Source organism: Aminobacterium colombiense DSM 12261 (assembly GCF_000025885.1).
GTDB classification, from domain to species: domain Bacteria; phylum Synergistota; class Synergistia; order Synergistales; family Aminobacteriaceae; genus Aminobacterium; species Aminobacterium colombiense.
Genome location: NC_014011.1, coordinates 56,575 through 114,245, shown reverse-complemented (window position 1 = coordinate 114,245; position 57,671 = coordinate 56,575). Strand labels below are relative to the sequence as shown.

Below are 57,671 nucleotides of genomic sequence, written 5' to 3'. Positions count from 1 at the left end.
TTGTGATATAACCTCTGATGCCGTAAGGCGTTGAGCACACACAGGGTGTAGTGGATCTTTTCTCTCAAATGAGGTGATATAACCTCTGATGCCGTAAGGCGTTGAGCACGTGCAGTTGAAGATAGAAGCGAACTTTTGTAAATGTGATATAACCTCTGATGCCGTAAGGCGTTGAGCACCAGGGACCCCAAGGAAGGGAATATAGAAACATATTTGTGATATAACCTCTGATGCCGTAAGGCGTTGAGCACAACTTTTTAAGGGTTGCGATGTCAGCCTTGATGGAGTGATATAACCTCTGATGCCGTAAGGCGTTGAGCACAAAAAGTCAATGGTTTTATTCATAAATATGAGTGAGATGTGATATAACCTCTGATGCCGTAAGGCGTTGAGCACAATAAAGCAAATATGCCTCATGCCTGTTTTCTTCGTGATATAACCTCTGATGCCGTAAGGCGTTGAGCACCAGGTGGAAAAGTAAAAGACGTAGATGTTAATTACGTGATATAACCTCTGATGCCGTAAGGCGTTGAGCACTACTGCAATACACCAAAATCACGAGTTTTATCGGCAGGTGATATAACCTCTGATGCCGTAAGGCGTTGAGCACTCTTTTGCCTGATTTACCGTGAGGTTGTCCACGCGTTGTGATATAACCTCTGATGCCGTAAGGCGTTGAGCACTTGGAGTTTACAAAAAGGGCAGTCTCTCTTTATCTGGTGATATAACCTCTGATGCCGTAAGGCGTTGAGCACCTTTTTCCCGCGGCTTCGCCTGCCTGCATTCCATGTGATATAACCTCTGATGCCGTAAGGCGTTGAGCACACGTGGAACAAATGGAGTAATGTCGCCACCTATAGAGTGATATAACCTCTGATGCCGTAAGGCGTTGAGCACAAGCTCATTATGTTATTTTCTACGCTAATAATTTTGTGATATAACCTCTGATGCCGTAAGGCGTTGAGCACCAGTGGTGGGGGAATTGGTTGGAATCACTAACAGGTGATATAACCTCTGATGCCGTAAGGCGTTGAGCACAGCTGACCACTATCAACCGCAACTCTTCCCAAACAGTGATATAACCTCTGATGCCGTAAGGCGTTGAGCACAGTCCAGCAGCCTTAAGAGCGGCAAGGAGAGTATGTGATATAACCTCTGATGCCGTAAGGCGTTGAGCACTGCAGGGGTGTTTTGATAGGGAGGCTGTTTTGATGTGATATAACCTCTGATGCCGTAAGGCGTTGAGCACCGCTCAGCAAGAGAAGAGCAATACTGGAACCGCTCGTGATATAACCTCTGATGCCGTAAGGCGTTGAGCACTATACGAGGAAGTCCTAACGCCACGCGAACAAATAAGTGATATAACCTCTGATGCCGTAAGGCGTTGAGCACTCTGGAATGCAGGAAAGGATATCTCTCGCACAAAGTGATATAACCTCTGATGCCGTAAGGCGTTGAGCACAAATAGAATACATTTCATCCTCTGGTTGGCAGGATGTGATATAACCTCTGATGCCGTAAGGCGTTGAGCACCGGATGTGTTCCTGCATACATCAAAACCTTATCAAAGTGATATAACCTCTGATGCCGTAAGGCGTTGAGCACTGGCTCATGTCGGCATGGGTAAAAAGGGTTCCTTGTGATATAACCTCTGATGCCGTAAGGCGTTGAGCACCGGCACAAGTTGTTTTGTGCTGCACATTCTCGACGGTGATGTAACCTCTGATGTCGTAAGGCGTTGCAAAATGTTCAAAACAAAAATCCGGCCATATGGCCGGATTAGCTGATATTCTTCATCCCCTACTTACACGGCGAGTGGCCGCAGCTGAAGCAGTAGGCACATCCTGAGATCATTTCCATGGGGCTGCCGCATTCAGGGCAGCGCAGGTCATGTTTTTCTCCTGGCTTCTCTTCTTTTTCTATAAGTTTTTCGAGCAGCATGGCAATAGCGTCTGGAATGGAGCGGGCAACGTGAGTATCGTCATAGTCGAATACCCAGTACTCTTTTCCTGACAGGCCCTTCAGTGTTGCAATGAAGTCTTCGAGCTTGCCGCCGCTTCGCAATCCTATAGAGATAGCTCTGGAAAGGGCTTCTGTCATGGCGTTGAGCTCAGAGCCGCTCTTTCCAATGGAAGCAAAGACCTCAAAAGGTTCAGTGCCATCAAAGTTGAGGGTTACGTACATGCTTCCCCACGGCGTTTTCTGCTTAATCGTTTTTCCGAACACCACAAGACCCGGACGCTGTTTAACCTTGCTTGTGTGGGGAACCCCCTCTTCCTTTTTCTTCACCTCTATGGGTTGGGCAGATCTGGATCCGTCACGGTAGATGGTGATTCCCTTGGTTCCCAGCTTATAACACATTTCATACACTTTTTGCACATCTTCAACATCTGCGGAATAGGGCAAGTTCACTGTTTTGCTGATGCCGCTGTCGATATAGCGTGAAAAAATGCCTGTAACGGCAACATGTTCATCTGTGGATATGTCATAGGCAGTGACATAGGTTGGGTCTGAGATACAACCTGTCTGCTTCAGTTCCTGGTGCAGCTCTTCGCTGAGCAGCTTATGGCAGAATTCTCGCAGCTCATGCCCTTCCCCATCCTTTTTAATAATACGCCTGGTCCATGTCCAGGCAAAGTTGGGTTCAATTCCCGAGCTTGTATCCATAAGCATTGAGATTGAGCCTGTGGGGGCAATGCTGAGCCGGCGGCTATTTCTTATCTGACCTGATTCCAGGGCTTTCAGAACATCTTTTACTTTTGCGAGACGTTCTTCCTCACTTCCCAGGCCCTCATTGTTCACAATGCTTTCTATGGCATTTATTAATGTGTATGGAACCGTTTCGCTTCCCCTCATAAGAGCGATAAGGGAAATGATGTCTTCAATGGTGGTACTTTTAAGCCATTCGGCAGTAAAGAGCTCTTTCTGGCCCGTTTCATCTCTGAATTTATGGAATAGGTCTTTCACCAGGTGGCTTTCATCAAAGGGAGCTTTCCCTATAACCGAAACTATTTCTTCTGTGGCGCACAAAGCGGCTGCCGCCATGCTTTCACCAAGAGAGGTGCAGTATTCGTCAAAACGTTCTCCGCCGTAGCGCATTCCCAGCAAAATGGCAGCATCTGCCAGGCCCATGACACCCAACCCCACAGGACGAATCCTTTTTGTTCGCTCTTCGATGCGGGGCAGGGGATATGAGCAGGCATCGATCACGAGGTCAAGGTAATAAATTGAGCGGTAGACCTGATCCACAAAGCCGTCTGTGTCAAAAGCAGGAAGGCCGCCTTTGGACGTAACGAAGGCTTCTACATTAATAGAGCCCAGGTTGCAGCTCGTATAATTCGGCAGCGGCTGCTCCCCGCAGGGATTTGTGGATTCTATGCGCCACTCCGGGTCAAGCTTGAGGAGGTTGTCTGCATTGGCGCGATCGATAAAGAAAACACCGGGGTCGCCCCGTTTCCAGGCGCTTTCAGAAAGCTTGTTCCAAAGGTCTTTCGCTTTCACAGTTTTGGCCACTGAGCCGTCAATACGCGAGATCAATGGGAAATCGCCCTCTTCCTCAACAGCCTTAAGCAGGGCATCTGAAACACAGACTGAGATATTAAAATATGAAAGTTTGTTTTCTTCTGTTTTCGCATCAATAAAATCCATAATATCCGGATGATTATCAAAGAGCATCCCCATGAGAGCGGCACGGCGCTTCCCCCCCTGTACCACCACTGACCCCATGGTATTCCAGGTTTCCATAAAGGAGATGGGGCCACTGGCCTGTCCCCCGGTCCCCCCGTTTATACCCGCCCCTTTTTCTCTCAGCCATCCGAAATTTCCACCAACACCACCACCAAATTTACTAATAATGCTGGCATCTTTTACGGAGTCGAAAATGCCCTCGATGCTATCAGGAATATCAATAACAAAACATGCGAAAAGCTGCTGATTTTTTGTTTTCGAGGCCAGCAGGGTTTCGTATTCTTCAAAGGTCATGTGATCTGGAGACTTATAGACAAGGGTCGACAGCTTGGGATCAGTAGTCATACCCGCTCCGGCCCCAAAAAGGCAAGGAGAGTTAAAAAGAAACCGTCTGTTGAGAATATCGTTAAAAATATTCTTCTCAAGGGTTTGAAGCCATAAAAGGGATTTTGCATCGTTTTTATCGAGGTAGAGGGTTTCTGCACTCGCTATAATACGAGCCACCCGGCGCGCAAATTCTTCAAAGGAACGCTCTTGTCGTACTCCACCTTCTTCTTCGTCGTACCGGTGGATAAAATAACGCTGAGCAAGAAGCCATGTGGCATTTTCTGACAAACGGGGCTCCGCAGGGTGCTCAAGAACATCCAGGTCGATCTCGTGGTCAAAGCGTTGGTTGAATTCTTTCTTCATTACTCTCGACCTCTCTTCTTTTATTGCCCTATATATAGGGCTTGTTGAAAATCAAAACACTATTTATAAATGTACCACGCCATAGGTTTTTGGCATGAGACTGGAGGCTCAATCATATTTTGGAGCGTTATTCCTCCCAGGGTGTAACATGATATCATTAATGCTATATCAAAAAAAGCAACAGATTCTGCGGAGGTGAAAGCAGTGGGAAAATATAATTTCGATGCAATTATTGATCGGCACCATACCTCGTGTGAGAAATGGGACTTTCTAAAAGATAAGTTTGGCCGTGATGACCTCCTTGCCATGTGGGTGGCTGATATGGATTTTACAGCCCCTCCAGAAGTGATAGAGGTGCTGAAAGAGCGGGTGGACCACGGTATTTTCGGCTATACCGGCAGAACGGATAGTTATTTCGATTCAATAGTCCAGTGGGTTGACAAAAGACATGGCTGGAAGATCGAAGCTAATTGGATCCGTCACGCTCCTGGCGTTGTGCCGGCCCTTTCTATGTCTGTTCTTGCCTTTACCCAGCCTGGAGACGGCATTCTGGTTCAGCCTCCCGTATACCCTCCTTTTTACAGCGCTGTAAATGGACGGGGACGCCGAGTTGTAGAAAACCCGCTGGTATTTCGTGACGGCCGATTTGAAATGGATTTTGACGATCTTGAGAAAAAGATAGATTCTTCGGTGAAGATGCTCTTTCTCTGCAATCCTCACAATCCTGTTGGGCGGGTATGGACAGAGGAAGAACTTAAAAGATTAGGCGAAATCTGCGGACGTCACGACCTCATTATTGTTTCGGACGAGATTCATTCAGATATTGTTTTTAAAGGATTCCGTCATGTTCCAATAGCATCTCTCTCACCAGAGCTTGCCGCAAGAACCATTACCTGTATCGCACCAAGCAAGACTTTCAATATTGCGGGGTTATCAACGTCAGCCATTATCATTCCCAATAAGAGGATTCGTGATAATTACACAACTGTTCTAGATTTTCTTCACATTGACAGCGGGAATATCTTTGGAACTTTTGCCCTGGAAGCAGCGTACAGCAAGGGAGAGCCTTGGCTGGAGGCGCTTATCGAATATCTTGAAGGCAATGTAAATTTTATTGAAGACTATTTGAAGGAAAATATTCCTTCCATAAAGCTGGTTCGGCCAGAGGCTACCTATGTCCCCTTCCTTGATTGCCGGGGCCTTGGCCTTTCAAATGGTGCCCTTTTCGATCTGCTGATCAATAAGGCGCGGGTAGCCATGAATAATGGCGCATGGTTTGGAAAAGGCGGAGAGGGCTTTATGCGCATCAATATAGCAACGCCCAGGGCCCTCATAAAGGAAGGGCTGGACCGCATCGCCAGAGCCTTGGCCTGCATAGAAAAATAACACGATATATGAGTTAAAGAGCGGAGCTTTTCCTTAAAAGGAAGCTCCGCTCTTTTTGTTTTTTAGTATCCTCTATCTTATGACACTGCGTTCTTTAATGCTTCCTCGTCAGCATATCGCTTTGAAACGAATTCTATGATGATTCTATCAACGTCTATCATGCCCTCGATATTGATCGCCGATGCGTTCTCTATTGTTTTTTCAATGGTTTCGCCCACTACTCCTTGGGGGCCGTCAAGTTCGTTCCCCTCGAGCACGATCATGGCAGCACAGTAGGCCTCATAGGCTCCTGTTCCCACCTTAAGAGCACATGTATCTTTGGCGCCATCACATAACATTCCCACAAGATTGCTGACGAGTATTTCAACGGCCTTCTCTGCTTTATGAAGGTCGCCGGAAAGAAGAAAAGTCATGCCAGCAGCTGCGCCGGCTCCTGCTGCTACGCTACAACCGCATACTGGGCTAAGCCGCCCCATGCGACTTTTTATAAAGCTTGTGGTCAGGTGACTCAGGGCGATGGCCCTGGCTGTTTCTTCTCTGCTCTTCTGATAGTGCTCTGCCACAATAGAAACGGGAAGGATGGCTGTTATGCCATGGTTGCCGCTGCCAGCGCTGCTCATGACAGGGAGAGAGGCTCCCGACATCCTGGCATCTGCTGCTGCTGCAGAAATAGCTTTTACTTTATCTCCAAGGGTACGGAGGTCTGTGCCATCTCCGGCAAATTTCATCATGGTTTTTCCTACTCCGAGCCCTAATTTTCTTGTTGTATCAAGCCCTAGTCTGGCAATCTCCATATTCATGCGTACGCCTTCCATGACGTAATCTACGTCTTCTTCGTCTAAATCTTCAATAAGACGCACAGTTTCGCTATAAGTCATGGCTTTTATTTGATCGGAAATGCTTTTTTCTTCATTCTTCTGGGTATTCTGGGAAATTCCCTGGAGAGTGTATCGAGATTTACCATCGAGGGTAACTTTGATGATATTCGTGTGACTTCCTTCAATAACACATTCAGATAGGTGATGTGCTGTAGTAACTACTGCTTTGACATAAACACCGTGTCTATTCATGTCTGCTATAATCTTTACTTTTCCTTCTCCTACAAGATCTTGTGCCTTCTGCACTGCTTCTTCCGAACAATCTCGTAAAACCTCAAGACCGTACTCGGGGTTGCCGCAAACAGCTGCCAGAGCTGCTGCTACAACATTGCCCTTCAGGCCATTTGTTCCAGGAATACCTACTGCTATTCCATTCTTATAAATGCTGCTGCTAACTGTTACTTCTACATCTCTTACACACTCACAGTCAGCTTCTTTCCACGCCCGGGCGACAGCCAACGCCACCGCACCAGGCTCGGTACATCCGAGGGCTGGTTTTACTTCAGAGCGTAAAAACTCCTTAACAGTAAACATTTTACTTCCTCCTTTAATTTGAGTATCTATTTTTGTTTATTTTTGGCTTAACCATTTCTTCTGGTTGAATCCAATCTTTAAAATAAAAAATGGGGCCATCAAAAAAGATGCCCCCATTACATCACATCTTTCTTTTCTCTCTACTTCTGACAGGCAATAAGTTCCATTTCCACTTCTCCGCCAAGAGGTAAAGCAGCTACTTGGACACAAGAACGGGCTGGCTTATCGCCTTTAAAATATTCAGCATAGACCGCATTGACGGCGGCAAAGTTACCCATATCAGTCAGGAAAATGGTTGTTTTTACCACGTCGTCAAAGGTAAGTCCCGCTTCTTTCAATACCGCTGTAACATTTTTCATGAGCTGATGAAACTGTGTCTGGATGTCTCCTTCTACCATCTTGCCGGTTGCTGGATCAACGGGAAGCTGTCCTGAGGCAAAAAGAAAGCCACCAACCATGACAGCTTGTGAGTATGGACCAACTGCTTTGGGCGCATCCGGTGACGCAATGATCTTTTTCATTATTTTTTTACCATCCTTTCCATATGCAAATTCCACGCTATGGCCCCCTAATTATAAAAAATACAGAAGATATGTTCAATGTCTTGATCAAAAGTGAAAAATTTAGCTTTCCTGTCTATAAAAACCTTGTGCTAACCGCTAAAACGCTCGTCTGATTTAACTTCTTCTGCCTTTACAGCCTGTTTTTCAAGCCAGCCAGAGCGAAAAGTTCTATTGAAAATATCAAATTCCGGTACAAAGGGTTTTATATCGAGAAGAGGTGTCCCATCAAGAATATCTATATCTTCAATATACAGGGTGTTCCCTTTTATCGATACAAGGCGAACGATAGAAAGCCCTATCTGGTTGGGCCTTCTAGGTGCCCTGGTGGCAAATATCCCACGATATTCCGAATCCATAAAAGGTTTTACTGTAAGGTCGTACCCTTCAGAAAGATGAAACCAATACAGTAGATAGATGTGAGAGAAACCCTCAAGATCCTGCAGTCCTTTCTCATATTTAGGCAGCACTTCAACGGTGCCCCTAATGCCCCGGGCTCCCGCAGGCTGAATGGGCATTCCTTTTCTCTGACGAAATGGCGACCGGATGACACCAATACTTTGGAGTCTGAATTCCTCCACCATCATACACTCCCTCCAGTATCTTTTGATTTAATTTATTATATCCTATCTGTTCTGTAAAAACTTTTTTGACGGAAGTCAAAAGTTCGTTAGAATAGAGTTATGACTAAATATAATCCGTTTTCTGAAGATGAATGGTTTAACAATGAAGAAGCAACACCTCGCCGCAAGGTAAAATTTCCAGTCTTTCCCGGAGGAAAGAAATTTATCTGGCTTCTGGCCGCATGTGTGGTTATCGTCTTTTTGGCTATTCCCTCCCTGGGTCACTTCTATACCGATTATCTCTGGTTTGAAGCCCTGGAGCAGACAGCTGTTTTTTGGACCATGCTTGTGCCAAAGTGGATTTTATTTGCGGTGGCAACTGTTGTTTCTTTTGCGCTGCTTTTTTTAAACTTCCGTATTGCCAGGCGTAATACATTGAAGCTTCTCCCCGAAGATTCGCCTTTCGGCAATTTTCCTAAAACACTTACCTCTTCCGCTGTTTTTATAGGAGCCGGCATTTTAGCTTTGATGAACGGATTCTCCACACAGAAACACTGGGATATGATTCTGCGATTTCTTCACAGCAATCCCTTTGAGATCTCTGACCCTATTTTTGGCAAAAATGTTGCCTTCTATATCTATCATTTGCCATTCTGGTCTTTCATGCAGGAGTGGGGAATGGGCATTCTTATTCTAAGCCTTATTGGATCAGGCGCACTCTACGCCTTTGTGATAGTTCCTCTTTTTGCGGGGAACAGGCAAACGGTGCCCCAATCAGTATTCAAACACCTCTCTTTACTTGTCGCCGCCCTTGCTCTTCTTTGGGGGGCCGGATTTTGGCTTGAACGATTCAACCTTCTATACTCTCCAAGAGGGGTAGCCTTTGGCGCCAGCTATACAGATATGCATGCCGATCTTCTGGCCCTTAACGTTATGACGGGGCTTACACTTCTTGTTGCCATACTTCTTGTGGTGGGAATTTATAGGAGTACGTGGAAGTTTTCTGTCGCTACCCTTGGGATGCTGGTGGTTGCTTCTGTCCTTTTACGCGGCATTTATCCTGAGGTTATCCAGAAATATGTTGTAGAACCCAATGAATTTGACAAGGAGCGCCCTTTTATTGAATACAATATTGAAGCGACTCTCCATGCTTACGGACTCGATAAGCTAAAGAACGTTTCTATTCTTCCTGAGTCAGAAGCAACATGGGATAAGCTGGAGCAAAATAAGGAATCCATGCAGAATGTCCGCTTATGGGATTCCCGCCCTCTTCTTAGAAGTTTTAAACAGCTGCAGGAAATTCGCTCATACTACGACTTTATTGACGTTGATATTGATAGATATCGCTTCGATGAAGAGTACAGGCAGGTTATGATAGCAGCCAGGGAACTTGATCTTAAGAGTCTGCAGAACCCTACTTGGGTAAACCAGCACGTGGAATTCACCCACGGATATGGCATTGTCATGAACCCTGTAAATGAAGTCAGCCCTAGCGGCCTTCCCATACTCTGGGTTGAGAACTTGCCTCCACGGGTGCATATTCCAGTGGATCTCAGTCGACCTCAGATTTATTTTGGAGAAAAGCCTGACTCCTATATATTTGTAAAAACCACAGAAAAAGAGTTCGACTATCCCATGGGGACATCCAATGTCCGCACTACCTACGAAGGCTCCGGCGGAGTTTCTATCGGATCCTTTTTCAGGCGAATGCTTTTTGCCATGAGATATGGCGATTCCAAAATTCTGTTCACCTCCGTCTTCACCCCTGAAAGCAGAATACTTTTCTATCGGAATGTGCAACAGCGGCTTCGCCGAGTAGCCCCATTCCTTCTCTATGATTCTGATCCCTATCTGGTGATCCATGACGGCCGCCTTGTCTGGATGCAGGATGCCTATACCACGACAGACCGCTATCCCTACTCAGAACCTATTTCTATATCTATGGGAGATAGAAGGGGCTATTTTAAAATTAATTACATTCGCAACAGCGTAAAAGCCACAGTTGACGCCTATGACGGAACTATGCGTTTTTACATCGTCAATGAAAATGATCCTCTTATCAAAACATGGAAACAGATTTTTCCCTCCCTCTTTAGCTCTATTGAGGAAATGCCGAAGAACTTAAGAGAACATATCCGTTACCCCAAGGATATGTTCTCTATCCAGAGTGAAACTCTTAAAACATACCATATGCTCGATCCCAACACCTTCTATAATAAAGAAGACGTGTGGCAAACCTACAGAGGTAGCGACGGCACTGAACCTCTCGCAGCTCACTATATGATTATGAAACTGGGAGATGGGCAACCGGCAGAGTTCGCGCTCATTGCGCCTTTTATGCCCGTGGGAAGAGACAATATGATTGCCTGGATGGCAGGACGATGTGACGGTGAAAAATATGGAGAGCTCCTTGTCTATACCTTCCCCAAGCAAAAGTTGATTTATGGCCCTGCCCAGGTCGAGGCCCTCACTAATCAGCATCCAGAGATATCTTCTCAGCTCTCTCTGTGGAGCCAGAGAGGTTCTGATGTGATCAAGGGCAATATTATGGTCATCCCCATTGAAGACGCCGTTCTTTACGTCCAGCCTCTCTATTTGAGAGCTGAAAACAGCGACCTTCCAGAACTCAAGAGGGTTATTGTTTCCACAGGAGGCAGGGTGGAATGGGGGGAACGTCTTGATGAAGCCCTCGAAAAGCTTCTTGGGAAGAGAGAAGGGAAAACTTCAACAAAACCTCCCCTGCCAGCAAAAGAAGAAGCTGGGGAAGAAAAGCCTCTTCTTTATGATGGGGCTATAAAAGAGCTGGTTCAACAGGCCCAGCATACGTGGGAACAGGCACAAAAGGCTCTAAAAGAAGGAAATTGGAACAGATACGGCGAAATGATGAAACAGCTGGAATCCCTTCTTCAGCAATTAGGAAATGCAATTCAATAACGTAATTAATGAGGAACGGGGCGGTTTAAAAACCGTCCCGTTTTTTGGTGGAGTGTCCAAAATAGAATGTCTGTGGGAAAGTGAATCTAATTGGTTCTACTTGCTACTCTTCAGCATTCCATCGTTGTCATAGTCATCGAGAGCTTTCGATACAACTTTAGCCAAACCAAGGACGGCAATAAGGTTGGGGATAACCATCAAGCCGTTAAAGGTATCAGCAAGCTCCCAGACAAGATCTACTTTCATAGTTGACCCGATAACGATGAAAATCATAACGAGAATTCGATAAGGAGTTAATCCCTTGATTCCAAATAAGTAGCGGATATTCGCTTCTCCGAAAAAGTACCAACCGATAATAGTTGAGAAGGCAAAGAAAAGCAGGCAAATAGCTACAAAGATATTTCCAAATCCTCCGAGGGCTTGAGTAAAACCAGCCTGAGTTAAAGCTATTCCCGTTGTCTTACCGTCAAGAACACCTGTTGTAAGAATGACAAAAGCTGTTATGTTAAGAACGATGAATGTATCGATAAACACTCCCATAATGGCAACTAATCCCTGTTGTGCAGGGTGTTTTACTTTAGCAACAGCGTGAGCATGAGGAGTGGATCCCATACCAGCTTCATTGGAAAAGAGCCCGCGCGCAACACCGTAACGAACCGCTTCTTTTACACCTACGCCGATAATTCCTCCCGTAGCGGCTTTCGGATTAAAGGCTCCGTAAAAAATCATCTTTATGGCCGGTAGAATAGCATCAACATTCATTGCGAGGACAACAACACCGCCAATAAGATACATAAGAGCCATAATAGGAACGGCCTTCTCTGTAAAAGAAGCGATGCGGCTGATGCCGCCAAAGAAAATGAGCCCAGCCAAGATTGCAAGAGCAATTCCGACATAGAGAGCGGGAAGATTAAATGCTGTCTGGAAAGCATCGCTTATAGAGTTTGACTGAACCATGTTTCCTATAAAACCAAGAGCAATAATAATTGCGATAGCGAAGAAAACAGCTAATCCCTTGCTTCCGAAACCTCGACTAATATAATAGGCAGGGCCTCCAACGATCTGACCGTCAATGTCTTTCTCTTTATATGTTTGAGCAAGTACGGCCTCAGAGAAAATGGTGCTCATACCAAAGAAGGCGCTGATCCACATCCAGAATATTGCTCCCGGCCCCCCGGAAGCAATGGCCGTAGCAGCTCCGGCAAGGTTTCCAGTTCCAACTTGTGCAGCTATAGCTGTAGCCAAAGATTGAAAAGATGACATTCCCTCTTTTCCGGCTTTTTCTCCGAAAAGGGTTATACCGCCAAAAGCATTTTTGCAGACAACTCCAAATTTGCGTATTTGAACAAAATTAAGGCGAAAAGTAAAATAAACACCAGTTCCGCAAAGAAGGAAAATAAGAACGTAACCCCACAGAACATTATTAACACTTCTTATAACGTCAATTACTTCCACGGCAAATACCTCCCTATGCATATATTGTATAAAGAATGCAAACAACTTCTAAATATAGAATATGTTATTTTGATAACAAAGTCAAAGTAAATAGAAAAAGTTTAAATATAAAAATATATTTGTTTATGTATAATTATATATAAAATGGAATAATTAATATTTGCAATAAAAACAGTAACAACACTCTGATCGTTACGTTTCTTTTGGAAAGAAGTTGCAAAAGACTTGCTTCATAGAAGAAGCGGCAGAGGGCTTTTAGAGTTTTTTTGTTATTAAGTAGCCATATTCATCCAATCCACGTACAATAAAGAGCACAAGAATTCAGAAACAATAGAAGTGCGGATTTTGAAAAAAGAGCACAAGAATTCAGAAACAATAGAGGTGCGGATTTTGAAAAAAGTTTTTTTGGCAGTCATTCTTGGCATAATACTTTTTCTTGCAATCTTTTTCATGAAGTCGGTTAAGAGGCCTCATCCTTTGGAACAAACAAGCTACGCTCTAGGTACCATTCTCCACTTTCAGATTTGGGGCAAAGATGCAAACCAAGCTCTCGAAAAAGCCTTGTCACGCATTCACGATATCGAAGTTCATATGTCGACACACGATCCTAACTCAGATATTTACAAGGTTAATGTGTCCTCTGGCTCTTCATTTGTACCTGTTCACGAAGATACGTTCTATGTTGTCGAAAAGGCCATTGACTATGCCTATAAAAGTTCTGGAACCTTTGAGCCAACTATTGGGGGGTTAGTTAATCTCTGGGGAATAGGAACACCAGAAGAACGTCTTCCTTCAGAAGAGGAGATAGCCAACGCTGTTTCGCTTATTGGCTATGAAGAGGTTCAACTAGATAGAAAAAATATGAGCATTCGTCTTCCCCGTTCGGGTCAACATCTTGATTTGGGAGGAATCGCCAAGGGGTATGCAGCAGATGAAGTTGTTGCTATTCTAAAAAGAAAAGGTATAAAAAGTGCTTTGGTCGATTTAGGAGGAAATATTTTCGTCCTTGGGACCAAACCAGACAGCACTCTCTGGAACGTAGGGGTTCAGAACCCGCTAGAGCCCAGGGGGCAATATCTGGGGGTTCTTAGAGTTTCAAATAAATCGGTGGTAACATCTGGTAATTACGAACGTTTTTTTGAAAAAGATGGAAAACGTTATCACCATATCTTTGATCCAGCCACAGGATATCCTGCTGAATCGGGCCTTTTAAGCGTTACTATTCTTTCAGATCGATCGATCGACGGCGATGCTCTTTCCACTGCCCTTTTTGTTCTGGGAAAAGAAGAGGGATTGAAGCTTGCGAGCTCCATTGAAGGAGTGGAAGCCCTTGTGGTGACAAAAGAAAAAAAGATTTACGGCACTGCTGGAATGGATGATTTTTTTAAACTGACCAACAAGGAATATACCTATGAAAAAGGGAAATAAAATTATTCTGACCGCCGTGCTATTTCTTCTAGTTTTAAGCTCTGCCGGGAATTTGCTCTATAGAAGCCACCTTAACAAAAATAAACCTGTGGCACTTGTAGAGCAAAACGGCGAGAAATTGCGGGAGATCTCCCTTAAGGATATTCTCGCCTCTGAAGACTGGGTCATCCACAAGGGTGAAGAACAGAGTGTCATCAGAATTGAGCCTGGAAGAATTCGTTTTCTTGAAGCTACCTGTCCTCATCAGCAGTGTGTAAAGACAGGCTGGCTATCAAGGCCTGGGGAAACGGCAGTTTGCCTGCCCTATAAGCTCTCTATAACCATCATCGGTCCCGCTGGCGAGGGACCTGATGCACTATCTCATTAGAAAGAAGGAGTCTCTATGCTAAGAGCGAAGTTAAAGGCCATGATCGTCATAGGGCTTCTCGTAGGGCTAGCTCTTACCATCCATGTGGCAGAAGCCCAGATCCCCATGGTTTTTCCCGGCATAAAGCTGGGCCTGGCCAATATTATCACCCTTATGGCCCTGGACCTGTACGGATGGAAAGAAGCCCTTATGGTGACGCTCCTTCGCGTTGGGCTAGGGGCCTTTTTCACAGGGAATGCTATTTCTTTCCTCTGCAGCTTTACCGGAGGGCTTTTAAGCTGCCTCGTTATGATAGAACTTCATAGGCGCTTTAAAGAATCGGTTACGCTGCCTTATATAAGCATTGCTGGAGCTATAAGCCACAACATTGGACAGCTTATTGTCATCGTACTTATAATTCAAAATCTCTATGTCTTCCTCTACCTGCCCGTACTTCTTGTATCAGGCGTTATTACGGGATACGGTACAGGTTTTTTGGCTTCACTTCTCAGCAGTCGCATAAAACAAGTTCCGGGGATTCTCTAACCTTCCCCGGAACTTGTTAATCTCACTTTAGCCTGCCAGCTGTTTTTCTTTTTCATCCTTCAACAATGACAATGGCCCGCGCGGGGCACTTCATGGCACAGATTTTACATCCCGTGCAAAGGTCCGGATTTATGACAGGCAAATTATCTTTCATCGTGATGGCCTGGGAAGGACATAGCTTCGCGCAGAGTCCGCATCCGATACATCCCACTGCGCAGATGTTCTTTACACCTGCTCCCTTCTTGGTAGAATTACACAGCACCCGCATTGCCTGATCGGCGGGGATAAGAGTAATCACGTCACGGGGACAGGCCGCTACACAGGCTCCGCAACCGGTACAAAGGCTTTCGTCCACTACGGCAACCCCGTCTTCCACTGATATTGCATCAAAAGCACAGGCGGTAACACAGCTTCCAAATCCCAGACATCCATTTTTACACGCTTTAGTCCCGCCTCCCGGCACTACAGTGGCCTTTCTGCAATCGAGCACCCCTTCGTAAAGAGATATCTCTTTCGCCTTGGCCCTGGAACCGGCACATTTTACAAAGGCAACTTTTTGAACAAAACTTCCAGCATCAACACCGAGGATGGCTGCAATTTTCTCAGCTGTTTCGGCCCCCCCTGCCGTACATTTATTAGGGGCCGCCTGCCCGGAAACAACAGCTGAAGCATAGGCGTCACAACCCGCATACCCACACCCTCCACAGTTTCCTCCCGGCAGAGCATCTTTGATCCGAGCAATTCTAGGATCAACCTGTACCGCAAACTTTCTGGCTGAAAACCCCAGCAATAACCCAAAAAACAATCCTAATCCCCCAAGACTTAGCGCGGGGTAAATAAGAGAATTTATCATTCTGCGCCTCCTTCCTAGGAGAACAATCCGTTAAAGCCTAAAAATGCTATGGACATTAAAGCCGCAGTGACAAGACTTATGGGCAAGCCACGCAATGCTTTGGGCATATTCGTATTGTCCTGAAACCGCTCTCGCAAGCCTGACATTAAAACAATAGCAAGCAAAAAACCGAGGGAGGCGCCAAGGGAATGGGCTATGGCCTGGAGCAAGGTGTATCCTTCATTCATATTGATAACCGCTACACCCAATACAGCGCAATTCGTCGTGATGAGAGGCAGGTAAATGCCAAGAGCCCAGTAAAGAGATTCCCACTTTTTTCGAACCACCATCTCCACAAACTGGACAAGAGCCGCGATAACGAGAATAAAGGCCAATGTATAGAGATAGGTAATACCCAAAGGTACAAGGATAAGATTATATACGATCCATGTCATGAGGGAGGAAAACGTCGTAACAAATACAACAGCGAGCCCCATTCCCACGGCTGTTGCCACGCTGTTAGAAACGCCAAGGAAGGCACAAATTCCTAAAAACCTTGAAAGAACAATATTATGAACTAAAAAAGCATCAATAAATATGGCAAAGAAGCTCATCTGAATTTCCCCTTTACAACTAAACTTTACGCATCAGCGAAATGGCTTATTCTCTTGTTCTCTTTTTTTCTTCTCGTGTTTATGTAGTTTATAAGGGCCATAAGTATCCCGAGGGTTAAAAAACCACCTGGCGCAAGAATCATAATAAGGGCTGGGCTGTACCCTGCTGGAAGGAGCTGGGCCCCAAATAGAGATCCAGAACCTAAAAGTTCGCGGATGGAACCGAGAACAACCAAGGCTAATGTAAAGCCAAGGCCCATGCCAATGGCATCAAAAAGAGAGGACACTACACTATTTTTTGATGCATGGGCTTCTGCCCGGCCCAAAATAATGCAGTTAACCACTATAAGTGGAATAAATATCCCTAAAGCTTTATTCAGCCCTGGAAGGAATGCTTGCATAAAAAATTGAATGAGGGTCACAAAGGTAGCAATAATAATAATGAATGCCGGAATTCTCACTTCGTCAGGGATAAATCGCTTCAAAGCTGAGATAGCCATATTGGACCCCATGAGAACGACCGTAGCTGCAAGACCCATTGCAAGGCCATTTTCTGCACTCGTTGTTACAGCAAGGGTTGGGCACATTCCAATAACTTGCACAAAGATGGGATTGTTCTTTATTATTCCGTTTTTGAGCCTCTCTAAAACCATTCCCATTATGCCCCTTCCCCCTTTAGACTGGATCGGAAAAAGGCCAATGCCTCATTTACACCATCAGTCACAGCCTTTGATGTAATAGTAGCTCCTGTCAGCGCCTGTATTTCATTGTCTTTAGAAGGTTTTCCCTTCACCAAAGCTATCCCCTCCCCCTGTCGATCCACGAACTGGTTTGAGAAGGCTGGTTTTCCCGCTTCCGCACCTAATCCCGGAGTTTCAGCATGAGAGAGAATCTGAATCCCTCGAAGGGTGCCATCTATGGAAACGCCCACCATCATGTCAATCACTCCCCCATATCCTTTGGGAGAGATCTTTATGTTGTAGCCTACGATTTTCCCATTGCTGTAGCCAGCGTTCACTTCGTGAATTATGCTTTGAGCAGAAATGATCGGGCTGATTCGCTTAAATTCTTCCGCCGTAGGGAGAGTGGATCTCATGGCGTCAAGTTTTTCCTTTTCAAGAAGGCGGGCAATGGGCTCTTCCGTAACTCCATGGATTCCTCCAAGAAGAAACCCTGCGGAAGCTGTTATTATAAATAGAATAACTCCTAGTTTGCATATGTTCTTCACTTTTATCTCACCTCTCCAAAAATCCGTGGAACGGTTACCTTGTCAATGAGGGGAACAAAAAGGTTCATTATGAGAATCGAATATGAAACGCCTTCTGCGTATCCCCCGTATAACCGGATTAGGGTTGTTAGAATACCGCAACCCGAAGCAAATATGACTTGCCCTTTTTTTGTCATTGGAGAGGTGGTGTAATCGGTTGCCATAAAAAAGGCTCCTACCATCAACCCTCCAAGAAAGATCTCATAAAGAGGATTCCCCGTCATCCAGCCCTCCCGTCCCAATAGTGCTGTAAGAACAAAGACAGTGGAAATATATATAACAGGTATGTGCCAACTGATCACCTTGCGCCAGAGAAGATAGGCGCCGCCAAGCAAAAGGGCCAATGCCGAGGTCTCTCCTAAACATCCCCCCACATGGCCTATAAAAACATCGCTAAAGGTAGGAAGGATTGCAACAGCCCCCTCTTTCAACAAAGCGAGGGGTGTTGCCGTTGTCATCCCATCGACGGCCCAGGTCGTCATCGCCACCGGCCACGAGGCTAAAAGCATCGCACGGGCAGCAAGGGCGGGGTTAACTATATTTTGTCCGATCCCCCCAAAAAAGTGCTTCACCACAATAATGGCAAATATGCTCCCGAAAGCGGCAAGCCAGAGAGGAACTGTGGGAGGGAGGTTAAAGGCTAGAAGAAGCCCTGTTACCACGGCGCTTAAATCCTTGATTGTTTGGGGATGCCCCATTAGTTTTTGCCATGCAGCTTCTGAAATAACACTGGCAAGAACACAAACAGCTATAACCGTAAAAGCCTTAAATCCAAAAAAATACAATGCCGCTGCCAATGCTGGAGCAAGGGCAATAAGAACATCGCCCATTATTGTCTGCACAGTAGCATGGGCCCGAAAATGGGGAGATGATGCAACTACAAGTTTTTTTTCAGTCATCTTTCACGTTACCCCTTTCTCTTCATGGCTGCTATGACAGATCGCTTTGCCTCTCGGCAAGATTGCACCAGATGCCTTTTGGAAGGGCACATAAAGGAGCAGGAGCCACACTCGATGCAGTTCATTCCGCCATTATTCTTAAAACCCGTGTAATCGCTCTTCAGAGAGAGAGCATTCAGCTTAAAGGGAAGAAGTCCCATGGGACAGGCCTCAACACATCGGCCGCACCGGATGCAAGAGTATTCTTCATTCAACGGAGCCGCCTTTTCTGAAAGAGCGATGATCCCCGACGTTCCCTTGACCACCGGCACATCAAGACTATTGATAGACATTCCCATCATAGGGCCTCCAGCCAGCACTTTGATGGGAGGCGTAACAAAACCGCCCGCTGCCTCTATGACCTCTCTGAAGGATGTTCCCAGACGGACCCTCAGGTTTTTGGGAGTGGCAACTGCATCTCCTGAAACAGTAACTATCCGGGAAAGGGACGTTCGCCCGGTCACAACAGCGTTGCGAATCTCATAAACAGTATAGGTATTAGTTACAACGCAGCCGGCATCGGCAGGGAGCTTGCCCGAGGGCACTTCCCTCCCTGCAACGGCAAATATCAGCTGTTTTTCGCCGCCTTGAGGATATTTAGTCTTCAAAACATCCACAGAAGCCCTGTCTATTCCTTTAAATGCTTCTGTCATTTTTCTTATGGCCTCCGGCTTGTTATCTTCAATAGCCATATGCAGATGGGCCTGGGGGAATATTTGTAGAAGGATGCGGGCGCCTTCCGCTATCTTATCTGGCTCCTCAAGCATCATGCGATAGTCGGAAGTAAGATAGGGCTCACACTCTGCGCCGTTTATAATAACGTGGTCTATAGGCCTATCTGCGGGAGGCGTCAATTTTATATGGGCGGGGAAACATGCACCACCCATACCGACAATCCCTGCATCCTTTATAATGGCTCGAAGCTCATCAGGAGCAAGATCCTCAAATGATCGGGACATAAGAGGCCCCGCCTCTTCATAGAGGCCATCATTTTCAATTACGACTGACATGACATCCATGCCAGGAGGAGTTGGCAATTCAGCTATATTCTTTACCGTGCCAGAAACACTTGAATATACGGCAGCTGAAACCGGCCCCTGGGGTTCCCCTATTTTTTGCCCGACAAGAACCCGATCCCCTTTTTCAACTACAGGCTTACAGGGCGCCCCAATATGCTGTCCCATAGGATAAACGAAATCTCCCATGGGCCATAAGTCTTCAATAGGTTTTTCGGATGTCCAATGTTTATTGTCTGGAGGGTGGGCCCCTCCTCTAAAAGTTAAAAGCCTCATTGCAACCTTTTGCCTCCTATAAACATCAGATTAATGACAATGACAACGCAAAATATTTATGTATAAATTATACTACATACTTCATGCTTTCATAATTAGTTCTTTTTTTCTCTTTATTCTACACGCTTTGCGCCATTTTTTCAGACTAATCGCGGTATTTTAAAAAAAGAACGTTTTCAATAACATGATTTGTAGCAAATTAATAAGGAACTACAAAACTTGCACATCTCCTCTTGATGGATATAATCTCTTATTGCCTTTCATGCCAAAACATGAAGGGCTTTTAATTTTCCGAACTCTGAAAGGAGGGAAACAGATTGAGGAAAAGCATTCAAAAAATGGTCCTCACTGTTTTGCTGCTCTCCATGGCCGGGCTGATAGCCTTTACTGCAGGAAATCGTTATATTCATTTTATGCCCCGCAATAGAAAGGAGACAATACAGTCCCAAAAAATTCAGCTTCACGATTGGGTTTCTGAACCCGCCGCCGCATCTTTTTATCAGATAGGTCGATTTGTGACCAACCATTTTTCAGAAGTCCTGTCTAAACATTCAACCCCATTTATTTCCCTTTCTCATACCATTCAGGATTCCATAAAAACCATGAACATGCTGACACATTTTATACAAAAACAAAATCCGGCCATCCCGAGAGATGTAGCTGCACAAGAAGCCGCTGCTTTTATGAGATACTCCACTAAATACGGGGCACCCCTTGATCTGGTAGTAGCTGTAGCAAACACGGAAAGTCACTTTAACCCTGACGCAAGAAGTTCTTACGGCGCTGCTGGCGTTATGCAAGTAACGTGGAGGATACACGAAAACTTGCTGCGCGCTAACGGTATCCATAGTGAAAAAGAGCTTTATACTGCCGACAAGGGAATTGCTGCGGGATGCCTGCTTATTTCAAGGTATCTTAGAGCCTACGGCTCTCCCGAAAAGGCCCTGGGCCGCTACTACGGCGGTTCGGCATCGGTCTATTGGGGAAGGGTTTCCAAAAACTTATCGAAGCTTCAACGATATCGTCCTAAAAATCATCTATAATAATTTAGTAACGGGTAATAAAGATTATGTGGGGACCCTGCTTCGTGGGTCCCCATTAAAGATGGTGAAAAATCCTATGAACAAGATAAAGGGCGCTATTGTAAACAAGACCGGCCTTGAGCGCTTGAACAAGAAACATCCCTGGATCTTTAAAGGGCATCTGGCTTCATCCCCCCTCGCAGAACCAGGGGATCTTGTGTCTCTTCACAACAACCGAGGAAGAATTGAAGGGTGGGGATTTTGGAGTGCTGGCTCTCTTTGTACACGGGTGCTTGCCTTCGGCTCTCAAAAACCTGATATTCAAAGACTTCTCGCTTTTCGCCTAGAAAAAAGCCTCGCTTTTCGTAAACGGTGGCTCAGCAAAGCTGAAGCCTTTCGTTTGGTTCATAGTGAATCTGATGGACTACCAGGATTGATCGTAGACATATATGGACCTATAGCCAGTGTACAATTACTGTCTGCCGGCTGGTACAAACATCGCAGCATGGTAGTAGATTCTCTTCTAGCCCTTCTTCCCCTTGAGGGGGTTGTTTTGCGAAATGATGTCCGCTATCTTGAGCAGGAGGGTATTCCCAGGGAAATTCGCCTTCTATGGGGGAAGCTTCCCCCTCAAAACTGTATCGATATTTCCTTTGGAGAAATAAAGGAGCGGGTCTACCCTCTAGCGGGACAGAAAACAGGCCTTTATCTTGATGTGCGAAATCTTCCTTTTCTTTTTAAGAATATTTCTTCCGAAGCGGATGTGTTAGACTGTTTCTGCTTCCAGGGACATTTTGGCCTTCATGCTCTTCATTGGGGAGCACGATCTGTCACAGCTGTGGAACAATCGGAAGAAGCCCTTGCAGTGTATAGAGAGAACCTACAGATGAATGGCCTTTCCTCCAAAGATGTCGACCTTCGTCATGGTAACGCCTTCGACGAGCTGCGTCGACTAGAGGGGGAGAAAAAACTTTACGACATCATTATTATGGATCCCCCACCCTTTTCGCCCGGCAAGGCCCAGATAGAATCTGCCCGTCGAGGCTATAAGGAGTTGGCTCTTCGCGCCTATCGCCTTCTTCGCCCCGAGGGAGTGCTTCTTTATCTCTGCTGCAGCCATGCTTTCAGCAGACAGATGCTTATCGAAGTGTTAAGAGATGCTGCCGTAGATAGAAGACAGGCTTTCCGCATAGTGCGGGAAGGATACCAGCCTGAAGACCACCCTATTGCCCTTGAGATTCCGGAAACAAACTATTTGAAAGGGCTTCTTGTGCAGGGAGTCGAGGAATAAACAGTATAGTATTGACAGAGTGGGCCATTCTTCATAGAATGGCTCCATTATAAAAAAATTTTCAAATCTAAATGAGGAGGGAAACGCAAATGAAAGAACGTTATGAGAATAAAAATATGCATGCTGTTTCCTCTCTGTCCCTCCTCCTCGGTTGCTGGTTCCTGCCTGGAACGCCGGCAGCCTTATAGCTGCATTCTGGCATACTCAGGCCGGGACCTCTTTTAAAGGGGTCCCGGCCTTTTTTTATTCTTTTGCCCAGACAAGGAAAGGAATGAACAGAAGGGAGATGTAATAATGAACGTACAAGAACAGATTCGTATTTTCGACACGACACTAAGGGACGGAGAACAGGCAGCGGGCATCAACCTCAATAAAGACGAGAAACTTCAAATAGCCCTTCAGCTTGAAAAAATGAGGGTTCATGTTATTGAAGCAGGATTCCCTGCCGCTTCTTCTGGAGATTTTGAAGCTGTTAAATGTATAGCCAATCAGGTTTCAACCTCTATAGTCGCAGGACTCGCCAGGACAAAAAGGGAGGACATTGGTGAAGCCTACGAAGCTTTAAAGAATGCAGCACGCCCTATGATCCATACTTTTATCGCCACAAGCCCAATCCATATGGAATATAAGCTCAGAATGACCCCTGAGGAAGTTCTGAATGAGGTTCGCCAGGGGGTGTCGTATGCCAGAAGCCTTATGGAAAGGGTTGAATTTTCCGCAGAAGACGCTAGCCGCTCCGAGCCCGCCTTTTTAGCTGAAGTATTCCGTACCGCAGCAGAGTGTGGGGCCACCACCCTCAATATCCCCGATACCGTAGGATACGCTGAACCCGGAGAATTTGAAACCTTTGTTAAAAATGTCATCGCAGCAACAGGAATACAGAATGTAATATGGTCGGTCCATTGCCACAACGATCTGGGGCTTGCTGTCGCCAACTCTCTTGCGGCTATTAAAGCCGGAGCCCGGCAGGTGGAATGCACAATAAACGGGCTGGGTGAACGAGCGGGAAACACCTCTCTTGAAGAGATCGTCATGGCCCTTCGGACGAGAAAGGACCGTTTTAGATATGAAACAGGCCTCGATACAAAACGTTTATGGGCGGTAAGCTCCCTCGTTTCGCGGATGACCGGATTTGCGGTTCCGCCGAATAAAGCCGTGGTCGGGGCCAACGCCTTTGCCCATGAAGCAGGTATTCATCAACATGGGGTTTTATGCAACAAGGCCACTTACGAAATTATGAACCCTGAAGATGTCGGAGCGCCGGGAAGCCGCCTTGTTCTTGGAAAACATTCAGGAAAACACGCTTTCAAAAAACAGGTAGAAGACCTGGGCTTCTCTCTTTCCGAAGATCGCCTTACAGAGGCCATGGCCCTTTTCAAGCATCTTTGCGACAGAAAAGAAATCATCACGTCAGAAGATATTGAAGCCATGATTACCAATGAAATTCTCGCTGGCCCTGCAACCAAACGTATTGTTCTCAAGAACTTTCACGTTCACGTGGGAAAAGGGTGGGGATCTGCTGCCATCTCTCTGGAAGATGGCGGCCAAGAGTTTTCTGACGCTGCTACCGGGAATGGGCCTGTGGATGCCGCCTATTCGGCCATTCAGCGAATCATAGGGTTTCGGCCAAAACTCGAGCATTACTCCATCCGCTCTGTAACTGAGGCTTCTGATGCCATTGGAGAGGCCAGGATCACTCTTCAGTTTGAAGGACTTGTGGTCAATGGCCGAGGAGCCAGTACAGACGTTATCGATGCAAGTATCAAAGCCTATATTGACGGCATAAACCATCTTTTTCAAAAAGCAGTCACAAAAGGAGTGTCTATCTATGGCAAGAACGCTGGTTAGTACAATTATTGCAGCTCACAGTACGGGTTCCCCCCAAGAAGGTGAAATTTGCAAGGTTAGAGTAGATTTCGCCTTTGCCAATGATATTACAACCCCACCGGCTATACAGTCATTCAAGGCTATGGGCGCAGAGAAGGTGTTTGACCCCCTTCGTTGTGCGGTGCTGCCCGACCACTTCACCCCAAACAAGGACATTGCCTCTGCTGAACAGGCAAAGAAAGGGAAGGAATTTGCACAATCACAAAAAATGCTCTACTGGGAAGTAGGCCGGGTAGGCGTTGAACACGCCTTTCTGCCGGAGCAGGGATACATCCTCCCTGGAGACATTGTTACCGGCGCTGACAGCCACACTTGCACCGGCGGGGCCCTTGGCGCCCTTTCCACCGGCATGGGAAGCACTGACCTCGCCGCCGTATGGGCTTTGGGAGAAACATGGCTAAGAGTTCCTCCCACGCTGAGAGTCGATTTTGTAGGGGAAAGGCCAGGCTGGGTGACGGGAAAAGATATGATCCTGGCCCTTTTGGGGCGAATCGGCGTTCAAGGAGCCCGCTACATGGCCCTTGAGTTTGGAGGAGAAGCTCTTTCCTGCCTTCCCATGGATGATCGCTTTACCATCGCCAATATGGCCGTAGAGGCAGGTGGGAAAGCCGGTATCTTTGTGCCCGACCAGACCATGCTGGAATACGCTTCAAAGCGGGCAAGTCGACGTTTCACCCCTTTGTACCCCCATGCCCAGGCTAGTTATTTACGAAGAGAAACTATCGACGTAACCAATATGGAACCTGTTGTGGCCCTACCCCACTCACCAGATAACGTGAAGGCTGTAAGAGCATGCCGGCCCTTCCATATCCATCAGGTCTTTATCGGATCATGTACCAATGGAAGGTTTAGGGATATTGAGATGGCCGCTCTTCTTTTGGAAGGGAAAAAAGTGGCTGACAATGTGAGATGTATTGTGATTCCCGCTTCTTATGAAGTTTATAATCAGGCCCTGGAGAAAGGGTATATCAAAATATTTGCAGATGCCGGGGCAGTGGTATGTACTCCAACCTGCGGCCCCTGTCTTGGAGGGCATATGGGCATTCTTGCCAATGGGGAACGGTGCATTTCAACAAGCAACCGAAACTTCGTCGGTCGAATGGGACATTCAAAAAGCGAGCTTATTTTAGCGAGTCCCCTTGTGGCAGCAGCAAGTGCTGTGACCGGCAAATTGACCGATCCAAGAGATATAGCAACACATGAATTTTTCACCAGACTGGAGGGGAAATAGAAATGTCTCATACTATCAAAGGTAAAGCCTGGGCATACGGCAACCATATCGATACAGATGTCATCATACCCGCCAGGTATCTTACATCAAGCAATGAAAAAGAATTAGGTAAACATTGTATGGAGGATATAGATGTTGATTTTTACAAAAGAGTGAATTCGGGAGACATGATCGTTGCGAAAGAGAACTTTGGTTGTGGTTCTTCACGAGAACACGCACCTCTTGCCATTAAGGGAGCCGGATGCAGCTGTGTCATAGCCGCCTCTTTTGCCCGCATTTTCTTTAGGAACGCCATCAATGTAGGCCTTCCTATATTTGAATGCCCCGAAGCAGCGGATTCTATCGAAACAGGAGACGAGATTGAAATTAACACCGAAACGGGAACCATCGAAAACAGAACGAAGGGAAAAGTCTTTTCCGTCACTCCTTTTTCGCCTTTTTTACAGGAACTCATTGAACGGGGCGGTCTTGTCCCCTATGTAAAAGAACAACTGAGATCAGAGAGGGTGGAAAAATGAGTTTTAAAAGATATTCTATTGCCCGTATTGCAGGAGACGGCATCGGCCCTGAGGTGATTGGAGAAGCTTCTAAGATTCTTGAAGCAACTGGAAACAAGTGGAACTTCGCAATCGAGTGGGTGGATTACCCTTTCGGCGCGGATTATTATCTTCGGACTGGCGAAACTCTTCCTTCCTCCGCTATAGAAGAAATGGCTTCGTGTCATGCCCTCTTCTTAGGAGCCGTTGGTGATCCCAGAGTAAAACCCGGCATTCTTGAGCGGGGAATTTTGCTGAACCTTCGCTTTCATTTCGACCAGTATGTCAACCTTCGACCGGCAAAGAGCTATCCGAAAGTTCCCCTGCCTATTGAGATCAAGGGCGGTAAAACCCTTGACACCCTCGTTGTTCGGGAAAATACAGAGGATTTTTACATTGGCATAGGCGGAAAAACTGAGGCTGGTCATATAGATCTTGACCTTGCCGCGAAAAGAAAGCTCTATTCCATCCATGGGAAACTAACGGGAGACTTCGAAGGGAAAATAGAGGGAGCTTTCCAGCTGGGGATAGCTTCCGAGCCTGGAATTCGCAGAGTTACAGCCTATGCTTGTGAAGCAGCAAAATCGAGAGGAGAAGAAGTTATAACCCTTGTTTCGAAATCAAATGCCCTTCCCCAGATATACGGCTTTTGGGAAAATATGGCAAAGGATGAAGCACAACAACATGGCGTAGAAGTCTCTGTTATCAACGTTGATGCCATGTGCTACCATCTTGTTCGAAGGCCTGATCTTTACAATGTCATCCTCGCTCCCAACATGTTCGGAGATATTGTAAGCGACCTCCTCGCCGGTCTAACCGGGGGGCTTGGTGTTGCCGCAGGTGCGGATATCGGTGATTCTCTTTCTATGTTCGAACCCATTCATGGATCTGCCCCTGATATTGCAGGCACAAAAAAAGCAAACCCTCTTGCAGCCATTCTTTCTGGTGCACTTTTGCTTGATCATCTGGGAGAGAAAGGGGCTGCTGCTTCCATAGAGAAAGCTGTCTGTGACTTTCTTAAAGGTACGGAAGTTAAAAGAATGCCTATAGAGTTCGGCGGTGAAGGCACCGCTTCCTCTGTGGGGGAAGACATTCTGGCCCGTCTACATTAGGGAAATCGTCCTGTCTTGACAAATGCTATCGCCTTTCGTATAGTTTACTTCTTGGAAGGGGAGATTTCTGTTGGTTATAAATGCTATGAATATATGTTGTTGTGGGAGGACGATCTAACAGTCTCCCCGTAGCGCAACAAAGGCTGCGGTGGGTATAATGCCCGTTGTAGCCGAAGAAATGCTTCGTTCCATACCATAATTGTAGAGAATGTATATACAGCGGGCTTGTCGAAAGTGGCAAGTCCGCTTTTTTTGTACAGGAAAGGAAGTGATGCCTATGGAATGCGACTGTATCTACTGCTGTTACGAAAATCAGTTCAATTTCAGGAGGTGTCATATAAATGAAAATTTTTGTTTCTTCTATATTAGATGTTTGGAATACGGTAAAAGCCGATGTCAGAGCTGTAGGGGATAACGACCCGGCTTTTAAGGGTGGCATATGGGGGTGGCTAGAGGTTGTTTTTTGCTACCCTGGCCTTCATGCTATCCTCGCCCACCGGATCATACATTTTTTACATGCAACGCTGCATATTCCCTTTTTACCCCGACTTTTAAGTCATGTCATGCGATGGCTGACAGGAATAGAGATTCATCCGGGAGCCAAGATCGGAAAAAGGTTTTTCATCGACCATGGTATGGGGATCGTTATCGGTGAAACAGCGGAAATAGGAAACAACGTAAAACTTTTTCATGGCGTAACGTTAGGCGGAACTGGAAAAGAAAGAGGCAAGCGCCACCCCACCGTGCATGATAACGTAATGATTGGAGCAGGAGCGAAACTGCTTGGCAATATTACAGTAGGGGAAGGAGCCAAAATAGGAGCCGGAGCTGTAGTGGTACGGAATGTGGAGGCTGGCTCAACGGTTGTAGGAATTCCAGCTAATGTCCGCATTAAACATCACGACCAGCGCACTTCCCTTTCGAGCAAAGTTTTGCTTGACCGTATCGAAATGCTGGAACAGGAACTTGAAATACTTAAAAACTACCTCAAAAAGGAGGCTGCATAGAATGACCTTTAAAACAGATCGGATTGCTTTGAGAAAACGTATAGGCCGCACACCTCTGTTTGTTTTTCGCCCCAGCAATCAAGGCGCAGCTATTGCCATTAAGCTGGAGGGAACAAATATTGGGGGCTCCGTAAAAGACAGGGCTGCCTGGGGAATGCTTCGCCACGCAGAAGAAAAAGGGCTGCTCAGGGATGAGACCGTCATTGTAGAACCTACGTCTGGAAATACTGGCATCGCCCTGGCCATGCTAGGACAGGCTTTGGGCCTGAAAGTGATTCTCACCATGCCGGAATCCATGTCTCAGGAGCGTCGGTCTGTTCTGGCTGCCTATGGTGCTGAACTTCATCTTTCTCCAGCCAAAGAAGGAATGAGGGGGGCCATCGCCCTGGCACGACATATACTTGACGAAACGCCCGGCGCCTATATGCCCGACCAATTCAGCAATCCCGGAAATTCCTGGGCCCATTCTGTAACTACCGCCCCTGAAATTCTAACAGATATGGAGGGGCTGCCCATTTCCGCTTTTGTTGCGGGCATTGGATCGGGAGGAACTATTTCAGGAACAGGGGCCGTCCTCAAAGCAGTCTGGCCGGCAATTCATATAGTAGGGGTAGAACCTGCCGGCAGCCCTGTTCTAAGCGGAGGGGAAGCCGGGCCTCATAAAATACAGGGCATAGGTGCTGGATTTGCTCCTGCCGTTCTAAAAAAAGAGATATTGACAGAGATTAAAACCGTGGAAGATGATGCCGCCCTCGAAACAACCCGCTGGCTTGCTCGTACCCATGGTCTCTTTTGCGGCATTTCCACAGGAGCCAACGTCTGGGCAGCCATTCAGACAGCCAAACAGTTTACTCCCGATGATACCGTAGTCACCATTGCCTGCGATCGAGGAGACAAATATCTCAGCACAGAAGCCTTTAAAAACTGATAAAGAAAGGCGGGGGCTCAAAGAAGTGCTCCCGCCTTTCTCTTGCTCATCATAAAATTACTCTTTTATATCTCTGGACGGGACAAAAACGGCGATTCGTGGCGCATTAAAATATCCACATATTGGGCCCGTTCCCAAGCGTAGGGATCATGGGCTCTCTTTTTACTTAGCTTGCCTTTAAATTCGTCAAGAATCTCATAACCATTTTTATCCATCCACTGTTCTATGTCCTCAATCATGGTTTTCAGCGAATTAATGCCATTTTTGTAGAGGGTGCTGACAACCTGCACACAGTCTGCCCCCGCGAGAAGCATTTTTACTACATCTCTTCCAGAAAAGATTCCCCGATTCGCACAGAGCGACCCCTCAACTGCCCCGTAAAGAAGGGCCATAAAACGAAGAGGCAGGCGGGAATCAGTTTCGTGGCTCATGGTAATATCCCGAACTTCCATCTGTTTATCAGGGTCAATGTCAGGATTGAAAAAACTATTGAACAGGACATGCCCCTTTACACCTATTTTATCAAAGGTAGAAACAACGTGAAGAGGATTTGTATAGTATGGGCTGATTTTTACTGCCACTGGAATGGAAACCACACGTAAAACTTCTTCCACCATAGCGAATTGCTTCTTCTCAATATCTTCACCACTAAGATGGCTATCAACAGGCATAATGTAAAGGTTAAGCTCAAGGCCCTGAACTCCTGTCTGACTCAATTTTTCAGCCCACTCGACCCATACGCTTTTTTGCCCCGCATTCAAGCTTGCAAAAATAGGAATTCGTGCTCCCTTCACAACTTTTTTCACCCACATGAGATGTTCTTCTGGCCCCCCGTGGGCAATCCCGGGATGAAGAGCAATCATTTCAGCATGACGCTCATCATCGTCTGTTAACTCGTGCTCCAACGCAAGGGCTTCCAGGGCAATCTGTTCTTCAAAAAGAGACTTGATCACCATCCCGCCCGCCCCGGCGTCTTCTACTTGACGAATCGTTTCAAGGTTTGATGTAATGCCGCTCGCTCCTACGATGACCGGGTTCTTTAATTCCACTCCCATGTATACTGCTGAAAAGTCAACAGTCATGCGATCTCCCCCTTTCTCGCTCGAGCAATTTTTTATTTTTACCCTTTCATACAAAACTAATATACGTATCATTGGTTTATAATAAAAAATCAAGAAATGCAATAGAGGGGAGTGAATTTAATAATGAATCTCGTAATTGAAACCATTAAAAATCGACGAAGCATCAGGCGTTACTTGCCACTACAAATAAACGACGAAGAGCTTTCGCTCATTGTGGAAGCCGGCACTTGGGCTCCTAGCGGGCACAATAATCAACCGTGGCATTTTAGTGTTATTCAAAACAAAGAGTTAATTGACATGATCAGCGATAAAACGGTGGCTCTCATGAAAAAATATTCTGTGGAGTGGATACGTAAAATGGGGGAAAAAGAAGGATATCATATTTATTATCATGCCCCTGCTATTATTGTCATTTCAGGAAAGAAAAATGCCGATTCCCTGCTAAAACCCATTGCAGACTGTTCCGCCGCAATAGAAAACATGCTCATCGCCGCTGAATCCCTCAACATAGGGACATGCTGGATCGGCTTTTCTGGTTTCTTTTTTGCTGTAGCCACACCAGAAGAACTGAAAGCCATAGGCGTACCTGAAGGCTATGAAGCTCTTTACAGCATAGCCTTAGGATATAAAGATCCCGCCCATAAGTATGGGGCCCCCAAACGTAAAGAGGGCGTCGTTACATATATCAGGTAACAGGAAACACTGCTATCCTTGATAAAGAATTGAGCGGGCGGCTACGACACCACTAGAAGCCGCCTGTATTATCCCACGGCTTACCCCTGCGCCGTCTCCGGCCATATAAAGATTTCGGATGGCAGGTGTTTCAAGGGTTTCTTTTAATTCAAGCCGTAAGGAATACAGCTTGATCTCCACTCCGTATAGGAGAGTATCGTTCATATTGATGCCCGGCATAATGATATTAAGGGCTTCTATAAATTCAACCACGTCAATTAAAAAACGGTGAGGTAAAACAAGGCTCAGGTCGCCTGGCTGGGCCTGGGCTGTGGGTTTAACCATTCCCCTCGTTATTCTGGCCTCTGTGGAACGGCGACCATCCCGCAAATCACCAAGACGCTGCAGTAAAATACCGCCGCCAGCCAGCATGTTCGCAAGTTTAGCTATATGAGTAGCATATCCTATGGGGTCGTTGAAAGGCTGGGTGAAGTTTTTTGTCACGAGAATGGCAAAATTCGTGTTTTTAGATTTTACATTCTTTAGGCTGTGCCCATTCACCGTGACCAGATCATGGGCCTTGTTATACTCGTGTACTACAAACCCCGAAGGGTTCATACAGAAAGTGCGGCATCTGTCGTCAAAGGTAGGGGTGTTGTATAGACATTTCACTTCGTAGAAATGCTTTGTAAGATCCTGGCAAATACTATCCGAAACCTCTACTCGCACCCCAATATCTACAGGCATGGAGGCAATTGGCAAATTATATTTGTTCACAATTCCTTCGAGCCACGAGCTTCCTTCTCGGCCTGGAGCTAAAATAACGTACTCAGAGTTTATTTCCTGGCCATCTTTTAAGACTACTCCTTCGACAACTCCGCTATGGACAACAACTTCCTTCACTTCTGTGTTCATAAGAATGTCGCATTTCTCTTTCAGTTCTTCATACATGTTATTGAGAACCATACGGGACGCATCGGTGCCAATATGGCGAATTCTGGCCGGGATAATTTTTATTCCTCGGCTTGCTGCCTTTTGGATGGTATCTTTCACAATTTCTCCCGTTGGCTCGTAATACTTTTTATCAGCGCCGAAGCTTACAAAAGTATCGTCTACATAGCGGATCATGTTTTCTAGAGCATCTTCCCCTATGCATTCTTCGAGGTTTCCGCCAAATCCTGTTGTCAGGGTGAGTTTTCCATCTGAAGCTGTGCCTGCACCTCCCCAACCAGAAACGATATTACATGAATTGCAGTTGACGCATACAGGGGAAAGTCCTTCAAGAATAGGGCATTTTCTTTCTTTTATAAGTTTTCCCTTATCTAAGATCAGTACTTTTTTGTCACTTTTCACCAGCTCCATGGCCGCAAAGACTCCGGCTGGACCTGATCCCACAATAATAACGTCGTATTTCACCGTTATTTCTCCCCTTCTCTGTTAAGAATTTTCTTTAAAGTGATGGGCCCATGGGAAATGTATAAAGAATAGTCTGAAGGTGACTCTTGGATGATACCATAAAAAGAGCCCTTCGTTGAGAAGGGCTTCCTTGCGGTATCAAGGGGCTCATGATAATATTCGCACTTTCTAACGGTATCCTTCGAAAGGACCTCTCCATCGAACTTCGAGAAGCCCCTCCAAGTTGAACATTTCTATAGAATCCACAGCTTCATAGACTACCGCTTTCTTTTCACTCTGTACCTTGCCCTTTTTCCCCATTTTGACCATGATAGCCTCTCCCTTCCCATTCTCATTGAACCTCGTTCTCTGTGTTAATTGCCTTACCCATAAAAAAAAGCCGGAAACCGCTTAAAGCGGATCCCGGCTCTGGTGTCTGGGTAGAGGCAATTAAATGCCAATCACACCAGGAGGGGATCCGCTGCTAATAATAAGTACTATAAGTAGAGCTACTAGAGACTGAACTGCGAGATTCTTCATTAGCTTCATTCGGAACCCTCCTTTGCGTCTGAATTATTTGAATAGTTCAACACATTATATTGTGGATTTTTCTATCTGTCAACCTACCGAAATGACTGCGGAGCCCTTATATCAATAGAGCCCCGTCAGTCTCGGCAAAATCGTTGATATCCACGGCAAATAGGTGAGAAGCAATACATCTGCGATCATGATCAAGATAAATGGCCATACGGCACGGGTAATATCTTCAAGAGTGATATCCGCAATGCTGCACCCTATGAAAAGACAGACCCCAAGGGGCGGCGTAACCATGCCTATGGCGAGGTTCACAACTAAAACGATCCCAAAGTGGAGAGGGTCGACCCCTATCTGGGTTATTACGGGCAACAAAACCGGCACCAAAATAATGATGGCTGCCACTGTTTCCATAAAGGTTCCCAGAAAGAGGAGCAATAAGTTGATAAGGGCCAGAATGATGATGGGATTTTTCGATATGGAAAGTATGGCATTTGCCACCACCTGGGGAATCTGTTCTGCAGTAAGAATCCAGCTGAAGACAGAGGATGTGGCAATAATGAACATGATCATGGATGTTCCCACTACTGTTGTAACAAGAATATCTTTAAGCTGTGACAAATTCAGTTCGCGATAGATGAAAAAACCCACGACAAAGCCATACACGACAGCAACTACCGCAGCCTCTGTAGGAGTAAATACCCCGCCGTAAATACCGCCAAGAATTATCACTGGCATCATGAGAGCGAGGATTGCCTGTTTAAATGTCTGCCAAATACGATTTAGGGAAGATTTTTCATCTCCTCGATACCCTTTTTTTCGAGAGATAAGCCATGCTACAAACATGAGGGAAAGGCCGACGAGTATACCTGGCAGTATGCCGCCCATGAAAAGTGCTCCTATAGATACCCCCGTAAGAACGCCGTAGATGATCATGGGGATACTTGGGGGGATCATAACCCCAAGAGTTCCTGCTGTAGCCTGAACCGCCGTAGCAAAAGGCTTGTCATAGCCTCGCCGCACCATAGCTGGAATCAGAATGGTGCCAATTGCCGCTACTGTGGCTACTGCGGCACCGGAAATGGCACCGAAGAACATGCTTGCCATAATGGCCACAAAAGCCAAACCACCTGAAAATCGCCCGACAATGGAATTAGCGAACTCTACAAGCCGCCTTGAAATGCCCCCAAATTCCATCAATGAACCGGCAAGGATGAAAAAAGGAACAGCCATAAGAGGAAAGGAATCTGCAGCTGTGAACATCTTCTGAACGACGACTATAGGCGGAATGGATCCAGAAAAAAGAATGGCCGCAACAGAAGCCAGACCTATAGCAATGGCGATGGGCACATTTATGACAAAAAACAAGAAAAGACTGGCGAAGAGAACTGCTGTCATCTGGCTTCACCCTTTCTTCCCGTCACAATTGCCAGGGCCTGCTCAACAGAATAAACGAACATGAGCACACCGCTGATAAAAATCGCTGAGTATGGAATTCCCATGGATATTTCCATGGCCGGTGATAACTGACTCGAAACAATGCCGAGAATTCTGTGGCCATAGACCACCATAATAGCAAAAAAGACCGTGGCAAAGAGAGTCGCTAAAAATGCAACAACCTTTTTGATTTTACTGGGCAATATGTTTGTTACCACTTCCACTCCAATATGAGCCCCTCTTTTCACGCCGATACTGGCGCCAAGAAAAGAGATCCATATGAGAATGTATCTGGAAACTTCTTCTGACCACGGCAGAGAGGAGTGAAGAACAAACCTGAATATAACCTGTAAAAAAACAACAATGACCATTACGATCAACAGAAAGCTTACGATGTATTCCACTATACGGTTTACACCATTGAGTATTTTTTCCATCGGATCTAAACAACCCCTTCTTTCTGCCAGACAAAAAGGGAGAAGAAAGAGGGCCCCCTTCTCCCTTTCCCATATGAATGGCTTAAGTTCTAGTTCTCTGCAAGAATCTGATCAAGAAGCTTCGCGTCTTCTCCAAGCTCTCCACGGAACTCGTCATAAACAGATTTTGTGGCTTCTCGGAAAGCATCTTTATCAGGTGTATTGATCTCCATGCCCAGTTTCTTAAGCTCCTCAACCTGCTCTTCTTCCATTTTTGTAATTTGCTCTCGCTCGTAAACAGCCGATTCCTGGGCAGCCTTTAGAAAAAGCTCCTGATATTCCTTAGGCAGCTTATCGAATTTTGCTTTGCCCATTACAATCATTGACGGAGAGAAAACGTGGCCGGTGAGAGAAACATACTTCTGAACTTCGTAGATCTTCTGTGTGTAAATTATAGGTATTGGGTTCTCCTGTCCATCTACAGTACCCTGCTGAAGAGCAGTGAACACTTCACCCCAGGCCATTGGTGTGGGATCAGCTTTTACTGCCCGCCAAATAGCCATCTGTACTTTATTTTCCATAGTTCTCAATTTTAAGCCCTGAGCATCTGCTGGCATGTTGACAGGACGTTTTGAGTTTGTAAGATGTCGGAAACCATTTTCATACCACGCCAGTCCCTTAATGCCCTGCTTCTCAAGGAGTCCCATAATGTACTGTCCAATTTCTCCATCAAGAGTGGCGTAGGCCTGTGCCTTATCCTTAAAGAGGAAAGGGAAGTCAAAGATCATAAATTTCTTTTCAAAGCCGCTCATGGGACCGGTGGAAGAAACAACCAGGTCTACAGTCCCAAGCTGAAGCCCTTCGATAAGGTCTCTTTCGCCTGTACCAAGCTGATTGTTGGGGAAGAGATTAATTTCCACTTCTCCGTTGGTTTCTTTTTCTACAACTTCTTTGAAACGAACTGCGCCAAGATGGTAGGGATGCTGGTCGCTTACCGCATGTCCAAGCTTAAAGGTATATTTCGCAGCCCAAACTGGTTGCGCCACAGTTCCAAGAACAAGGGCGCAAAGCAAAAGTCCCGCAATCATCAATGATTTTTTCTTCAACTGCTTCATTATGACTCCCCCTTTATACTTCTTCATAAGTTTTTTCTTTCACCGACACCAAGTTGTAAAGAACCTTGTTGACCGGTGTTGGAATACCTAAACGCTTGCCTTCTTGAACAATGGCTCCGTTAATGACATCTATCTCTGTTTTGCGTTTGTTCGAAACATCCTGGAGCATGGACGACCTATTGGTTGCCGTCAGCCTCGCAACATTTCTCGCGTGCTCCACTGGATCTTCTCCTTCGAGAATGACGCCTTTTCCTTTCGCTACAGCAACCGCCTCTTCAACGGCAGAACGAAGGAGTTCTTCTGTTTCAGAAAAATCCACAAGTCGTCCATTTTTAAGGCCGGTGATAGCCGTCAGCGCATTGATGCCAATATTGACGAGAAGCTTCCCCCAAATGAGTCCCATAACATTTTGGGAAAGTTTTACATCAAAGCCGCCCTTTTCAAGCACCGCTCCGATGCATCGAAGACGTTCGTCAACAGCGCCATTGAGTTCGCCAATAACGGTGACACCCTGTCCGGCATGGCGTATTTTCCCCGGTCCAAGCAATGTGGATCCGTGTCCCGTTACACCGGCAATAACTTTCTCTTCTCCAACCACGGCACTTATTTTTTCTACATTGCCGAGGCCATTCTGGAGGGTGAGGATGCTTGTTCGCTCCCCAATTATTCCCCTGGCGCTTTCTACGGCCTGAGCCGTAAGGGTTGCTTTGACAAAAACAATGAGAAGATCGCACGGCCCTGCCTCTCCAGCAGAAGAAACAGCTCGAATAGAGCGAACCGTCCGTTCTCCCTCAATTCCTTCTATATGCAAACCCCGGTTATTAATAGAATCAATGTGATCTTTCCATACGTCAATGAGAGTAACATCATATCCTGCTTCGGCAAGTTTCCCGCCATAGAGGCATCCCATTGCTCCCGAACCAAGAACTGCGATTTTCATTCCTTTCACCTCAGCTTACTCTTACAGATCCTTCAGATCTTCCCTGCTCAGTCCTCCGAAGGTGTGTTTTTCTTCTGGGAAGGCACCTTGACGCACTTCTTCCTTGTATGTGCTTAGCGATTTTACAATTTCGTCTCCAATCTGAGCATACTGTTTAACGAACTTAGGAAGGAATTTATCAAAAAGTCCCAGCATATCATGGAAAACAAGAACCTGGCCATCGCAATAACGCCCTGCGCCTATCCCTATAATAGGAATGGAAACAGCTTCAGTAATGGCCCGTCCCAATTCTTCAGGCACACATTCAACGACAATGGAAAAAGCTCCTGCTTCCTCAAGGGCCTTCGCCTCATCGATTATTCTCTGAGCTGCCTCAAGACTCTTTCCCTGAACTTTAAACCCGCCCAGCATTGACGCTGTCTGAGGAGTGAGACCTATATGTCCCTGTACAGGAATTCCTGCCTCCACAATGGCAGACACCACTTCGGGCCGCCCTCCCTCAAGCTTGATAACATCACAGCCGCCCTCTTTCATGAGGCGATTTGCGCTGCGGATAGCCTGAGAAATGCTCTCGTTGTAGGAACCGAAGACCATATCTCCCACGATCATTGGCGTTGGCGCGCCTTTTACCACCGGTTTGATATGGGCGATCATTTCATCTGTGGTAAGCTGAACAGTTCCTTCGTTTCCAAGCATGGTCATAGCAAGAGAGTCGCCGACAAGAATAATTTCAATGCCGGATTTTTCCACCAATACAGCCTGTGCGTAATCATAGGCTGTCACCATTGATATTTTTTCACCTTTCTGTTTCATTTCTTTAAGTTTCTGGATCGTTACCTTTGCCATTTCGAGATTCCTCCCTCTTGAGAGATATAAAGGTTGTAATTCTTAGCCTTTGTCATTTCAGGATTTGTATCCAAGGGTGGTCGAAAAACGTTTGGCCACATCTATTACCAAATCCCGAATGGCGAAAAGACGTTCTGTATCTGCGTAAAGAAACTTGGGGACCGCCACACTAAGAGCGGCCAAAACTTCACCAGAATGACCCCATACTGGAGCCGCTACGCAAAACAGCCCCTCAATATATTCTTCATTGTCGATGCAATATCCCTGCTTCCTTATACGGGCAAGATGCTGAAATAAGGTTTCAAGGTCGGGAACCGTGTTTTTAGTAAAACGCGCGAATGGTTCATCTTCAAGAAGTTCCCTTACCTTTGTTTCAGGCATATACGCGAGCATGATCTTTCCGAGGCCTGTGCAATATGTTGGCATGCGTTTTCCTACAGAAAGATCTACACGTATGGTCGATTGGCTTTCAATCTTATCGATGTAAATAACATACTTGCCATCCATAACAGCTAAATTTACGGCTTCATTTGTTTTATCAGAAAGCTCTCGCATAAAAGGCATGGCCTGCTTTTTTAGACCAAGGGCCTTAACCACGTTATTTCCTATTTCAAAAAGCTTGAAACTGTTGGAGTATTTATGATTTTCGCGGTTTTGATTCACATAACCAAGGCCTTTGAGGGTAGAAACGATACGATGGACAGTGCTTGGCTCCAAACCAAGTTCATCGCTTATTTCAGAAATTCCTAACTCTCCGTGTTCGTCAAGAACTTCTATAATCGACATGGCTCTTTCTATGGATTGGACGTATCCGGGATTTTTTCTGGCGCCAGCCATAATGTTTTACCTCCTTAAAGATGGGGGAGAAAACAATTTATTCCAACATTCCACGATACGGAATCAAATTCTATACTGCGGAATGTGTAGTTTAATTATAAGCATCCAGAATTATCTGTCAAGCTAGCTAAAGAAGAGGAATATAAAAAGAAAAAACATAGAAAAAAGACTCTTTTTCAATATAAAAAGAGTCTTTTTCTCTATATAATCGCAAAAGGTTTTAAGGACTACTCCCAGAAGATCCTGATTGTTTCGTCGTCAGGTCTTTTTCCTGCATAGGCACCGATGATAAAGGCAATAAGACCGACAAGGATAGTTGGCACTATTTGGTGGGTTCCCATCCATGTAACCTTAGTGATGGTGAAATAAAAGAAAGCGCCGCACCCGGCAATGATAGAGCAGAGAGCGCCAACAGCATTGGCTCTTTTCCAATAAAGGCCTAAAATTGTAGGCCAGAGAAAGACCGCTTCAAGGCCACCGAAGGCAAACAGATTGATCCAGACTAGAAGAGAAGGAGGTTTAAGGGCCGCGATAAAAACAAGGATGCCCAAAATTCCTGTGGAAATAAAACTCATCCTCCCAAGGGCAGCTGGATTTACTTTTTCCGGATCTTTACAAAGGTAGTTTAAATAAAGATCTTTAATGATGGCTGCAGAAGCGAGAATAAGCATAGAGTCCACCGTTGACATAATAGCCGCTAGGGGGCCCGCTATAAAAACACCTGCCCAAAAAGGGGAAAGGAGTTTTATTGTCAAAGTGGGCACTGCAAGATCTCCAACCTGAATATCTGGAATAACAGCTCGCCCGAGAGCTCCCACCATATGCATACAAAGCATAAGGAATCCCACGATAAAAGTTCCAATTATCATGGCATTATGCATGGAACGGGAATCTTTGTAGCCCATACACTTCACCGTTGTTTGAGGAAGACCCAGAATGGCAAATCCCACTAAAACCCAAAAAGAAAGAATAAAGGGTTTAGAAATAAAATTATCAGGTCCAAAAGGGGTGATGAGGGCGGGATCTATTTCATAGAGACGGGTCATAACGGCAGTCATGCCCCCTCCTGCATGAACAACGCTCCAAAGTAACGCTATTGATGCCACAACCATCATGGACCCTTGTATGGTGTCAGTAAGCACAACAGCTCTAAATCCCCCCACTGTTGTGTAGAGGATCACCGTAATGCCAAAAATAATTAGGCCTATAAGATAGGGGTAGCCTGTGATGGATTGAAAAAGTCTCGCCCCGCCAATAAATTGAGCGAGCATTGATGCCATGAAGAATATAAGAAGAGCTATAGAAGAGAGAATGACCACAAGATCATTCCGGTAACGAACCCGCAAGAATTCCGTAACTGTAACGGCCTGAATGCGACGGGCTATAATGGCAAACTTTTTCCCAAGAACGCCCAGGGTCAAAAAAGCGGTAGGAACCTGTATCATCGCCAAAAGTATCCAGCCAAGGCCCATTTTATAGGCGACACCGGGCCCCCCCACAAAACTGCTAGCGCTTGTATAGGTTGTAATAATAGCCATGGCCAGGACAAACCCGCCCATTGAGCGGCTCCCAAGAAAATACTCTTCAATAAAACTTTTTGTGTCCCTTGATTTTTTGCCTATTCTTTGGCTCCAAAGAGCGATAGCCATAACACCGCCAAGATAAAGAACAAGGGGCAGGATCATAGATACTCTCTGTTCCATTACAATTCGCTCCCCTCTTCTTTCGAGGGCTCATCTAGAGGAATTTCTTTAAAAAAGAACCTTACAACGGCCCAGACAAGAAAAGAAATGACGACATAGCCAACAATGCAACTATAAAAAAACCATGAGGGCATGCCCCAAATATATGTGTATGAAGATGGATCTCCACTACCCAGTCCATAGGCCGCTCCATACCACCAGGCGAAAAAGACGCCATAAAGTCCCAAAGATATCAGGGCTTCCTTATGAGCTTGGCCGAAACGCTCCTTTTTTTTCACTCGTCACTCCTCCTTCTTATTTTCCCTTTATTTTGAAATGGCCACCCCAACATCCTTTGACATCCGAGATACAGACAAAACCCTTTTCATCAACAAGGCCTAGAATATGACGAATATCAGAGCGGTTACAAATAACTTTTACTACGAGGCGAAGTCCTGCGCGCCCCTTCCCAACGAGAACTGTAGCACCAAAACCAGCTTCTCTTATCTGTTCAATAATAGCTTGCGTCTCCTGGTTCCTTTCAAGAATAATTTCAAGGGTGACGAAAGCGCGGAGCAACTTTTCTTCAAGAAGAGAGCCGACAAAATTTCCAGCGCCATACCCACTTGCGTAGGCTATAAGCTGGGGGAATGTAAGCGAAGCTCCCCCTCCTAGAATATATCCAAGAACTGACATATAGATCATAACTTCTAAAAAACCTGTAACTGCAGCTAGCTGCCGTCTCCCTCTCACTAGAAAAAGGATTCTGACCGTTCCAAGACTGACATCAAGAATACGCGCACTGAATATAAGGACAAGGCCTAGCAAATCCACGATGCATCATCCTCCTTCTTCATATTTATAGAAAGACAAGGCGGACAGCATTATCTGCCCGCCTTGTCTTAATAAGCTATCTCAAAGGGTTGTTCTATTATTTATTTTCGAAGACCTTGACACCGTATTGTTTTCGAAGGCGTTCTGTTTCGTCTGTATAGATCTGAGCCCGTTTCTCACGAAGAAGGTTGGTTTCAATCTGTCCTTTAACTTCTTCAAAGGGCTGCAGTGAACCCGGTTTTTTATCTTCGAGCCTGATAATATGCCAGCCATACTGACTCTTTACCGGCGCGCTTATTTCTCCTTTTTTAAGAGCTCCGGCAGCCTGGCTGAATTCTGGAACAACCTGGTCGCTCTGGAAATACCCAAGATCCCCTTTCTGGGCTTTAGAGGGGCAGGACGAATATTTCTGGGCAGCATCTTCGAAGGTAATTTTTTCTGTTTTTATCTCTTCTCTTATTCTTTTCGCTTCCTCTTCATTTTCTACAAGAATATGGCTCGCCCTTATCTGGGACGGGATCATAAAATCCGTGACATGAGCCGTGTAATAGTCTCTGGCCTCTTTTTCGCTCACAGAAACATTGCCAAACATTTTTTCAAGGGCAACCTGACGAAGGATTTCTCTTTTTATGTTTTCAAGCCGCTCTATAAAAATTGGATCTTTCTCAACATCATTTTCTTGGGCCCATCGCACGAAGACTTCAAGGTTGATCAGTTCTTCGAGAATGGCCTTGCGTCCCTGTTCATTCTCATAGTACATGCGCTGCTGGGGGTCAAGAGATTTTATTACATCTTCTACGTCCTGCCCTTTTATTTCTACATCTCCAACCTGGGCCAACACTTTGTCACCATCAGACTTCTCAACTTCTTTTGCCCCTGCAACTCCACTCAAGACCACCGTTGCGATTATAGCCATGGCAATTAAAAGTTTCACATTTTTCCTCATACCATATCCCTCCATACCATTTAACTCACTAGTAAACGCAGCCAGTGTATCACAGCTGCGTGTCATCGTCATTGAGCAAAGAGGAGAGGAAACACGTTACATGGCATGCCTGCATTTCCTTTACTTCTTCACCGTACTGTACTTCCACGATTCCCTCAGCCGCTTTTCTCCCTACAACAACTTTTGCTGGAATGCCAAAAAGCTCAAAATCCGCAAATTTAGCGCCTGCCCTCTCATTTCTGTCATCGAAAAGAGCAACGACTCCCTGATGGACCATTTCGTGATAGAGGTTCGTCGCCAATTCCATGGCAGTTTCGTCTTTTATAGATGGCACTATAATATCCACATCAAAAGGCGCCAATCCCAAGGGATATGTTTTTTGTCTCGCCAGGGCCGTTATAATGCTATCAAGATGGATCCAGCCCTTCCATAGCGCGCACTTCTGAGACGAGCCGCTCTGATCCTGGTAAAGGGTCTCTAGCGCGTCTTCGGGTTCTCCCCATACTGCCGCTACGCCATTCCACAGATACTTCCTCAAGGCTGAGCCGCAATGAGGGCAATCCATCCCTTCTTCAAGAAGAGCAATATCGGCAACACGTTCCGTTTTGAAATCACGCCCCCACGTCACTCCAGTGAGGTGGTATTCCGGCCGATTTGCTCCTGTTACAACACCTTTGCAACCTTCCACACTTGAATCTGCGATGACAAGAAGTTTGTCAGGGAGGCCTACAGGTCCGAGGAACCCTGGCTTTTGCCCCATGATTTCTATAAGTTCTTTTTCCTCTGCAATGCGAACTTCCGTCGCCCCCAGTGATACAAGAAGCTTCCGTTCGCTTATCTGCCTATCTCCTCTGATAAGAACTGTCACCGGCTGGAAGACGCCATTCACTTCGGCCATATAGAACATGGTCTTTATTGTTTGTTCCGAAGAAACCTCGAGATAGGAGCAGAGGGCGTCTATAGACTCGGCTCCAGGGGTGAAAACTTCCTGCACTGAAGACTCCTCTTCTGTTCGAAAAGGCTTGGTTTCCCCTGCATGGGCATGGGTAGTACCATGCCATCCGCAGGAAGGGCATTCTACCCCTTCTGAAGATGCGGCAAACTCTTCTTCTGCGTGGAGGGCAATGTAGGCTCCTTCTTTTCCCAGGGTTGCATCTTCTATTTTGACACCGGACAGAGCCATGTTCTCAAGGAGGTTTTCAATGAAATACAGCAAATTTTTTTGACATTCTTCCGATGAAGAAGCCTCTATTCCGCTGAGAAGCAACCGCCCTCCCCGAAGCTCCATTACCCGCAGAGGAAGATCCCGGTAGCTTTGAACCACCCTCTGCGCAAGCAATTGAATTCCTTCTTTTCTATAAAGAAGGTCTTCCAGCTGCTGAAAACCCCCGTCCATAAAGGCATGGATAAAGGTCCAGGCAACATTGTCCCTCAGCAATGCTCCCAAGGGAAGCAAACTCCACTCCCCATGGTGAAGATCAAGGGCATAGCCTCCTCGAAGAAGACGAATAGCACCTGGATCCTGCCATCCCGCGGGTTCCTTTTTTAAAGTAGGGGTAAGCAACGTTGTCATTCTCATCCCAATGACCTCCTCGTTTGTCTGTTGGCCGTCTTCCTGTTGCCAATATATCAGGATGATTTATAAAAGTATTGCATATAGGCTAGTATAAATAAGGCTATTGCCCAAACAATATCAAGCATGGCCCGTCCTGCCTGACCTGCCCTAAAGCGCCGAAGTGAGATTAGGAGCAGCGCAACTCCGCAAAGAATAACAATAATCGGCGCCAGAATCTTTGCAAAGAACTGCACGGTCTACCACCTCTCGTGGAAAATTTCCGCTACAAGACGGCGGGCCGTTGGGGTAATGGCAAGACCGCCTTGAGCCGTTTCCCGCAAAGATTCCGGGATGGCACGGCCAACCTGTGCCATAGCATCGATAACTTCATCGGCTGGAATTATTGATTCCACGCCGGCAAGAGCCATGTCCGCCCCCAGGACAGCCAGTGAAACGAGCAGCCCATTTCTCTTAATGCATGGTGATTCCACCAATCCCCCTACAGGATCGCAAACGAGGCCGAGTATGGATTTGAAGGTCAGGGCAACACTGTGCCCTATGGCTTCACTTGTCCCCCCCCGAAGGGCCACAAGAGCGGCGGCTCCCATGGCTACAGCAGCGCCGCATTCAGCCTGACAACCTCCTTCAGCTCCTGCCAGCGTCGCTCTGGAAGCTACGACTTCCCCTACAGAGCCAGCCACTATCAAAGCATCGACAAGAGCTTCTTCCTCAGGGCGAAAAAGCTCTTTATAGGCAAAAAGGAGGCCTGGCAAAATGCCGCAGCTCCCCGCTGTAGGAGCCGCCACAATACGACCCATCGCAGCATTATAGGTTGCCACCGCCAAAGCGATCTCGCTAGCTCGCAATATATACTCGCTGGATAAAGATTGTTGACTTTGAGAGTAGTCATTCATTTTTCCAAAATCAGATTTAACGACTTTACCATCCCATTTTTGAGAGAGGGCGTCAGAAACAGACTTTTCCATATCTGTAAGCCGCTCCTTCATTCCTTCTCGAATATGCTCAATAGAGAGACCTGTTTCCAGCTCTTCCTTCGATAATGCTGCTTGGCAAAAAGAGCTGTTTTGGTTCAGGCTCAGAGCTATAACTTCCGCAAGTGATCTCATGATACGTTTCCTCCCTCATTGTATAGGGGCAATACCCGTTCAATAGATGGGTGCGCCTTCTCAATAGCCTCCCTGACACTTCTATGGGGCGGAGACTGAAGGTCGAGTTCAATAACAAGGGAAGCCTTTCCTCCCTTGGATTTTCGATACAGGCTCAATGTGGCAATATTGATCTTCATATCTGCAAAGAGCCTTGTTACTGCCGCGACCACACCATGGGTATCCTGATGAAAGGTTATAAGAGAAGGGAGCTCTCCTGACACACTCACGTTAAAGCCGTCAACCTGTTGAAGCTCTACTGCTCCACCGCCAATAGAGGCTCCGATAACCTCAAGGGTTCTGCCATCTTTGCCGGTAAAAACAAATCGAGCAGAGTTCGGATGTGCCCCATCTATCTCTTCGGCATCAAAACGATAATTGAACTTTCGCTCTCTTGCGATCAGCAAGGCGTCACGCAACCGAATATCATCTGGAGCCATATCGAGAAGTCCTGCAATGAGGGCTCTATCTGTTCCATGCCCATAGCTTGTGTGGGCGAAACTCCCGCGCAAAAATATTTCAACACTTTCCAGGGGATCACTTCCCCAGCATGCTAAAGCCAGTCGGCCAAGACGGGCCGCACCAGCAGTATGACTGGAAGATGGACCAATCATAACCGGCCCTATAATATCTGTAAGTGCCATATTTTTTCCTCCTTCATTTCAAGATCGTTTTTTTTCTCTCGCCTGGTATACATCTGACAGTTCATTATATATGCGTTGCAGCTTTTCTAACCTCGCCTTTGCAAGATCAGGCTCGCTCAGTTGCAAAACCATCTCCTGTAAGGAAAAACTTTCAAAAAATTTGTTTTTACGACTTGGCTTGGGGCAATTAAAGACTTCATTTAAAATTTGGATATCGTAGGGAATGTTAAAAGCGTTTCTTGTTTGTTCATACCCAAAAAGAAAATAAATCTGAGGAAACCCTGACCACGCAATGGAAGAAAGGCACATGGAACAGGGTTCATGTGTTGAGAGAAAGATACATTCTCTAGGATCGGGATGGTCATCAAGTTCGAAAAATTTTTTTATAGTATAGACTTCCCCATGCCAAAGGGGGCTCCACCCTTCATGATTTGTTTCTGCCACTACAAGGGAGAGGTCAGAACGACGCACAATGGCCGCGCCAAAAATTTTATGGCCATGGGGCACCGCCAAACGGGTTTCGGGAACAATAAAATCTTCAATGACATCAAGCATTCTCCAAAATACTTTTTCCTGATCCATTATCTTCCCCCCTTTACAACATTATATCCCGAAGTTCTTTTCTCAGGATTTAAAAAAACCATCGCTAATGTTAAATAAAATTAATACTTGAATTTAGCTGTTTTTTATGTTACTTTCAAATTGATAGCAATTGTTTATCTATTCACTAGATTTAGTTTTTTCAACTGCGCCTCGTGCGTGTCAAAAAGCAACTTCTCTCAAAAAATGCAAGGACTCCCAACGGCATAGGTGAGGAGGTGAATATGTATGAACGCCTTAACCATGATCTGGCTCGTTATCGGCGTAGGTATAATCGCTGCCGTTCTCATTATCAAAAAGAAACGGAGTGATGAAAGTACCGGTGATTAGAAAAACGTAGCCCTTCGTCTCTGCGTTCGTTACAAATACCTCCGTGGAGTACGTCTTTTTGCCGATAGCCAAAACCTCTCTTCTAAAAGATAATTTAGAAACAAAGGAGTAAAGAAGGGGGTACGACTATGAAATCGCAAAAGATCCGTCTGGCCGTTCAACTTGCATTTCTCATCTTCCTATCGTGGATAGGCTATCGGCATCAACTTCTAGGAGGCGGCCCCGAAGGAGTGCCGCCAGTAGATGCTTTATGCCCATTTGGAGGTATAGAGGGATTATATGCTTATTTAAAAACAGGGACATGGCTAAGGAGATTGGCACCAAGCTCTCTTGTGTTGTTTGCTGGTGTCGTAGCAATGACCGTTGTCGTAGGGCGTGTTTTTTGCAGCTGGATCTGCCCCTTGGGAACCATAGGCGAGCTTTCCGCAAAAGTGGCTCGGAAATTGGCCATAACCCCCAGAGAGCTGCCAGAGTCTGTTGATCGGCCAGCACGATATCTAAAGTATGCCATTCTCGCCATCATTCTCTTTTTTACATGGAAACTCGGCACCCTCGCATGGCGTAATTATGATCCGTGGGTAGCATGGATGCACCTCAGCGCAGGCTGGAAGGAAGTAGTGGAAAAGCCCTGGGCATATATAGTGCTCTTTGGTGCTGTAATTGCCGCGAGTTTATGGATTGAGCGATTCTGGTGCCGTTATCTTTGTCCTCTCGGAGCTCTTCTTGCCCTTGGCCAGAAATTAAGTCTGGTAAAGATTCGTCGAAATGATTCATCTTGTATTCATTGTCATCTATGTCATACGTCATGTCCCGTGAATCTCAACCCTGAAGCAAAAGAAACAGAAAACAGCGCGGAATGTATTGCCTGTGGACGATGTACTGACACGTGTCCTGTGGAGAAAACTCTCTCTTTCGGAACGAAAAAGAAATTCTTCTCCTCTCTCGCCGTCGGAATAGTCGGCTTACTTCTCTTCTTTGGTTTTTACGGTGCAGCCCGGCTATCTGGGAAATGGATGACCTACGCCCCATCTACTACTGAAGGTGTAAGGAATGCAGCAAGCGGTATCTATGGGTGGATGACCCTTCACCAGGTATCGGAAACTGTGAAACTTACCGAGGAGGAGGTTATTGCCATTACAAATCTTCCAGCTGGCGTTCCTCGCGATGTTTCGCTAAAAAACATTGAAGGGGTTGATGATGAGGAAATTCGAGCACTCCTTGAAGCCTATTTGGAAAAACAAAAAACTGAGATCCCTTCGTCCCCCAAAACAACTCCTCAGAACCCGGAAGAAATAAAAGGTTCGATGACGCTGTCGAGCATTGCAGAAACCTATGGACTCGCAGCTGAAAAGATACTGGCTGAGGCAGGATGGCCCATGGATGCCCCAAAGGACAAACCTTTAAAGGAACTCGCCGCGGAATACAAAACAGAAGTAAGTGTTATTCGTGAAGCAGTGAAAAAGCTTTTAAAATAGTAGCGACGTTTTCTTCAGGGCAATATATTAGGGAAGCCTGGCTCAGTAACGAGCCAGGCTTCCCTATATTTAACGAAGGTGTTCTTTTATAGCGTTTCCAAGTAGTTTGATTCCCTGTACAATTCTCTCTGGCGGCATGTTGGAATAGTTCAAGCGTAAGGTGTTCTCATGACCGCCGTTAGGGAAGAAGGCTCCTCCCGGTACAAAGGCAACCTTCTTTTCAATACAGGTCATGAGCACGTCTCTGGCACTGAGATTTTCAGGCAACACTACCCATGTAAAAAGCCCGCCTTCCGGCACGGTGTATGAAACTGAAGGCGGCAACTCTGCCCTCATCGCCTCTATCATAATGCCGCACCGTTCCTTATAGACATCTATGATACGACCTACATGGGCGTCAAGATCGTACATTTCCATATAGGTGTCGATCTCATACTGACTCAGCGTAGGGGAATGAAGATCAGCAGCCTGCTTAAGGTACGAAAACTTTTCATATATTTCTCCTTCTGCGCAAAGCCAGGCAATCCTCATTCCCGGGCAAAAGATCTTAGAGAAGGTTCCAAGAAGAACCACCTGCCCTTTTGTGTCAAAAGATTTCAGAGAAGGGGGTACGACCCCTTTAAATCGAAGCTCACCATAGGGGTTATCTTCAAAGACCACTATATTGTAACGGTTAATAACTTCCATAAAGGCTCTTCTTCTCTCAAAAGTCCACGTTTTGCCTGTGGGGTTCTGAAAATCTGGAATAACGTAGACTGCTTTGGCTCTTTTTTCTCTTTTCAGAGCCTCTTCGAGAGCCTCTGGAACCATTCCGTCTGCGTCTGTCTCGACTTCCACGTACCGCGGGTTATAGCCGTTAAAGGCACTGAGAGCACCGAGATAGGTAGGGCTTTCGCATAAGATGACATCTCCGTCGTCGATAAACATCTTAGCCAGCAGGTCAAGAGACTGTTGGGATCCCGTGGTGATCATTATGTTGTCGCTCTCCAAACGGGTCTGGTATTTCCGGTTCATCCGGCTCGCGATCTTTTCCCGCAAAGGAACATGTCCTTCTGTTGTCGAGTATTGCAAGGCTTTTGTGCCGTGCTTCTCGAGAACGTAAGCAACAACTTCTTTCATCTCATCAATCGGAAATAGTTCTGGAGCCGGAAGGCCGCCGGCGAAAGAAATAATCTCAGGATCAGCTGTCACCTTTAGAATGGCGGCGATATCCGATGCCTGAAAATTTTTCATCCGCTCTGCAAAAATGTATTTGTTCATAGTAGAGCCCTCCTGTTGGTTAAGAATTTTAGGGCGGATTATATCAGGAAAGAGGGCTTTATGGGAAGGGATATTCCTAAATTATCAATTTAGTATTTATAAAATTCATTCTTTTCTTTATTTTAAGTGCAAAATCTTATCCGTGGCTTTCAGGCCAGAACCCGAAAGGAAGGCCACTGTTGTTTCGCTGGTTAAAAGCTTCCCCTGACCTTCCAGTTTAGCCAATGCTGCCGCTACAACTGCACTGGTTGGTTCTACATACAGGCCGGCCTTGGCCAAATCATAAAAACCTCTTTTTATCTCCTCTTCATCAACTGCCAGCATTTCCCCCCCTGTTTTCCTGATAGCGGCAAGAACTTCCCTTCCCCGCACAGGCAGGGCGGAACTAATTCCCTCCGCTATGGTTTCCTGTTTCTCTATCTGGACGGGTTCTTCTTTCCTCTGAATAAAAGCCTCATAGAGGGGAGCGCAATTCTTTGCCTGAACAGCGATGATTTGAGGAAAGCGAGAGATGATCTTTGATTGAAGAAGATGTCGGAAGGCAAGATAACAGCCCAGAACGAGGCTTCCCTGCCCTGCCGGAACAATGATCTTATGAGGCGCTGTGCACTGGAGTTGTTCCCATATTTCAAAAGCATAGGTCTTAATTCCATGAACAAAATAGGGGCTCCAGTTATGACTGGCATAATAAGTATGGGATGCCGCCTGCTCTGCAGCTCTAGTGGTGTCTTCCCGACTTCCCGGAACCCGTACAAGTTCTGCCCCATAACTTTCAATCTGGACACACTTGCCTGCAGAGGTATATTCCGGAACAAAAATTTGACAATGAATGCCTGCCCGAGCGGCATAAGCAGCCATAGCTGCCCCTGCATTGCCCGACGAATCTTCAACAATGGAAGAGATGCCCAGTTCTTTCAGCCTTGTTACCTCATAGGCAACTCCCCGATCCTTATAGGAACCGGTGGGACAGAGATAATCAAGCTTAAAGAAAACCCGGCCGGATTTCCATGGCAAGGGAACAAGGGGGGTAAGACCTTCACCAAGAGAAACAGGAATCGTTCCATCCCTTAAAGGAAGAGCCTCTTTATACCGCCAAAGTGATGAAGGGCGGGATTGCAAAGCTTCCTGCGAAGGAAATCGGGTTTCGTCAACGTGGAGAAGAAGCGCCCCGCCGCAGGGGCACCTCCAATACTTACTGTCCTCTTCATGTTGTTGATGACACCGCTCACACAGCAGCATTCTCCCTTACTCCCCTTTGCCTTTCATTTCACTGCAAGAAGCTTCTCAAGATCATCTATAAGACACTCTTCGGCATTGAGATTGTAGGCATCGAAAACAGCTGTGTATTTCAACCCGCTCCCTGTAAGGATACATGCCGCTCTCTGTTCTGAAGAGATAGAGCCAGTTTGCCGCAGTTTTTTAAGGGCCGCCAGCGAAACAGCTGAAGCTGGCTGAACAAACAACCCCATCCCTGCCAGTTCTAGCTGAGATTCATAAATGCTCTCTTCTGAAACTGCCACAGCTACCCCCCTTTGCCTGTGAAGCATTCTTAACACCTGGTTGCCGCTTGGGGGGAAAGGGTTTTCTATGGCGTGGGCGACAGTGTGGGGGTTGGGGAACCGCTCAATAGTGAGAGAATTCTTTTCGTAGGCTCTCGCTATTGGTGCACATCCTTCTGCCTGAGCCGCGACAATCGTTGGTATGTGAGGAATAAGCCCGGATTTGTAAAACTCTCTAAACCCTTTTTCTATGCCTCGAATGTTGCCGCCGGCACTTGTTGGTATAATAACAAAGTCAGGAACATTAAACTCTGTCTGTTCACATATTTCAAAAGCAATGGTCTTAGACCCTTCGACCCTGAAGGGAACGTCGGAATTCATAAAGTAGATGCCATATCTTTCTCCCAGGCGGAGGCTTTCTTCGTAAAGTCGGTCATAGTCGCCCAGAGCCTTGATCAGACGGGCATTATAGATGGCAACCGGATTGAGTTTTTCAGAAGGGATATCCCCCTTCACAAGGATTGTCGTTTCAAGGCCTGCTCTTGCCCCGAAAGCAGCTACGGAAGCTGCCATATTTCCTGTAGAGACAGTTCCGATTCGGCGAAAACCAAGTTCAATGGCATGGTGAATGGACGCGGCTGTTCCCCGGTCTTTAAAAGACCACGTGGGGTTTACTGTTTCGTTCTTTAAAAATATTTCTTTCACCCCGTATTTTTCAGCAAAGGAGGGAGCTGAAAGAAGGGGGGTCATTCCTTCGCCAAGGGAAAGACCGCTGCAACTGGACTGAAAGGGGAAAAAGCTCTTATACCGTTTGAAGATGTCCGATCGTTCTTCCGTATCGATATTCTTTGAAATAAACTCCTCGATCTCAAGTGGCTCCCTGCACTTTTGGCAACGTGCAAGGTTCTCTCGAAGAGAAAACGTTGATCCGCAGGCAGTGCATATAAGCTTTTTTTCTAACATCGAAAAAGATCCCTCCCTGTTAATATCCATAATGAAATTATAACGTATAGAAAAACATTATTTTTTGTTTTTTCCTTTAAATTTACATCTTGCATCTGCTTTTTTTTCTGTCATACTATGCCTGCTTGTAATCAAAATATGAAGACTCAAAACCAAATCGGGGAGAGTGAAATCACACAAAAAAATAGTTAGGAGGTTGAGACGGGTTGACACGTGCGGCTATACCTTTGATTCACGTTGAAAATCTGTACAAGAGCTTTGAGGATGGAGAAGTTTTGAATGGAATCTCCATAGACATTCATGAGGGGGATCTGGTCTCTATCATAGGGCCGTCAGGATGCGGCAAGTCAACGTTCTTACGGTGTCTCAATTGTCTCGAGTACATCGATTCCGGAACCATTACTATCGCCGGCGTTACGGTAAGCCGCACCGGCAAGGAAAAGGAACTGGACAAAAGCTTTCTGGAAGCCTGTCATCATATGAGACAGGAAGTTGGAATGGTATTTCAAAGTTTTAATCTTTTTCCTCACCGGACCGTTCTCGAAAATGTTATGCTGGCCCCTATGGTCGTTAAAAAGGCCAGTGAAGAAGAAGCTCATGAAATAGCGTTGAGATTGCTTGAAAAAGTTGGCCTTTCCGAACACGCCCACAAATATCCAGCCACCCTATCTGGCGGACAAACTCAACGTGGGGCTATTGCTCGCGCCCTCGCCATGAATCCCAAAGTCATGCTCTATGATGAACCGACTTCAGCCCTCGACCCCGAATTAGTGGGGGAAGTTCTGCAGGTCATGAAAGATCTTGATAATGAAGGCATGACTCAGATCATCGTAACCCATCAAATGCGATTCGCCCGCAACGCTTCTGACTATATTGTCTTTATGGACGGCGGGGAGATCGTTGAAATGGCTGACGGCGATGTTCTGTTTGAAACACCTCAAAACAAACGAACGAAAGCATTTCTCAGACACTTTTCAGAGGATGTAGCATAAATGAAAAGGCTGATACGATTCCTTTGCGCTCTGTTTATTGTTTTTGCGGCGTGTGGGTCTCCTCTCTACGCTACCGATAAACCTGTGCTCAAATGGGGAGGAGATACTGAGGGGGGCGTACCCTATATGTTCTACGATCCCTTCGATATGGATCGCCTCATTGGCTACGAAGTGGAGATCATAGATGCCATCGCCGATTATCTTGGTATGGAAACCGAATTTGTCCAGAACGGATGGGATAATCTTATTCCTGGCCTGGAACGACATTTATACGATGTCACCCTTGATGGCCTTGAAATCACGCCGGAACATAAAGAGGTTGTAAATTTCTCCATACCTTACTACGCAACCTTTCTACAGATTGCCGTCCGGAAGGGGACAAAAGACATTGAAACCCTTGAAGATTGCAAGGGAAAAGTTGTGGGAACCCTAAAACAATCCTATGCTTATTTCACCCTCGTAGAGGCCGGCATTAAGGACATACGAACCTACGAAGATGAGATCAATGCCTTTAACGATCTCGAAAACGGACGTCTTGACGCAACACTCTTTGACGATCCCATCGGCGTCTACTATGCAGGGTTCAACCCTGAAATAGTATTTGTGGGCCCTCCCGTTGGACGTATGGAGTATGGAATTGCTGTTCGCAAAGAAGACAAGCAACTGCTTTCAGATATAAATGAAGCTATCGTCTATCTTCGAGACAGCGGGAAACTTCGGGAGATCTATGACCGCTGGAACATGTGGAGCCCCATGATGGCCGAAATGTTTCAGGATTTTTCTCCAAGCAAGATCGAAGCTTCCATGTTCAACCATTGGGCGGAACACCAAAAACCTGACATTACTTTAGCCAAACGGTTAAATCGATACGCAAGCTTCCTGCCTATATTGGGCAAGGCAGCCATCGTTACCATGAAGGTATCCATTGCATCTATGGTTCTGGCTATTTTCCTCGGCCTGCTTTTGGCCATGACTAAAATATTTGGGCCTACTTTGCTCTCTCGTCTGGCCATCGGATATATTGAGGCAATTCGGGGAACGCCTGTCCTGATTCAGCTCTTCTTTATATTTTATGGTCTCCCCAACATAGGGATAAAACTGAGCCCGTTCTTTGCCGGAATATTAGGCCTTGGGCTCAATTACGCCGCCTATGAAGCTGAAAACTACAGAGCTGGGCTCCTATCTGTGCCTCGCCAACAAATGGAAGGGGCTTTGGCTCTTGGAATGACACGGTGGCAGGCTCTGAGACACGTGGTATTGCCTCAGGCCTTGCGAGTCGCCTTGCCACCGGTAACCAATGACTTTATCTCTCTTTTGAAAGATTCGTCACTGGTCTCCGTCATTACCATGGTGGATTTGACAAAGGCCTATGGCCAGCTGGCTACAACCTATTACGACTATTTCGGCACTGGCATTATTGTTGCCATCATTTATTTTTTGCTTGGGTTGCCCTTCGTGCGCCTGGCGCGATGGACTGAAAAGAAAATGGCCGTTGCCGTAAAAGGCGGGAAGAGACAAAAAAACTCCGGCTCTTTAGTCGGGAAAAAACCTGGTTCCTATTGATCAAAATAGTTAATCAGATAAAAGGGCTGTCCACGAAAAGGACAGCCCTTTTTAGATCAACTCGCCCTTTGCTACAAAAATGACGCTTCCGCCCACGTGTACATCAATTTTTCCGCCATCCTGGTCGGATGCAGAGAGAAAAAGAAGAGAGGGACGCTGAAGAGAGTATCCCTGTTCTACCCTCACATCCTCTATTACAGATGCCCCCATGACCTTATGGCGAACAAGATAGGCAGCCAGGCACCCTCCAGAGCTTCCCGTTGCGGGATCTTCTTCCACCCCGAAACACGAGGTAAGAACCCTGACATGAAGATGGTTATGTCTGTGGATAGGTTCTTTGCAATAGATTGAAATTGCGACTTTGCCCATTCTCTCTATGAAATCCTCGTATTCATTACGATTTATGCAGATTCGACTCAGGACCTCTCTTCGTTTAAGAGGCACTATAACTGTGGGCAAACCGGTGGAAACCCATTGGACAGGGGCACCTGTTTCTATTTCCTTTGCATCAATGGACAACACCCTCGCCAGATCTTCGGGGGGATAGACAGGGCCGAACTCTGGCTGGTTCTGCTTCATAATATAAAGATGATCCTTTCTCATCACGGGAATCGGCCCAACCTGGAGGTTTAAAGTAATAAAATCAGGGTTTCCAGGCGCTATTTCCCTGGCGATAACAGCAGCTGTTCCCAAAGTGGGATGGCCTGCAAAAGGGACTTCCCCCCCTGGAGTAAATATCCGTGCAGGATAGCCTCCGTTTACTGGAGAATGATTCAAAATAAAGGTTGTTTCTGAATAGTTCATCTCTCTCGTAATACTCTCCATATCCTCTTTCGAAAGATCTCCTGCTCCAAGAACTACAGCAAGCTGGTTCCCCGAATATTTTTTTTCCGCAAAAACATCTACAATATAAAATTCATGCTTCTTCATGATTGCCCCTCCCTTCATTTTCAATTTTCAATGTCATAAACCAAGCTGCCACCGGTACTCTTTTAACCTGATAAAACAATGTCGGTATCAAAAAACACAAGAAAGCAAAGCGGACTATGGACCTTTTATATATTATACCGTTATTTAACTTGACAAACTAAGTCCAAAGAGTAACACTATAATAGAAATTCGTGTTACGATAATTTTTGAGGGGGTTTTTAGCGGTGAGAATCTGGAAAAAACAAATTATTGTTCCTCTTGTTATGGTTTGCTCTTTTTTTGTTTTTGCCTCTCCATTACGGGCACATTTTCAAGTTATTATTCCTAATCAAAATATCGTATCCCAAGATGACAACAAACAAATTGATCTTGATCTTCTCTTCACACATCCTTTTGAACAACACCTTATGAATATGGAAAAGCCCGTTCAATTTGGGGTTCTGGTTCGCTCAGAAAAAACAGATCTTCTGAACTTTCTTAATGAAAAAATATCTAAAGACGGTTTGAAAAGCTGGAAGGCATCTTATGTAGTAAAACGCCCTGGAGACCATATCTTTTACGTAGAACCCTCTCCATATTGGGAGCCAGCAGAAAACAAATATATTATTCATTACACAAAAACCATTGTTAACGCGTTCGGAATGAAAGATGGCTGGGATGAAGCAGTAGGGCTTCGTGCAGAAATTCTTCCTCTTACTCATCCTTATGGTCTGTGGGCAGGAAATGTTTTTCAAGGAAAAGTTGTGGTTGATGGAAAACCTGTTTCCGGCGCAGACGTAGAAGTCGAGTTTTATAATGATAAAAAGGCCATTAAAGCTCCGGCTGATCCTTTTATTACTCAAGTAGTACGCACAGATGACCAAGGTATTTTTACGTATGTAATGCCTTGGGAAGGCTGGTGGGGTTTTGCAGCTCTTTCCGATGCTCCTGAAACAATGAAAACTCCTGATGGTAAAAATGATGCCGCTATAGAATTAGGGGCAGTTTTGTGGCTGAAAACGGTGAATAAAAACTAATGCATATTGCGGAAGGCGTTCTTTCTCTCCCTGTTCTTCTCATTGGGGCAACAGGAGCTGCTGCAGGTGTTGCAGTAGGCTTAAAAAGAATTGATGCAGAGATGATCCCTCGTGCGGGGATCGTCTCTGCTGCTTTGTTTGTTTCATCTCTTATACATGTCAACATCGGTCCGACAAGTGCCCACCTGGTTTTGAACGGCATTGGAGGCCTTATATTAGGAATGGGTCTTTTTCCCTCATATCTTGTTGCTCTCTTTCTTCAGGCCCTCCTTTTTCAATTCGGAGGGGTTGTGGTGCTCGGAGTCAATACATGCACCATGAGTCTATCTGGCGTATTGGGAGGTCTATTAGGACGATATGTTCTTCATCTTGGCAAGCCTGCCTGGCTTGCCGGGGCTCTTGCTGGAGCGACAGGAGTAGCTGGTGCCGGTATTTTTACGGCCCTTGCCCTTGCAGGAAGTGGTGAGGTATTTTTCATGACTGCCAAACTTATTCTTCTTGCCCATATTCCCATTATGGGAATAGAGTCTCTTATCGGAGTTTTTGTCGCAACATACGTCTTTCGCACTATGCCATCTCTTTTGGAGGATTGGGAGAAATGGAAATAAAAACGTTATCCCTTAAATTTGTGAGTATGACTGTGCTTCTTTTTTTGTGGACTGGCCCTGCGTCTGCCCATAAACTAAATGTTTTCGCCTATATGGAAAACAACACCCTCGTTGGAGAAGCCTATTTCAATGATGGAGCGCCTGCCCGTCATTCTGCAATACACGTTAAAAATGCTAAAAATAACAGCCTCATCGTCGAAGGAACGACAGACGAAAGGGGACAATTTTCTATCCCCGTTGATGCAATAGGTATTCAATCTCTTCTAGTCTCGGTAAATGGCGGGATAGGACATCTGGGTCAAACTATAGTAACCATAGAAGCAGCAGAACCAAACGATAGAATCGAAAAAACAGCTTTAGTGGCATCAGAAAGTTCAAATACAGCAAGTTCTCTTTCTGAAGAAAAGATTTCTGCTCTCACACAAGAAATTGTTCAGAAAGAAATAGCCCCTATCCGGAACGAACTTTCCCTGCTCCGAAAGGAACTTTCGAAACCTAAATTCAGTGAAATTATCGGAGGAATAGGGTATATTGCAGGCCTTGCCGGGATGGCTTTCTGGGCTGGAGGACGTAAAAAATATGGGCAATAGTAACTTCCCTTCATTGAATTACCAAGTTTATATTCCTGATAGTTTTTTAAGTCGAGTCTCTGCAGCAATCAAAGTTGTGCTTGTCTTTCTTTTCGCCTTATGTGTCGCTCTTTTGCCATCAGTTGCCGCTCAATTTTTTCTGCTGATGTATGCCTTCATGCTTGTCACTATTGCCCGTATTCCTATCAAAGTTATTATCACTCGCCTTCTTGCCCTTGATAGCTTTCTTCTTATGATGTGGCTCACGCTTCCCCTTTCCTCTGAAAATGGTGTGCGCCTTGCATTGCTTATTACAATACGAGCTCATGCGGCAACTTTGGCTTTCATCTCACTTTTACGAACAACAACAATGCCAGATCTTTTACAGGCACTTCATCGTCTTCACGTGCCTCAAAAACTTATTCTTTTGCTTCATTTTACTTATCGATACGCTCACGTTTTATCGGAAGAAGCACAAAAAATTCATAAAAGCATGGTGTTAAGGGGATTTCATCCCACTGTATCCTTTTCAACTTTTAGAGCTTACGGCAACCTCGTCGGTATGCTGCTTATACGAAGTATCATCCGTTCAGAGCGAGTCTCTAAAGCTATGGCGTTACGAGGTTTTAACGGCTCTTTTCCCTTTTTCTCCTTTTGCGCGACATCCTCCCCCCCTGATACTCTTTGCATGGCAGCCCTCTACATTTTGTTGGCTGGGTGTTTTATTCTATGATGCCACTGTTACGCTTAAAAAGTATTGCTTTTGCCTATCCCAGAAGTTCGCCTCTGTTTACACATCTC

55 protein-coding genes and 1 CRISPR repeat array (2 of these 56 only partly in view) are annotated in these 57,671 nt (G+C 45.9%); of the genes, 22 read left to right on the top strand and 33 right to left on the bottom strand.

Translation table 11 applies throughout. From position 1 onward, the window contains the following. Positions 1-1,746: direct repeats of the CRISPR family, unit length 36 nt; unit sequence GTGATATAACCTCTGATGCCGTAAGGCGTTGAGCAC; it reaches 714 nt to the left of the window's first position. Positions 1,747-1,800: 54 nt separating this feature from the next. Further along, a complete protein-coding gene (locus AMICO_RS00575) occupies positions 1,801-4,377 on the bottom strand; it encodes an adenosylcobalamin-dependent ribonucleoside-diphosphate reductase (RefSeq protein WP_013047534.1) in 2,577 nt (858 codons plus the stop codon). A 204-nt stretch (positions 4,378-4,581) separates the two neighbouring features. Between AMICO_RS00575 and AMICO_RS00570 the strand changes: the two genes are divergently transcribed. Further along, positions 4,582-5,763 carry a MalY/PatB family protein gene (locus AMICO_RS00570; protein ID WP_013047533.1) on the top strand — a complete coding sequence of 394 codons (1,182 nt, stop codon included), beginning with the start codon at positions 4,582-4,584 and terminating at the stop codon, positions 5,761-5,763. A 77-nt stretch (positions 5,764-5,840) separates the two neighbouring features. Here AMICO_RS00570 and AMICO_RS00565 read toward each other — a convergent pair whose 3' ends face one another. The 3 genes from AMICO_RS00565 to tsaA all read right to left on the bottom strand — a co-directional run bounded on the left by AMICO_RS00565 (position 5,841) and on the right by tsaA (position 8,322). Further along, on the bottom strand, positions 5,841-7,175 hold the full coding sequence (locus AMICO_RS00565) for an L-cysteine desulfidase family protein (RefSeq protein WP_013047532.1): 1,335 nt from the start codon (positions 7,173-7,175) through the stop codon (positions 5,841-5,843). A gap of 140 nt (positions 7,176-7,315) precedes the next feature. Continuing rightward, the gene (locus AMICO_RS00560) at positions 7,316-7,732 is read right to left on the bottom strand and encodes a RidA family protein (RefSeq protein ID WP_333593320.1); all 417 of its coding nucleotides are present in this window, start codon (positions 7,730-7,732) and stop codon (positions 7,316-7,318) included. 95 nt (positions 7,733-7,827) lie between these two features. Beyond that, positions 7,828-8,322 carry a tRNA (N6-threonylcarbamoyladenosine(37)-N6)-methyltransferase TrmO gene (gene tsaA / locus AMICO_RS00555; protein WP_013047530.1) on the bottom strand — a complete coding sequence of 165 codons (495 nt, stop codon included), beginning with the start codon at positions 8,320-8,322 and terminating at the stop codon, positions 7,828-7,830. Between the two features lie 96 nt (positions 8,323-8,418). Between tsaA and AMICO_RS00550 the strand changes: the two genes are divergently transcribed. Continuing rightward, entirely contained in the window at positions 8,419-11,232 is a 2,814-nt protein-coding gene (locus AMICO_RS00550) for a UPF0182 family membrane protein (RefSeq protein WP_013047529.1), read from the top strand. Positions 11,233-11,328: 96 nt separating this feature from the next. Here AMICO_RS00550 and AMICO_RS00545 read toward each other — a convergent pair whose 3' ends face one another. Further along, positions 11,329-12,687, bottom strand: coding sequence for an alanine/glycine:cation symporter family protein (locus AMICO_RS00545; protein WP_013047528.1), 1,359 nt, complete (start codon positions 12,685-12,687; stop codon positions 11,329-11,331). Positions 12,688-13,077: 390 nt separating this feature from the next. On the opposite strand from AMICO_RS00545, the gene AMICO_RS00540 reads away from it, so the two are divergent. Genes AMICO_RS00540 through AMICO_RS00530 form a run of 3 tightly spaced genes read left to right on the top strand, consistent with a single transcriptional unit; the run spans position 13,078 to position 15,007 of the window. Beyond that, positions 13,078-14,115, top strand: a complete 1,038-nt coding sequence (locus AMICO_RS00540; RefSeq protein WP_013047527.1) for an FAD:protein FMN transferase — start codon at positions 13,078-13,080, stop codon at positions 14,113-14,115. Beyond that, the gene (locus AMICO_RS00535; protein ID WP_013047526.1) at positions 14,099-14,482 is read left to right on the top strand and encodes a NusG domain II-containing protein; all 384 of its coding nucleotides are present in this window, start codon (positions 14,099-14,101) and stop codon (positions 14,480-14,482) included. Before AMICO_RS00540 ends, AMICO_RS00535 begins: the two co-directional genes overlap by 17 nt. Before the next feature lie 15 nt (positions 14,483-14,497). After that, positions 14,498-15,007 carry a Gx transporter family protein gene (locus tag AMICO_RS00530; protein WP_013047525.1) on the top strand — a complete coding sequence of 170 codons (510 nt, stop codon included), beginning with the start codon at positions 14,498-14,500 and terminating at the stop codon, positions 15,005-15,007. 52 nt (positions 15,008-15,059) lie between these two features. Here AMICO_RS00530 and AMICO_RS10340 read toward each other — a convergent pair whose 3' ends face one another. Genes AMICO_RS10340 through rsxC form a run of 6 tightly spaced genes read right to left on the bottom strand, consistent with a single transcriptional unit; the run spans position 15,060 to position 19,950 of the window. Then, positions 15,060-15,860 carry an RnfABCDGE type electron transport complex subunit B gene (locus AMICO_RS10340; protein WP_013047524.1) on the bottom strand — a complete coding sequence of 267 codons (801 nt, stop codon included), beginning with the start codon at positions 15,858-15,860 and terminating at the stop codon, positions 15,060-15,062. Positions 15,861-15,874: 14 nt separating this feature from the next. Next, complete coding sequence (locus AMICO_RS00520; protein WP_013047523.1) at positions 15,875-16,453, bottom strand: electron transport complex protein RnfA; 579 nt, start codon at positions 16,451-16,453, stop codon at positions 15,875-15,877. A 26-nt stretch (positions 16,454-16,479) separates the two neighbouring features. Continuing rightward, positions 16,480-17,112 (bottom strand): electron transport complex subunit RsxE, encoded by a 633-nt coding sequence (gene rsxE / locus AMICO_RS00515; protein WP_013047522.1) that lies wholly within the window; start codon positions 17,110-17,112, stop codon positions 16,480-16,482. Next, entirely contained in the window at positions 17,112-17,681 is a 570-nt protein-coding gene (locus tag AMICO_RS00510) for an RnfABCDGE type electron transport complex subunit G (RefSeq protein WP_013047521.1), read from the bottom strand. The genes rsxE and AMICO_RS00510 overlap by 1 nt, the downstream gene beginning before the upstream one ends. Positions 17,682-17,683: 2 nt before the next feature. After that, positions 17,684-18,619 (bottom strand): RnfABCDGE type electron transport complex subunit D, encoded by a 936-nt coding sequence (locus tag AMICO_RS00505; RefSeq protein WP_013047520.1) that lies wholly within the window; start codon positions 18,617-18,619, stop codon positions 17,684-17,686. Between the two features lie 8 nt (positions 18,620-18,627). Continuing rightward, a complete protein-coding gene (gene rsxC / locus AMICO_RS00500) occupies positions 18,628-19,950 on the bottom strand; it encodes an electron transport complex subunit RsxC (protein ID WP_013047519.1) in 1,323 nt (440 codons plus the stop codon). Positions 19,951-20,267: 317 nt separating this feature from the next. Here rsxC and AMICO_RS09735 point away from each other — a divergent pair, with 317 nt between their 5' ends. From AMICO_RS09735 to cysK, 8 genes are all read left to right on the top strand, one after another. Then, a complete protein-coding gene (locus tag AMICO_RS09735) occupies positions 20,268-20,993 on the top strand; it encodes a transglycosylase SLT domain-containing protein (protein ID WP_013047518.1) in 726 nt (241 codons plus the stop codon). 76 nt (positions 20,994-21,069) lie between these two features. Continuing rightward, entirely contained in the window at positions 21,070-22,263 is a 1,194-nt protein-coding gene (locus tag AMICO_RS00490; protein ID WP_052292773.1) for a class I SAM-dependent rRNA methyltransferase, read from the top strand. A gap of 294 nt (positions 22,264-22,557) precedes the next feature. Continuing rightward, positions 22,558-24,111, top strand: coding sequence for a 2-isopropylmalate synthase (locus tag AMICO_RS00485; RefSeq protein ID WP_013047515.1), 1,554 nt, complete (start codon positions 22,558-22,560; stop codon positions 24,109-24,111). After that, positions 24,092-25,381, top strand: a complete 1,290-nt coding sequence (locus AMICO_RS00480; RefSeq protein WP_013047514.1) for a 3-isopropylmalate dehydratase large subunit — start codon at positions 24,092-24,094, stop codon at positions 25,379-25,381. Before AMICO_RS00485 ends, AMICO_RS00480 begins: the two co-directional genes overlap by 20 nt. Positions 25,382-25,383: 2 nt before the next feature. After that, a complete protein-coding gene (locus AMICO_RS00475) occupies positions 25,384-25,899 on the top strand; it encodes a 3-isopropylmalate dehydratase small subunit (RefSeq protein WP_013047513.1) in 516 nt (171 codons plus the stop codon). Further along, positions 25,896-27,029 carry an isocitrate/isopropylmalate dehydrogenase family protein gene (locus AMICO_RS00470; RefSeq protein ID WP_013047512.1) on the top strand — a complete coding sequence of 378 codons (1,134 nt, stop codon included), beginning with the start codon at positions 25,896-25,898 and terminating at the stop codon, positions 27,027-27,029. Before AMICO_RS00475 ends, AMICO_RS00470 begins: the two co-directional genes overlap by 4 nt. Before the next feature lie 341 nt (positions 27,030-27,370). Continuing rightward, positions 27,371-28,036, top strand: coding sequence for a serine O-acetyltransferase (gene cysE / locus AMICO_RS00465; protein ID WP_013047511.1), 666 nt, complete (start codon positions 27,371-27,373; stop codon positions 28,034-28,036). Position 28,037: 1 nt separating this feature from the next. After that, positions 28,038-28,964, top strand: coding sequence for a cysteine synthase A (cysK, locus tag AMICO_RS00460; protein ID WP_013047510.1), 927 nt, complete (start codon positions 28,038-28,040; stop codon positions 28,962-28,964). A 65-nt stretch (positions 28,965-29,029) separates the two neighbouring features. Here cysK and AMICO_RS00455 read toward each other — a convergent pair whose 3' ends face one another. Further along, positions 29,030-30,046, bottom strand: coding sequence for a dihydroorotate dehydrogenase-like protein (locus tag AMICO_RS00455; RefSeq protein ID WP_013047509.1), 1,017 nt, complete (start codon positions 30,044-30,046; stop codon positions 29,030-29,032). Between the two features lie 123 nt (positions 30,047-30,169). On the opposite strand from AMICO_RS00455, the gene AMICO_RS00450 reads away from it, so the two are divergent. Then, positions 30,170-30,739, top strand: coding sequence for a nitroreductase family protein (locus tag AMICO_RS00450; protein ID WP_013047508.1), 570 nt, complete (start codon positions 30,170-30,172; stop codon positions 30,737-30,739). A gap of 12 nt (positions 30,740-30,751) precedes the next feature. Here AMICO_RS00450 and AMICO_RS00445 read toward each other — a convergent pair whose 3' ends face one another. From AMICO_RS00445 to AMICO_RS00370, 17 genes are all read right to left on the bottom strand, one after another. Continuing rightward, positions 30,752-32,134 carry an NAD(P)/FAD-dependent oxidoreductase gene (locus AMICO_RS00445; RefSeq protein WP_013047507.1) on the bottom strand — a complete coding sequence of 461 codons (1,383 nt, stop codon included), beginning with the start codon at positions 32,132-32,134 and terminating at the stop codon, positions 30,752-30,754. A 168-nt stretch (positions 32,135-32,302) separates the two neighbouring features. After that, positions 32,303-32,443, bottom strand: a complete 141-nt coding sequence (locus AMICO_RS10120; RefSeq protein ID WP_013047506.1) for a hypothetical protein — start codon at positions 32,441-32,443, stop codon at positions 32,303-32,305. A gap of 321 nt (positions 32,444-32,764) precedes the next feature. Then, positions 32,765-34,045 (bottom strand): TRAP transporter large permease, encoded by a 1,281-nt coding sequence (locus AMICO_RS00440; RefSeq protein WP_013047504.1) that lies wholly within the window; start codon positions 34,043-34,045, stop codon positions 32,765-32,767. Continuing rightward, a complete protein-coding gene (locus AMICO_RS00435; protein WP_013047503.1) occupies positions 34,042-34,521 on the bottom strand; it encodes a TRAP transporter small permease in 480 nt (159 codons plus the stop codon). The genes AMICO_RS00440 and AMICO_RS00435 overlap by 4 nt, the downstream gene beginning before the upstream one ends. Positions 34,522-34,610: 89 nt before the next feature. Then, positions 34,611-35,615 carry a TRAP transporter substrate-binding protein gene (locus tag AMICO_RS00430; protein ID WP_013047502.1) on the bottom strand — a complete coding sequence of 335 codons (1,005 nt, stop codon included), beginning with the start codon at positions 35,613-35,615 and terminating at the stop codon, positions 34,611-34,613. Positions 35,616-35,628: 13 nt separating this feature from the next. Continuing rightward, complete coding sequence (locus AMICO_RS00425) at positions 35,629-36,555, bottom strand: ketopantoate reductase family protein (protein WP_013047501.1); 927 nt, start codon at positions 36,553-36,555, stop codon at positions 35,629-35,631. A gap of 21 nt (positions 36,556-36,576) precedes the next feature. After that, positions 36,577-37,401, bottom strand: coding sequence for a 3-methyl-2-oxobutanoate hydroxymethyltransferase (panB, locus tag AMICO_RS00420; RefSeq protein ID WP_013047500.1), 825 nt, complete (start codon positions 37,399-37,401; stop codon positions 36,577-36,579). Positions 37,402-37,458: 57 nt separating this feature from the next. Further along, positions 37,459-38,238 (bottom strand): IclR family transcriptional regulator, encoded by a 780-nt coding sequence (locus AMICO_RS00415; RefSeq protein ID WP_013047499.1) that lies wholly within the window; start codon positions 38,236-38,238, stop codon positions 37,459-37,461. Between the two features lie 227 nt (positions 38,239-38,465). Next, positions 38,466-39,941 carry a sodium/pantothenate symporter gene (panF, locus tag AMICO_RS00410; protein WP_013047498.1) on the bottom strand — a complete coding sequence of 492 codons (1,476 nt, stop codon included), beginning with the start codon at positions 39,939-39,941 and terminating at the stop codon, positions 38,466-38,468. Further along, positions 39,941-40,219 carry a YhdT family protein gene (locus tag AMICO_RS00405; protein WP_013047497.1) on the bottom strand — a complete coding sequence of 93 codons (279 nt, stop codon included), beginning with the start codon at positions 40,217-40,219 and terminating at the stop codon, positions 39,941-39,943. Before AMICO_RS00405 ends, panF begins: the two co-directional genes overlap by 1 nt. Positions 40,220-40,235: 16 nt before the next feature. Continuing rightward, positions 40,236-40,754: a DUF2179 domain-containing protein gene (locus tag AMICO_RS00400; protein ID WP_013047496.1), complete on the bottom strand. Its 519-nt coding sequence runs from the start codon at positions 40,752-40,754 to the stop codon at positions 40,236-40,238. Positions 40,755-40,851: 97 nt separating this feature from the next. Further along, complete coding sequence (locus AMICO_RS00395) at positions 40,852-41,700, bottom strand: peptidylprolyl isomerase (protein WP_013047495.1); 849 nt, start codon at positions 41,698-41,700, stop codon at positions 40,852-40,854. A gap of 49 nt (positions 41,701-41,749) precedes the next feature. Further along, positions 41,750-43,279 carry a YbaK/EbsC family protein gene (locus AMICO_RS00390; RefSeq protein ID WP_013047494.1) on the bottom strand — a complete coding sequence of 510 codons (1,530 nt, stop codon included), beginning with the start codon at positions 43,277-43,279 and terminating at the stop codon, positions 41,750-41,752. A gap of 50 nt (positions 43,280-43,329) precedes the next feature. Next, the gene (locus AMICO_RS00385) at positions 43,330-43,509 is read right to left on the bottom strand and encodes a hypothetical protein (RefSeq protein WP_013047493.1); all 180 of its coding nucleotides are present in this window, start codon (positions 43,507-43,509) and stop codon (positions 43,330-43,332) included. A gap of 3 nt (positions 43,510-43,512) precedes the next feature. Then, positions 43,513-44,382: an L-serine ammonia-lyase, iron-sulfur-dependent, subunit alpha gene (gene sdaAA, locus AMICO_RS00380; RefSeq protein WP_013047492.1), complete on the bottom strand. Its 870-nt coding sequence runs from the start codon at positions 44,380-44,382 to the stop codon at positions 43,513-43,515. Next, on the bottom strand, positions 44,379-45,065 hold the full coding sequence (sdaAB, locus tag AMICO_RS00375; RefSeq protein ID WP_013047491.1) for an L-serine ammonia-lyase, iron-sulfur-dependent subunit beta: 687 nt from the start codon (positions 45,063-45,065) through the stop codon (positions 44,379-44,381). The genes sdaAA and sdaAB overlap by 4 nt, the downstream gene beginning before the upstream one ends. Positions 45,066-45,083: 18 nt before the next feature. Next, the gene (locus AMICO_RS00370; protein WP_013047490.1) at positions 45,084-45,647 is read right to left on the bottom strand and encodes a tRNA-specific adenosine deaminase; all 564 of its coding nucleotides are present in this window, start codon (positions 45,645-45,647) and stop codon (positions 45,084-45,086) included. A 476-nt stretch (positions 45,648-46,123) separates the two neighbouring features. Here AMICO_RS00370 and AMICO_RS00365 point away from each other — a divergent pair, with 476 nt between their 5' ends. Next, positions 46,124-47,470, top strand: a complete 1,347-nt coding sequence (locus tag AMICO_RS00365) for a 4Fe-4S binding protein (RefSeq protein ID WP_013047488.1) — start codon at positions 46,124-46,126, stop codon at positions 47,468-47,470. 69 nt (positions 47,471-47,539) lie between these two features. On the opposite strand, the gene AMICO_RS00360 is transcribed toward AMICO_RS00365, so the two are convergent. The 3 genes from AMICO_RS00360 to thrC form a co-directional block, all read right to left on the bottom strand. Then, positions 47,540-48,730, bottom strand: a complete 1,191-nt coding sequence (locus AMICO_RS00360) for an aminotransferase-like domain-containing protein (RefSeq protein ID WP_013047487.1) — start codon at positions 48,728-48,730, stop codon at positions 47,540-47,542. 117 nt (positions 48,731-48,847) lie between these two features. Then, entirely contained in the window at positions 48,848-49,969 is a 1,122-nt protein-coding gene (locus AMICO_RS00355; RefSeq protein WP_013047486.1) for a pyridoxal-phosphate dependent enzyme, read from the bottom strand. Between the two features lie 23 nt (positions 49,970-49,992). Next, a complete protein-coding gene (gene thrC, locus AMICO_RS00350; protein ID WP_013047485.1) occupies positions 49,993-51,192 on the bottom strand; it encodes a threonine synthase in 1,200 nt (399 codons plus the stop codon). A gap of 206 nt (positions 51,193-51,398) precedes the next feature. Here thrC and AMICO_RS00345 point away from each other — a divergent pair, with 206 nt between their 5' ends. Next, positions 51,399-52,184 (top strand): amino acid ABC transporter ATP-binding protein, encoded by a 786-nt coding sequence (locus tag AMICO_RS00345; RefSeq protein WP_013047484.1) that lies wholly within the window; start codon positions 51,399-51,401, stop codon positions 52,182-52,184. Then, positions 52,185-53,747 (top strand): ABC transporter substrate-binding protein/permease, encoded by a 1,563-nt coding sequence (locus AMICO_RS00340; RefSeq protein ID WP_013047483.1) that lies wholly within the window; start codon positions 52,185-52,187, stop codon positions 53,745-53,747. Between the two features lie 51 nt (positions 53,748-53,798). On the opposite strand, the gene AMICO_RS00335 is transcribed toward AMICO_RS00340, so the two are convergent. Continuing rightward, the gene (locus AMICO_RS00335; protein ID WP_013047482.1) at positions 53,799-54,677 is read right to left on the bottom strand and encodes a PhzF family phenazine biosynthesis protein; all 879 of its coding nucleotides are present in this window, start codon (positions 54,675-54,677) and stop codon (positions 53,799-53,801) included. A 224-nt stretch (positions 54,678-54,901) separates the two neighbouring features. On the opposite strand from AMICO_RS00335, the gene AMICO_RS00330 reads away from it, so the two are divergent. The 5 genes in view from AMICO_RS00330 to AMICO_RS00310 are tightly spaced (each overlapping or abutting the next) and all read left to right on the top strand, a layout consistent with a single transcriptional unit that may run on beyond the window. Continuing rightward, entirely contained in the window at positions 54,902-55,693 is a 792-nt protein-coding gene (locus AMICO_RS00330) for a DUF4198 domain-containing protein (RefSeq protein ID WP_013047481.1), read from the top strand. Next, complete coding sequence (cbiM, locus tag AMICO_RS00325) at positions 55,693-56,301, top strand: cobalt transporter CbiM (protein ID WP_013047480.1); 609 nt, start codon at positions 55,693-55,695, stop codon at positions 56,299-56,301. The genes AMICO_RS00330 and cbiM overlap by 1 nt, the downstream gene beginning before the upstream one ends. Then, a complete protein-coding gene (locus AMICO_RS00320; RefSeq protein ID WP_013047479.1) occupies positions 56,292-56,891 on the top strand; it encodes a NikL family nickel/cobalt ECF transporter subunit in 600 nt (199 codons plus the stop codon). Before cbiM ends, AMICO_RS00320 begins: the two co-directional genes overlap by 10 nt. Beyond that, a complete protein-coding gene (gene cbiQ, locus AMICO_RS00315) occupies positions 56,881-57,603 on the top strand; it encodes a cobalt ECF transporter T component CbiQ (RefSeq protein WP_013047478.1) in 723 nt (240 codons plus the stop codon). The genes AMICO_RS00320 and cbiQ overlap by 11 nt, the downstream gene beginning before the upstream one ends. Next, positions 57,600-57,671 carry the 5' portion of an energy-coupling factor ABC transporter ATP-binding protein gene (locus AMICO_RS00310; RefSeq protein ID WP_013047477.1) on the top strand. 585 nt of this gene lie beyond the right edge of the window, so 72 of the gene's 657 nt are visible here — the first part of the coding sequence; the start codon lies at positions 57,600-57,602; its stop codon lies beyond the right edge, outside the window. The genes cbiQ and AMICO_RS00310 overlap by 4 nt, the downstream gene beginning before the upstream one ends.

Bases quoted from the DNA above. Each gene is read 5' to 3' on its own strand.
- AMICO_RS00535 (WP_013047526.1), top strand. From the start codon at position 14,099: ATGAAAAAGGGAAATAAAATTATTCTGACCGCCGTGCTATTTCTTCTA.
- AMICO_RS00430 (WP_013047502.1), bottom strand. From the start codon at position 35,615: ATGAAGCAGTTGAAGAAAAAATCATTGATGATTGCGGGACTTTTGCTT.
- rsxC (WP_013047519.1), bottom strand. From the start codon at position 19,950: ATGAGGCTTTTAACTTTTAGAGGAGGGGCCCACCCTCCAGACAATAAA.
- AMICO_RS00520 (WP_013047523.1), bottom strand. From the start codon at position 16,453: ATGAGCTTCTTTGCCATATTTATTGATGCTTTTTTAGTTCATAATATT.
- cysE (WP_013047511.1), top strand. From the start codon at position 27,371: ATGAAAATTTTTGTTTCTTCTATATTAGATGTTTGGAATACGGTAAAA.
- sdaAA (WP_013047492.1), bottom strand. From the start codon at position 44,382: ATGAGATCACTTGCGGAAGTTATAGCTCTGAGCCTGAACCAAAACAGC.
- AMICO_RS00370 (WP_013047490.1), bottom strand. From the start codon at position 45,647: ATGGATCAGGAAAAAGTATTTTGGAGAATGCTTGATGTCATTGAAGAT.
- AMICO_RS10120 (WP_013047506.1), bottom strand. From the start codon at position 32,443: ATGGTCAAAATGGGGAAAAAGGGCAAGGTACAGAGTGAAAAGAAAGCG.
- AMICO_RS00450 (WP_013047508.1), top strand. From the start codon at position 30,170: ATGAATCTCGTAATTGAAACCATTAAAAATCGACGAAGCATCAGGCGT.
- panB (WP_013047500.1), bottom strand. From the start codon at position 37,401: ATGGCAAAGGTAACGATCCAGAAACTTAAAGAAATGAAACAGAAAGGT.
- AMICO_RS10340 (WP_013047524.1), bottom strand. From the start codon at position 15,860: ATGATAAATTCTCTTATTTACCCCGCGCTAAGTCTTGGGGGATTAGGA.
- AMICO_RS00575 (WP_013047534.1), bottom strand. From the start codon at position 4,377: ATGAAGAAAGAATTCAACCAACGCTTTGACCACGAGATCGACCTGGAT.
- AMICO_RS00435 (WP_013047503.1), bottom strand. From the start codon at position 34,521: ATGGAAAAAATACTCAATGGTGTAAACCGTATAGTGGAATACATCGTA.
- tsaA (WP_013047530.1), bottom strand. From the start codon at position 8,322: ATGATGGTGGAGGAATTCAGACTCCAAAGTATTGGTGTCATCCGGTCG.
- cbiQ (WP_013047478.1), top strand. From the start codon at position 56,881: ATGGGCAATAGTAACTTCCCTTCATTGAATTACCAAGTTTATATTCCT.
- thrC (WP_013047485.1), bottom strand. From the start codon at position 51,192: ATGTTAGAAAAAAAGCTTATATGCACTGCCTGCGGATCAACGTTTTCT.
- AMICO_RS00530 (WP_013047525.1), top strand. From the start codon at position 14,498: ATGCTAAGAGCGAAGTTAAAGGCCATGATCGTCATAGGGCTTCTCGTA.
- AMICO_RS00360 (WP_013047487.1), bottom strand. From the start codon at position 48,730: ATGAACAAATACATTTTTGCAGAGCGGATGAAAAATTTTCAGGCATCG.
- sdaAB (WP_013047491.1), bottom strand. From the start codon at position 45,065: ATGGCACTTACAGATATTATAGGGCCGGTTATGATTGGTCCATCTTCC.
- AMICO_RS00505 (WP_013047520.1), bottom strand. From the start codon at position 18,619: ATGACTGAAAAAAAACTTGTAGTTGCATCATCTCCCCATTTTCGGGCC.
- AMICO_RS00565 (WP_013047532.1), bottom strand. From the start codon at position 7,175: ATGTTTACTGTTAAGGAGTTTTTACGCTCTGAAGTAAAACCAGCCCTC.
- cbiM (WP_013047480.1), top strand. From the start codon at position 55,693: ATGCATATTGCGGAAGGCGTTCTTTCTCTCCCTGTTCTTCTCATTGGG.
- AMICO_RS00440 (WP_013047504.1), bottom strand. From the start codon at position 34,045: ATGACAGCAGTTCTCTTCGCCAGTCTTTTCTTGTTTTTTGTCATAAAT.
- AMICO_RS00355 (WP_013047486.1), bottom strand. From the start codon at position 49,969: ATGCTGCTGTGTGAGCGGTGTCATCAACAACATGAAGAGGACAGTAAG.
- AMICO_RS00425 (WP_013047501.1), bottom strand. From the start codon at position 36,555: ATGAAAATCGCAGTTCTTGGTTCGGGAGCAATGGGATGCCTCTATGGC.
- panF (WP_013047498.1), bottom strand. From the start codon at position 39,941: ATGGAACAGAGAGTATCTATGATCCTGCCCCTTGTTCTTTATCTTGGC.
- AMICO_RS00475 (WP_013047513.1), top strand. From the start codon at position 25,384: ATGTCTCATACTATCAAAGGTAAAGCCTGGGCATACGGCAACCATATC.
- AMICO_RS00390 (WP_013047494.1), bottom strand. From the start codon at position 43,279: ATGAGAATGACAACGTTGCTTACCCCTACTTTAAAAAAGGAACCCGCG.
- AMICO_RS00485 (WP_013047515.1), top strand. From the start codon at position 22,558: ATGAACGTACAAGAACAGATTCGTATTTTCGACACGACACTAAGGGAC.
- AMICO_RS00480 (WP_013047514.1), top strand. From the start codon at position 24,092: ATGGCAAGAACGCTGGTTAGTACAATTATTGCAGCTCACAGTACGGGT.
- AMICO_RS00415 (WP_013047499.1), bottom strand. From the start codon at position 38,238: ATGGCTGGCGCCAGAAAAAATCCCGGATACGTCCAATCCATAGAAAGA.
- AMICO_RS00320 (WP_013047479.1), top strand. From the start codon at position 56,292: ATGGAAATAAAAACGTTATCCCTTAAATTTGTGAGTATGACTGTGCTT.
- AMICO_RS00550 (WP_013047529.1), top strand. From the start codon at position 8,419: ATGACTAAATATAATCCGTTTTCTGAAGATGAATGGTTTAACAATGAA.
- AMICO_RS00395 (WP_013047495.1), bottom strand. From the start codon at position 41,700: ATGAGGAAAAATGTGAAACTTTTAATTGCCATGGCTATAATCGCAACG.
- AMICO_RS00470 (WP_013047512.1), top strand. From the start codon at position 25,896: ATGAGTTTTAAAAGATATTCTATTGCCCGTATTGCAGGAGACGGCATC.
- AMICO_RS00490 (WP_052292773.1), top strand. From the start codon at position 21,070: ATGAACAAGATAAAGGGCGCTATTGTAAACAAGACCGGCCTTGAGCGC.
- AMICO_RS00340 (WP_013047483.1), top strand. From the start codon at position 52,185: ATGAAAAGGCTGATACGATTCCTTTGCGCTCTGTTTATTGTTTTTGCG.
- AMICO_RS00335 (WP_013047482.1), bottom strand. From the start codon at position 54,677: ATGAAGAAGCATGAATTTTATATTGTAGATGTTTTTGCGGAAAAAAAA.
- cysK (WP_013047510.1), top strand. From the start codon at position 28,038: ATGACCTTTAAAACAGATCGGATTGCTTTGAGAAAACGTATAGGCCGC.
- rsxE (WP_013047522.1), bottom strand. From the start codon at position 17,112: ATGGGAATGGTTTTAGAGAGGCTCAAAAACGGAATAATAAAGAACAAT.
- AMICO_RS00365 (WP_013047488.1), top strand. From the start codon at position 46,124: ATGAAATCGCAAAAGATCCGTCTGGCCGTTCAACTTGCATTTCTCATC.
- AMICO_RS00455 (WP_013047509.1), bottom strand. From the start codon at position 30,046: ATGACTGTTGACTTTTCAGCAGTATACATGGGAGTGGAATTAAAGAAC.